The 57,671-nt window shown below is 66.0% G+C and carries 45 protein-coding genes and 1 tRNA gene (2 of these 46 running past the window's edge); 16 read left to right on the top strand and 30 right to left on the bottom strand.

Annotated elements, in window-relative coordinates; genetic code table 11:
• From Q0C42_RS07500 to Q0C42_RS07425, 16 genes are all read right to left on the bottom strand, one after another.
• Positions 1-182, bottom strand: partial view of an outer membrane protein assembly factor BamD gene (locus Q0C42_RS07500; RefSeq protein WP_295074175.1) — the beginning only. The gene continues 661 nt to the left of window position 1, outside the view; 182 of the gene's 843 nt are visible here — the first part of the coding sequence; its start codon is at positions 180-182; its stop codon lies beyond the left edge, outside the window.
• A 139-nt stretch (positions 183-321) separates the two neighbouring features.
• Entirely contained in the window at positions 322-1,242 is a 921-nt protein-coding gene (gene lpxC / locus Q0C42_RS07495; protein WP_295074173.1) for a UDP-3-O-acyl-N-acetylglucosamine deacetylase, read from the bottom strand.
• A gap of 193 nt (positions 1,243-1,435) precedes the next feature.
• Positions 1,436-3,085: a cell division protein FtsZ gene (ftsZ, locus tag Q0C42_RS07490; protein WP_295074171.1), complete on the bottom strand. Its 1,650-nt coding sequence runs from the start codon at positions 3,083-3,085 to the stop codon at positions 1,436-1,438.
• 198 nt (positions 3,086-3,283) lie between these two features.
• On the bottom strand, positions 3,284-4,618 hold the full coding sequence (gene ftsA / locus Q0C42_RS07485; RefSeq protein ID WP_295074169.1) for a cell division protein FtsA: 1,335 nt from the start codon (positions 4,616-4,618) through the stop codon (positions 3,284-3,286).
• Positions 4,615-5,511 (bottom strand): cell division protein FtsQ/DivIB, encoded by an 897-nt coding sequence (locus tag Q0C42_RS07480; protein WP_295074167.1) that lies wholly within the window; start codon positions 5,509-5,511, stop codon positions 4,615-4,617. Before Q0C42_RS07480 ends, ftsA begins: the two co-directional genes overlap by 4 nt.
• The gene (locus Q0C42_RS07475; protein ID WP_295074166.1) at positions 5,499-6,419 is read right to left on the bottom strand and encodes a D-alanine--D-alanine ligase; all 921 of its coding nucleotides are present in this window, start codon (positions 6,417-6,419) and stop codon (positions 5,499-5,501) included. Before Q0C42_RS07475 ends, Q0C42_RS07480 begins: the two co-directional genes overlap by 13 nt.
• 40 nt (positions 6,420-6,459) lie before the next feature.
• On the bottom strand, positions 6,460-7,386 hold the full coding sequence (gene murB, locus Q0C42_RS07470) for a UDP-N-acetylmuramate dehydrogenase (RefSeq protein ID WP_295074164.1): 927 nt from the start codon (positions 7,384-7,386) through the stop codon (positions 6,460-6,462).
• 41 nt (positions 7,387-7,427) lie between these two features.
• Positions 7,428-7,685 (bottom strand): hypothetical protein, encoded by a 258-nt coding sequence (locus Q0C42_RS07465; RefSeq protein WP_295074162.1) that lies wholly within the window; start codon positions 7,683-7,685, stop codon positions 7,428-7,430.
• Between the two features lie 3 nt (positions 7,686-7,688).
• Positions 7,689-7,961, bottom strand: coding sequence for a DUF2484 family protein (locus Q0C42_RS07460; protein ID WP_295074160.1), 273 nt, complete (start codon positions 7,959-7,961; stop codon positions 7,689-7,691).
• Positions 7,958-9,169: an APC family permease gene (locus Q0C42_RS07455; protein ID WP_295074158.1), complete on the bottom strand. Its 1,212-nt coding sequence runs from the start codon at positions 9,167-9,169 to the stop codon at positions 7,958-7,960. Before Q0C42_RS07455 ends, Q0C42_RS07460 begins: the two co-directional genes overlap by 4 nt.
• A gap of 40 nt (positions 9,170-9,209) precedes the next feature.
• Complete coding sequence (locus Q0C42_RS07450) at positions 9,210-9,488, bottom strand: DUF2484 family protein (protein ID WP_295074156.1); 279 nt, start codon at positions 9,486-9,488, stop codon at positions 9,210-9,212.
• 28 nt (positions 9,489-9,516) lie between these two features.
• Positions 9,517-10,926, bottom strand: coding sequence for a UDP-N-acetylmuramate--L-alanine ligase (gene murC / locus Q0C42_RS07445; RefSeq protein WP_295074154.1), 1,410 nt, complete (start codon positions 10,924-10,926; stop codon positions 9,517-9,519).
• A complete protein-coding gene (locus Q0C42_RS07440) occupies positions 10,923-12,017 on the bottom strand; it encodes a UDP-N-acetylglucosamine--N-acetylmuramyl-(pentapeptide) pyrophosphoryl-undecaprenol N-acetylglucosamine transferase (RefSeq protein WP_295074152.1) in 1,095 nt (364 codons plus the stop codon). The genes murC and Q0C42_RS07440 overlap by 4 nt, the downstream gene beginning before the upstream one ends.
• A complete protein-coding gene (ftsW, locus tag Q0C42_RS07435) occupies positions 12,014-13,177 on the bottom strand; it encodes a putative lipid II flippase FtsW (RefSeq protein WP_295074150.1) in 1,164 nt (387 codons plus the stop codon). The genes Q0C42_RS07440 and ftsW overlap by 4 nt, the downstream gene beginning before the upstream one ends.
• 134 nt (positions 13,178-13,311) lie before the next feature.
• Positions 13,312-13,953, bottom strand: a complete 642-nt coding sequence (locus Q0C42_RS07430; protein ID WP_295074148.1) for a nucleoside/nucleotide kinase family protein — start codon at positions 13,951-13,953, stop codon at positions 13,312-13,314.
• A gap of 514 nt (positions 13,954-14,467) precedes the next feature.
• Entirely contained in the window at positions 14,468-17,023 is a 2,556-nt protein-coding gene (locus Q0C42_RS07425) for an ATP-dependent helicase (protein WP_295074146.1), read from the bottom strand.
• A 151-nt stretch (positions 17,024-17,174) separates the two neighbouring features.
• On the opposite strand from Q0C42_RS07425, the gene Q0C42_RS07420 reads away from it, so the two are divergent.
• Together Q0C42_RS07420 and Q0C42_RS07415 are read left to right on the top strand one after the other, a co-directional pair.
• Positions 17,175-17,720, top strand: a complete 546-nt coding sequence (locus Q0C42_RS07420; RefSeq protein ID WP_295074144.1) for a hypothetical protein — start codon at positions 17,175-17,177, stop codon at positions 17,718-17,720.
• Between the two features lie 135 nt (positions 17,721-17,855).
• On the top strand, positions 17,856-21,296 hold the full coding sequence (locus tag Q0C42_RS07415) for a pyruvate carboxylase (RefSeq protein WP_295074143.1): 3,441 nt from the start codon (positions 17,856-17,858) through the stop codon (positions 21,294-21,296).
• A gap of 41 nt (positions 21,297-21,337) precedes the next feature.
• On the opposite strand, the gene Q0C42_RS07410 is transcribed toward Q0C42_RS07415, so the two are convergent.
• Positions 21,338-21,535: a CsbD family protein gene (locus tag Q0C42_RS07410; RefSeq protein ID WP_295074141.1), complete on the bottom strand. Its 198-nt coding sequence runs from the start codon at positions 21,533-21,535 to the stop codon at positions 21,338-21,340.
• 165 nt (positions 21,536-21,700) lie between these two features.
• Complete coding sequence (locus tag Q0C42_RS07405) at positions 21,701-21,949, bottom strand: EF-hand domain-containing protein (RefSeq protein ID WP_295074140.1); 249 nt, start codon at positions 21,947-21,949, stop codon at positions 21,701-21,703.
• Positions 21,950-22,257: 308 nt separating this feature from the next.
• Between Q0C42_RS07405 and Q0C42_RS07400 the strand changes: the two genes are divergently transcribed.
• A tRNA-Gly gene (locus Q0C42_RS07400) sits at positions 22,258-22,332 on the top strand.
• Between the two features lie 52 nt (positions 22,333-22,384).
• On the opposite strand, the gene Q0C42_RS07395 is transcribed toward Q0C42_RS07400, so the two are convergent.
• From Q0C42_RS07395 to Q0C42_RS07385, 3 genes are read right to left on the bottom strand one after another with little or no spacing between them, the layout of a single operon-like run.
• On the bottom strand, positions 22,385-23,191 hold the full coding sequence (locus Q0C42_RS07395) for a CpsD/CapB family tyrosine-protein kinase (protein WP_295074139.1): 807 nt from the start codon (positions 23,189-23,191) through the stop codon (positions 22,385-22,387).
• Positions 23,192-23,197: 6 nt separating this feature from the next.
• A complete protein-coding gene (locus tag Q0C42_RS07390) occupies positions 23,198-24,742 on the bottom strand; it encodes a lipopolysaccharide biosynthesis protein (RefSeq protein ID WP_295074137.1) in 1,545 nt (514 codons plus the stop codon).
• A complete protein-coding gene (locus Q0C42_RS07385) occupies positions 24,732-25,769 on the bottom strand; it encodes an AAA family ATPase (RefSeq protein ID WP_295074136.1) in 1,038 nt (345 codons plus the stop codon). The genes Q0C42_RS07390 and Q0C42_RS07385 overlap by 11 nt, the downstream gene beginning before the upstream one ends.
• 429 nt (positions 25,770-26,198) lie before the next feature.
• Here Q0C42_RS07385 and Q0C42_RS07380 point away from each other — a divergent pair, with 429 nt between their 5' ends.
• From Q0C42_RS07380 to Q0C42_RS07355, 6 genes are all read left to right on the top strand, one after another.
• The gene (locus Q0C42_RS07380; protein WP_295074135.1) at positions 26,199-32,525 is read left to right on the top strand and encodes a type I polyketide synthase; all 6,327 of its coding nucleotides are present in this window, start codon (positions 26,199-26,201) and stop codon (positions 32,523-32,525) included.
• A gap of 12 nt (positions 32,526-32,537) precedes the next feature.
• Positions 32,538-37,091, top strand: a complete 4,554-nt coding sequence (locus Q0C42_RS07375; RefSeq protein WP_295074134.1) for a MupA/Atu3671 family FMN-dependent luciferase-like monooxygenase — start codon at positions 32,538-32,540, stop codon at positions 37,089-37,091.
• The gene (locus Q0C42_RS07370) at positions 37,088-37,732 is read left to right on the top strand and encodes a 4'-phosphopantetheinyl transferase (protein ID WP_295074132.1); all 645 of its coding nucleotides are present in this window, start codon (positions 37,088-37,090) and stop codon (positions 37,730-37,732) included. Before Q0C42_RS07375 ends, Q0C42_RS07370 begins: the two co-directional genes overlap by 4 nt.
• Positions 37,726-38,685, top strand: a complete 960-nt coding sequence (locus tag Q0C42_RS07365) for a hypothetical protein (protein WP_295074130.1) — start codon at positions 37,726-37,728, stop codon at positions 38,683-38,685. The genes Q0C42_RS07370 and Q0C42_RS07365 overlap by 7 nt, the downstream gene beginning before the upstream one ends.
• Before the next feature lie 167 nt (positions 38,686-38,852).
• Positions 38,853-39,461, top strand: a complete 609-nt coding sequence (locus Q0C42_RS07360) for a polysaccharide biosynthesis/export family protein (RefSeq protein WP_295074128.1) — start codon at positions 38,853-38,855, stop codon at positions 39,459-39,461.
• 6 nt (positions 39,462-39,467) lie between these two features.
• Positions 39,468-40,808, top strand: coding sequence for a hypothetical protein (locus Q0C42_RS07355; protein ID WP_295074126.1), 1,341 nt, complete (start codon positions 39,468-39,470; stop codon positions 40,806-40,808).
• Positions 40,809-40,811: 3 nt separating this feature from the next.
• On the opposite strand, the gene Q0C42_RS07350 is transcribed toward Q0C42_RS07355, so the two are convergent.
• Both Q0C42_RS07350 and Q0C42_RS07345 read right to left on the bottom strand, forming a co-directional pair.
• Positions 40,812-41,780, bottom strand: a complete 969-nt coding sequence (locus tag Q0C42_RS07350) for a glycosyltransferase family 2 protein (RefSeq protein WP_295074124.1) — start codon at positions 41,778-41,780, stop codon at positions 40,812-40,814.
• Entirely contained in the window at positions 41,773-42,561 is a 789-nt protein-coding gene (locus Q0C42_RS07345) for a WecB/TagA/CpsF family glycosyltransferase (protein WP_295074115.1), read from the bottom strand. The genes Q0C42_RS07350 and Q0C42_RS07345 overlap by 8 nt, the downstream gene beginning before the upstream one ends.
• Positions 42,562-42,686: 125 nt before the next feature.
• Here Q0C42_RS07345 and Q0C42_RS07340 point away from each other — a divergent pair, with 125 nt between their 5' ends.
• Together Q0C42_RS07340 and Q0C42_RS07335 are read left to right on the top strand one after the other, a co-directional pair.
• The gene (locus Q0C42_RS07340) at positions 42,687-43,643 is read left to right on the top strand and encodes a glycosyltransferase family 2 protein (protein WP_295074112.1); all 957 of its coding nucleotides are present in this window, start codon (positions 42,687-42,689) and stop codon (positions 43,641-43,643) included.
• Entirely contained in the window at positions 43,640-44,884 is a 1,245-nt protein-coding gene (locus Q0C42_RS07335) for a glycosyltransferase (RefSeq protein ID WP_295074109.1), read from the top strand. The genes Q0C42_RS07340 and Q0C42_RS07335 overlap by 4 nt, the downstream gene beginning before the upstream one ends.
• On the opposite strand, the gene Q0C42_RS07330 is transcribed toward Q0C42_RS07335, so the two are convergent.
• Entirely contained in the window at positions 44,885-45,856 is a 972-nt protein-coding gene (locus tag Q0C42_RS07330; protein WP_295074107.1) for a glycosyltransferase, read from the bottom strand.
• Positions 45,857-46,033: 177 nt separating this feature from the next.
• On the opposite strand from Q0C42_RS07330, the gene Q0C42_RS07325 reads away from it, so the two are divergent.
• Entirely contained in the window at positions 46,034-47,509 is a 1,476-nt protein-coding gene (locus tag Q0C42_RS07325; RefSeq protein ID WP_295074104.1) for a hypothetical protein, read from the top strand.
• Positions 47,506-48,714 carry a glycosyltransferase family 4 protein gene (locus Q0C42_RS07320; RefSeq protein ID WP_295074102.1) on the top strand — a complete coding sequence of 403 codons (1,209 nt, stop codon included), beginning with the start codon at positions 47,506-47,508 and terminating at the stop codon, positions 48,712-48,714. Before Q0C42_RS07325 ends, Q0C42_RS07320 begins: the two co-directional genes overlap by 4 nt.
• Positions 48,715-48,717: 3 nt before the next feature.
• Here Q0C42_RS07320 and Q0C42_RS07315 read toward each other — a convergent pair whose 3' ends face one another.
• Together Q0C42_RS07315 and Q0C42_RS07310 are read right to left on the bottom strand one after the other, a co-directional pair.
• Positions 48,718-49,557, bottom strand: coding sequence for a 2OG-Fe(II) oxygenase (locus tag Q0C42_RS07315; RefSeq protein WP_295074099.1), 840 nt, complete (start codon positions 49,555-49,557; stop codon positions 48,718-48,720).
• A gap of 69 nt (positions 49,558-49,626) precedes the next feature.
• Complete coding sequence (locus Q0C42_RS07310; protein ID WP_295074096.1) at positions 49,627-51,417, bottom strand: ABC transporter ATP-binding protein; 1,791 nt, start codon at positions 51,415-51,417, stop codon at positions 49,627-49,629.
• A 428-nt stretch (positions 51,418-51,845) separates the two neighbouring features.
• Between Q0C42_RS07310 and Q0C42_RS07305 the strand changes: the two genes are divergently transcribed.
• Positions 51,846-52,058 (top strand): hypothetical protein, encoded by a 213-nt coding sequence (locus Q0C42_RS07305; RefSeq protein ID WP_295074093.1) that lies wholly within the window; start codon positions 51,846-51,848, stop codon positions 52,056-52,058.
• Between the two features lie 412 nt (positions 52,059-52,470).
• Here Q0C42_RS07305 and Q0C42_RS07300 read toward each other — a convergent pair whose 3' ends face one another.
• The 4 genes from Q0C42_RS07300 to Q0C42_RS07285 form a co-directional block, all read right to left on the bottom strand.
• Positions 52,471-53,046, bottom strand: coding sequence for a sugar transferase (locus Q0C42_RS07300; RefSeq protein WP_295074338.1), 576 nt, complete (start codon positions 53,044-53,046; stop codon positions 52,471-52,473).
• A gap of 646 nt (positions 53,047-53,692) precedes the next feature.
• Positions 53,693-54,280 carry an isopropylmalate isomerase gene (locus Q0C42_RS07295; RefSeq protein ID WP_295074090.1) on the bottom strand — a complete coding sequence of 196 codons (588 nt, stop codon included), beginning with the start codon at positions 54,278-54,280 and terminating at the stop codon, positions 53,693-53,695.
• Complete coding sequence (locus Q0C42_RS07290; RefSeq protein ID WP_295074087.1) at positions 54,281-55,114, bottom strand: hypothetical protein; 834 nt, start codon at positions 55,112-55,114, stop codon at positions 54,281-54,283.
• Positions 55,111-56,556, bottom strand: a complete 1,446-nt coding sequence (locus Q0C42_RS07285) for a mannose-1-phosphate guanylyltransferase/mannose-6-phosphate isomerase (protein WP_295074085.1) — start codon at positions 56,554-56,556, stop codon at positions 55,111-55,113. Before Q0C42_RS07285 ends, Q0C42_RS07290 begins: the two co-directional genes overlap by 4 nt.
• A gap of 246 nt (positions 56,557-56,802) precedes the next feature.
• On the opposite strand from Q0C42_RS07285, the gene hisB reads away from it, so the two are divergent.
• Together hisB and hisH are read left to right on the top strand one after the other, a co-directional pair.
• On the top strand, positions 56,803-57,390 hold the full coding sequence (gene hisB / locus Q0C42_RS07280; RefSeq protein ID WP_295074083.1) for an imidazoleglycerol-phosphate dehydratase HisB: 588 nt from the start codon (positions 56,803-56,805) through the stop codon (positions 57,388-57,390).
• A 69-nt stretch (positions 57,391-57,459) separates the two neighbouring features.
• Positions 57,460-57,671, top strand: the beginning of a protein-coding gene (gene hisH, locus Q0C42_RS07275; RefSeq protein ID WP_295074081.1) for an imidazole glycerol phosphate synthase subunit HisH. It continues 439 nt past the right edge of the window; 212 of the gene's 651 nt are visible here — the first part of the coding sequence; it begins with the start codon at positions 57,460-57,462; the stop codon falls past the right edge of the window.

The following is a 57,671-nucleotide window of genomic DNA, read 5'->3' as shown; positions in this document are numbered from 1 at the left end:
TAGACCAGGGCGTCCTTGGGCTTCTTGCTGGTTTCAAGCTCCAGCTCGCCCTTCTTGTAGATCTCTTCGGCGGTATAGCTGTCCAGCGCCCGCTCGTTCGACGCAGAGCCAGCACAACCGGCGAGCATCGACGCCAGAAGCGCCGCCTTGAGGAACCCTGCGCCGGGCTGTCTGCCTGACATGCTTTGCCTATCCAACCTGCAGCCCGGGCGGTTTGCCCCACCCTTGGCTTGTCTCGTTGCGCCCGTCCTAGCACAGAAAAATCCGGGGCGCAAAACGCCTTTCGTTACTTTTCAGGCAGGTGTGAAGTCAGATGTAAGGTCAGAAGCGCGCGGGAAGGTCCCCGGCATGAACGCCCACGCCCGGCAGCTTCCCCAGCGTGCGCGGGCCGCAGTCGACGATCTCGTAGCTGGAGGGATCGGCAAACAGCGTCCGCAGCAGCCGGTTCGTCAGCGCATGGCCGGCCCGTTCGCCGACATAGCGGCCCAGAATCGGGCCACCGGCCAGCGCAAGGTCACCGACGGCATCCAGCATCTTGTGGCGCACGGGTTCATCGGCATGGCGCAGCCCGCCCGGCGACAGGACCTGGTCGCCGTCGAAGACCACCGCATTGTCCAGCGATCCGCCCAGGGCCAGGCCACGAGCCCGCATCGCGTCGACATCCGACTGGCGGCAGAAGGTGCGGCTGTCCGAAAGCTCGCGCACGAAGGCCCCGTTCGCCATGTTCAACTGGCGCGACTGCACCCCGATCGCCTTGTCGGCAAAGTCGATGCGGAAGTCGATTTCCAGCATCTCGGCCGGTTCCAGCCGCGCGACGGCATCACCTTCGCGCACTTCCACTGCTTTCAGCACCCGAACCGCGCGCACCGGAAGCTCCTGCTCGTCCAGACCGGCGGCAAGGAAGCCGTGGATGAACGGCACGGCAGAGCCGTCCAGGATCGGCACTTCCGGTCCGTCAATCTCGATCAGGGCGTTGTGGATGGCAAATCCGGCCAGAGCGGCCATGATATGTTCGATCGTGGAAACCGAGACGCGGTCGGAATTCTCGATCACGGTGCACAGCCGCGACGGCGTGACCGCGTCCCAGCGTGCCGGGACTAGGGCATCCAGATCGGCCACGTCGGTGCGGCGGAACCAGATCCCGTGATCGGCTGTTGCCGGATGCACGACCATGCGAACCGGCGCGCCGGTATGCAGGCCGACACCGCTAAAGGCAGCAGGGGATTTCAAGCTGTTCTGCACGTCTCGCTCAACCTCATAAGGTTCGGGTTCCGCGCCCGTTCCGGTTGCACGTTAGGTATTCGTTAGGGGTTTGAACCTCAACTCACTCTTTGTGACGGTATGTGACAGGTTTGAAACGGGTCGCAAGCCATTGGCACAAAAAGAAAAGGCCCGGTTTCCCGGACCTTTCCGAAAGGTTGATACCGCGTTCTTTTCAGTTCGCCTGGCGGCGCAGGAAGGCAGGGATCTCGATCCGATCTTGGTCAGACCCCATGTCGTGATCGTCGTCGTAAGCCGTCACCGGCGGCTGGCTGCGGGCCGCAGGCGCGGCCGGCGCGGCTTCCAGATGGCCGGCCATCCGGTTGATCAGCGAGCCGATGCCGAAGCGCGGCTTTGCACCGGCGGACGCGATCGATGCGGCCGAAGCCGGGGCGGGCGCCGCCACGGGGGCCGGGCGGTTGAGCTTCGCGGCACCTGCGCCGGGGCGGCTGACCGCAGCCTGCAACCGGGCAAGCGCCTCGGGCGAGGGCTGACCGGCCACACGCGGACGCGGGGCGACAAACTCGGCGGCGTCGGCCTCGATCGCGGCGGGGGTCGACCGCACCAGGGTCGGTTGCGGCGCGGTCTGCGGGCGATAGGCCGGCGGCGGCAGGTCGTCGGCGATGGACAGATCGTCGGTGTCCATGTCGGCTTTCGAGGCAGCGGCGTCGAAGGCCGCGTCCGCAAGTGACTCGACCTCGTCCTGGAAGGGCGCACGCTCTTCCATCACCGGCGCATAGATCGGGGCCGCCGCACGGGGAGCCTCGCGGTGGGTTTCACGGGGGGCATCCTGCGACAGCGTCAGCGGCGCACCCATCGAGCGGCGGGCAACCGGCGGCTCGGCCTTGTTTGCAGCGGAGGCGTCGATGCCGGTGGCCACGACCGAAACGCGGATGCGGCCTTCCATTGCGGTATCCAGGGTGGAACCGACGATGATGTTGGCTTCCGGGTCCACCTTCTCGCGGATGATGTTCGCGGCTTCGTCCAGTTCGAACAGGGTCAGGTCATGGCCGCCGGTGATGTTGATAAGCACACCCTTGGCGCCGTTCAGGCTGATTTCGTCCAGAAGCGGGTTGGCAATCGCCTTCTCGGCGGCCTGCACGGCGCGGTCGTCGCCCTGCGCTTCGCCGGTGCCCATCATCGCCTTGCCCATCTCGTCCATGACGGCGCGGACGTCGGCGAAATCAAGGTTGATCAGGCCCGGACGGACCATCAGGTCGGTCACGCCCTTGACACCCTGATACAGCACGTCATCGGCCATCGCGAAGGCTTCGGTGAAAGTCGTGCGTTCGTTCGCCAGCCGGAACAGGTTCTGGTTCGGAATGATGATCAGCGTATCGACGACCTTCTGCAGGGCCTCGATGCCCTCTTCGGCCTGCCGCATCCGCTTGGCGCCTTCGAACTGGAAGGGCTTCGTGACGACGCCCACGGTCAGCACACCCAGCTCCCGCGCGGCCTGCGCGATGATCGGGGCAGCGCCGGTCCCGGTCCCACCACCCATGCCGGCGGTGATGAAGCACATGTGCGCCCCGGCCAGGTGGTCGACGATTTCTTCGATCGTCTCTTCCGCCGCAGCGGCACCCACCGTCGGCCGAGCCCCTGCCCCAAGACCTTCCGTCGCCTTGACACCCATCTGGATGCGCGCCCCTGCCCGGCTTTGCTGCAGGGCCTGCGCGTCGGTGTTCGCCACGACGAACTCGACGCCTTCCAGCATCTTGTCGATCATGTTGTTCACCGCGTTGCCGCCTGCGCCGCCGACACCGAACACGGTGATGCGCGGCTTCAGCTCTTCACGCTCCGAAGTCATCGTCAGATTGAGTGCCATTGGATTTGCCTGTCCGTTTGTCCGCCGCCTGTTTTACCGGTCCTTTCCGCACTCAAATCCCCGCGGAAGGCCGACTTATCCCCGATTCTATCCACAACGGTTACAAAGGTCACGAGAAAACTCGTGCGAAACCACGAAATATGGGGGTCAAACCCCCGCGTTCAGCGGTATTTCGCCCTTTGCGCCCGGATATTGTGGTCACCAGTTATCCTTGAACCATTTGACCGCTCGCCGCAGCGAACGTGCCGGGTAGCGTTCTGCCGGTATCTCGAAATCCCACCATTCATCCTGCGGATGCGCCGCGAACAGACACAGGCCGACCGCGCTGGCAAAGGCCGCCCCCGTCGCCGCCTGCGGCAGACCCTGCACGCGCAGCGGCCGGCCCAAACGCACGCGCTGGCCAAGGACCCGCGTCGCGATGCCGTCCAGCCCCGGGATCTGGCTCCCGCCGCCGGTCAGCACGATCTGCTGGCTGGGCAGCGTGTCGAACCCGGCCGCATCCAGCGTCGCGCGAACCTCTTCCAGGATCTCCTCGACCCGTGGACGCATGATCCCGATCAGCTCGGTCCGGCTGATCTGGCGGCGGTCCTTCTCCCAGTCGCCACTATCCCCGCCGATGTCGATCATCTCGCGGTCGTCCATGCCGGTGGCATAAAGCCCGCCATGCCGCGTCTTGATCTTTTCAGCCGTCGACAGCGGAATCTGCAACCCCTTCGAGATGTCCGAGGTCACATGGTCCCCGCCCATCCGCACCGAATCCGCATAGATCATGTGCTTCTTCATGAAGATCGAGATGCCGGTCGCCCCGCCGCCCATGTCGATGCAGGCCGCGCCCAATTCCTGTTCGTCTTCCACCAGCGACGAAATTGCCGAGACATAGGCCGAGGACGCAATCCCCGCCAATTCCAGATCGCAGCGCTTGATGCAGTACAAGAGGTTCTGCACCACATCGCCGTCCACCGACAGAAGGTGCATGTCCACCGCCAGCCGATGCCCGATCTGCCCGCGCGGGTCGCCAAGGCCACTGCGATGGTCCAGCGCAAAGTTCACCGGCTGGGCGTGCAGCACCTCGCGGCCCTGCCCCAGATCCGGCACGTCGCAGGACGCCAGAACACGGCTCACGTCCTGTTCGGTGACAACGCTGTCCTGCAGGTCCAGCTCGCCCGCCAGCCCGTAGCTCCGGGGTTCCGCCCCCGAGAAGCAGGCGATCACATGATCGACCCGCACATTCGCCATCTTCTGCGCCGCCTGAACCGCCGTGCGGATCGCCCGCTCGGTTTCGTTCATCACGGCGATCTCGCCAAAGCGGACCCCGCGCGACCGGGTCGTCGCCGCCCCGATCACCCGGAACTGGCTTTGCCCGGCCATCGGCCCGACGCCGTCCTGCTCGCGCAGTCGGTCAGGCCCGTCGAAACGCAGGACAAGGCAGGCGATCTTCGAGGTGCCCACATCAAGGATGGCAATCACGCCGCGCTGCATGGCAGCCCGGCGCATGTTCCGCATGGCGCGCTGGGAGGTATAGAGATCGGTCACAGTTCGTTCTCCACGGTTTCTAGGCCCTGCGCGCGACGGATTTCGGCAAGGGCATTGGGGGTAAGGCGAAGGGTCGGGCGGTGGTCGGACCGCAGGTCCACAGTCAGGATGTCGCGGTTCATCAGGTCTTGCGCATGGTCCAGTGCCAAAAGGCGCTCAAGCGCCTGGACCGGGTTCTGTTCGGGCAGAAGGATGCGCTGGTCGCGGTCCAGCACGACGTCCCAGCGACGCTCGCCCATGCGGACAAGGCCGCGCAGGCGGGGGGTCAGGGGACCGGCAGCAGTGATCAGGTCCAGCGCCTCGGGCGTGGCCGCGTCGGCACCCTTGCCCGCGATCAGCGGCAGGTCGGCGCGGTCGGCACGCGACAGAAGGCCGGCGACCCGGTGGCCAGTCTCGTCCACCAGCGTCAGCCCGTCCTCGGTGCGCCAGACGGCCACGGGGACCCGCTCGGTGATCAGGACTTGCAGCACCCCGCCCGACCGGACCCGGAGGTCGGCCTTCTGCACCGCATCCAGCGTCTCGATCCGGTCGCGCGCCGCATCAAGGTCGATGTCGAAGGACGACATCGGCAGGGGCAGCGCCAGCTTGACCCGGACCGCCTCGGCCAGATCATCCGATGCGCCTTCGACACGGGCCAGCGACACGCGAAACTCCGGCCGCGCCTCGAACTCTTCGCGCAGGTGGCTCAACTGGCCGATCACCGCCTGGCGGTTCGGTTCATGTGCCAGCCACAGCGCGCCCGCGCCCAGCAGGATCAGCGTCGGCAGCCCCTTGATGACGAAGCCGCGCACATAGGGCGTCAGCATCCAGCGCTGGACCCGGTAGGCCCATTTCGACGGGGCGGGGTCACGGCGGACGCGGGACGCCGGGCGGCGGGCGATCAGCGATTGCATGACGCGTCCCTCACCATCCAGTCGCAGAACGCCGGGAAGCCGATCCCCTGCATCGCCGCCTGTTCCGGCGCGAGCGAAGTCGGAGTCATCCCCGGCTGGGTGTTCGTCTCCAGAAGGATCAGCCCCGCCAACCCGCGCGCCTCGTCCCAGCGGAAATCGGTGCGCGAAACGCCCCGGCACCCCAGTGCGCGATGCGCCCGCAGCGCATAGTCCAGACACGCCGCCTCGATCTCGGCCGGCAGCTGCGCCGGGCATTCATGCCGACTGCCGCCGGGTTTGTACTTGGCGTCATAGTCGTACCAGCCGTCGGTGATGATATCCGTCACCCCCAGCGCCCGGTCGCCCATCACCGTCGTCGTCAGTTCGCGGCCGGGAGCATAGGTCTCGACCATCACGACATCGGGCATCGTCGAGGCCAGACGCGGAGCGTTCGACCCTTCGCGGACGATATAGACCCCGACCGAAGAGCCCTCATTGTAGGGCTTCACCACATAGGGCGCGGGCAGCACATGCCCCGCCTCCACGTCATCGCGCGAAGCTAGGACGCTCTCGACCACCGGAAGACCGGCAGCCCGGTAGACTTCCTTCGTCTTGACCTTGTCCATCGCCAGCGCCGAAGCCAGCACGCCGGAATGGGTGTAGGGGATCTTGAGCCACTCCAGCATGCCCTGGACACAGCCATCCTCGCCCCAGCGGCCATGCAGCGCGTTGAAGCAGACGTCGGGGTGCAGATCAGCCAGGCGCGCAGGCAGATCGGGGCCGCAATCGACCTCCGTCACCCGGTAACCAGCCTCCCGCAGGGCCTTGGCGCATTCGCGCCCAGAGACAAGCGACACTTCCCGCTCTGCGGAAAGCCCACCCATCAACACCGCCACTTCGGGGGCCATCCTGCTCGATGCGCCCGCCATACACTGCCTCATCCGGGTCTTATGCGACCCGTGATATTTGTTAGTCCTGCGGGTATTCTCCGACCCGCATGATTTCCCACTCTAACGTGATACCGCTTGATTGGAAAACCTTTTTTCGCACTTCCTCGCCCAGATTTTCCAGATCGGCGGCCGTCGCCCCTCCGGCATTGATCAGGAAGTTGGAATGCATGGTGGACATCTGCGCCCCACCGATCTTCGCGCCCCGCATCCCGGCGTCGTCGATCACCTTCCAGGCCTTCAATTCATGGCTGTCGTCAGCCCGCCCGGTCGAGGATCGCCCCGCCGGATTGCGGAACGTGGACCCGGCGCTGCGGTCCTTTGTCGGCTGGCTGGCATCGCGCTTGGCGATCTGGTCCACCATCCGCGCCTCCAGCATTGCCGGATCACCCCGCCCGGCGCGGAACGTGGCCGACACGATCACCGAACCTTCCGGCAGGCTGCTTTGACGGTAACGCAAATCCAGGGCCGAGGCGGGCAAGGTCTCCACCCGTCCATCGCGGGTGACCACGCGGATTTCCTCAAGCACATCAGCCACATAGGACCCGTAGCAGCCCGCGTTCATCCGCACAGCTCCACCGACAGACCCCGGAATGGTCCGCAGGAAGGTCAGATCCAGCCCCGCCTCTGCCGCGCGACGCGCCACATGCGCATCCAGCGCCGCAGCACCGGCCACGACTCGGTCGCCCTCGATCGTAATCCCGTTGAACCCGCGTCCCAGCCGGATCACCACCGCCCGGATGCCACCGTCGCGCACGATCAGGTTCGACCCCACGCCCATCGGGAAAACGGCGACCGAGGGGTCGAGCGCCCGCAGGAAATCCGCCAGGTCCGCCTCATCCGCTGGCTGGTAAAGCCAGTCGGCAGGCCCGCCAACGCGCAACCAGGTCAGGTCAGCCAAAGGCCGGTTCGGCGTCAGCACGCCACGGGTCTCGGGAAGCTTGGTCATGGCCCGGTTCTGCGGCGCTTTCGCGCGCGTTGCAAGACCCGTCAGCCCCGCCTCAGCCGCGCCACGGCGATGCCCACCACCGCGCCCAGCAGCAACGGGGCCGCAAAGACGAGTGACGACCAGTTCAGTTCAAAGCCCGTGCTCGCCCGCTCTTGCCACTGCATCGCCAGCAGCGCCGCCAGCGCCAGGACCGGCAATGCCAGCGCCTGCCCCCAGCCATAGCGGCGCGTGATGATGTAGGACATAACCGCGACAAACAGCACTGTTCCGCCGCCGACTGCCCAGAAGATCGCGTTCATCGTCTACCCCAACTGTCGGCGCAGCCAGCGCCAGAAGAAGACCACCGGCCAGCGCAGGACTGAGGCCCCCGCCGCCAGCAGGACCAGGCCGACCACCGGCCCCGCCACCCAGGTCACCCAGCCCAGAAGCGGCACGCCAAGGGCGATCAGCACATAGGCCACCCGCCAATGCTTGTCCTTCGAGGGGAACATGGCGATGACATTGGCGACGACCAGCCAGAGCAGGCTCAGGATCAGCGGCCAGTAGTCGGGGTCCGCGCCCAGATTTCCGATCATGTGCTCTCTCCTGACAGGGCCGAAAACAACGCCGCGCCCAAGGCGGCAAGAGCCGCCAGAAGTCCGGCCCAGGGCACCCAGCCCGCGACCCGGAACGGCGCGTCCGGCTCACGGCGGTGCAGGCGGATCAAGGCCGCGTTCACCGCCACGAAGACGGCAAGCAGAACGATGGCCGTTGCCTTGGCCAGGGTCTCTACCGGCAGGACCAGGGCCGCGCCAAGGACGGCCGCCCCGACCAGCAGTGTGGCAAGAACCGGGGTACCAAAGCGGGGATGCGACCGGGACAAGGGCTCCAGCAGCCGCGTCCGGCGGCCAAGCCCGAACAGGACCCGCGCTGCCATGACGATCTGCGCCAGCACCCCGTTCAACGCCGCCGCCACCGCAATGGCCGACAGAAACGCCGCCGGCCCGCCCGTCGCCCGCTCCCAGATCAGGGCCACCGGCTGCTCGCTGGCACCCAGTTCGACGTGCGAGGCCACGCGGACCGCCGCCAGGCTGACCAGGATGTACAAGGCCGCCGTGATGAACAGGGCCAGAAGAATGGCCCGGGGCATGACGCGTTCGGGTTCCTTCGCCTCTTCCGCCATGTTGGTCAGGTCCTCGAAGCCGATGAAGGCAAAGACCGAAAGCGAGATGGCCGCGGCGATCCCCGCGATGGGGGGCGGGGGAAGATTGGCAAAGCCGGTCCAGTCCGGCCCCGGGGCGGCCGTGAAACCCGCCGCGATGACCGCCATGAGGCCCGCCACCTCGACCAGGGTCAGGATCGCGATCAGCGTCAGGCTTTCCAGCACCCCGACGACAGCGACCAGCGTCAGCGCCACGCCGATCCCGGCAATCAGCCAGGGTTCGGGAAGGTCCACGAAAGCCGCAAGATAGCCGACCCCGCCGCGCAGGACCGCTGCGGCCGAGACGACGCCGGTGATGACGATTGCCAGTCCGGCAAGCACACCGAGGTTGCGAGAGGAGAAGCCGCGCTCGATATAGGCCGCCTGCCCCGCCGCCTCGGGCAGCCGGGTGGAAAATTCGGCATAGGACAGCGCCGAGAACAGCGCCACCACCCCGGCCAGCACAAAGGCAAGCGGGGCCCAGACCCCGGCATGGCCGACGACCGTGCCCACCAGAACGTAGATCCCCGCGCCGACCATCACGCCGACGCCGTAGGCCGTCAGAAGGCCAAGCCCCAGGGTTCGTTTCAGCGCGTCAGCCATCTGCGCCTTCCGGTAAAGCCGGTCCCGGGGCAACGCTGGATCACTTGTCCAGTTCCTTGGGCAGCGGCGCAGGTCGGCCAAGCGCGCGGCGGATGAAATAGATCAAGGGATTGCGGAACATCGACGCGAATCCGACGATGCCCGCGACCATCCAGCCCCAGCCGTGGAACCAGCCGATCCAGGCCAGAAGGAACGGTGCGATGATCAGCAGGATCAGCCCCGGAACCATCTGCCGCTTCATCGGCAGCATGGCGACGACCGCGGCCATCAGGATCCAGAGGCATCCAAAGAACAGCGGAGTGACCACGCCCCAGATCACGCGAGGCTCTCCTGTGGCTCGGTCCCGGTCACGCGGCCTTGCCCATCAGCTTTGCGGGCAGAGCATTCGCCCAGGCACTGATCGTGCCGGCGCCAAGGCAAACCACCATGTCGCCCGGCCGGGCCTGTTCCCGGACCAGTCGCGCCAGTTCGCCCTCGTCCTGCAACGCGCGCGCATGGCGGTGGCCGTGCGCGATCAGCCCCGCCACCAGATCATCGCGGCTGGCACCGGGGATCGGCTCCTCGCCTGCGGAATAGACATCGGCGATGGCCACGACATCGGCCTCGTTGAAACAGGTGCAGAATTCCTCGAACAGGCTGGAAAGCCGCGTATAGCGGTGCGGCTGGTGGACGGCGATGATCCGTCCCTTGGTCGCCTGCCGCGCGGCCCTCAGGACGGCCGCGATTTCAACCGGATGGTGGCCGTAGTCATCGATGATGGTGACGCCGTTCACCTCGGCCACCTTGGTGAAGCGCCGGTTGACGCCTGCGAACCCGGCCAGAGCCTCGCGGATCTCGTCGCGCTTCATCCCCAGGTGCCGCGCCACGGCGACCGCAGACAGGGCATTGCTGACGTTGTGGTCCCCCGGCATCGGCAGCGTGCAGTTCTCGATGACCTGACCCTCGGACTGCAGCGCGATGTCGAAATGCGCGACCCCGTTCTCGTAGGTCAGGTTCTGCGCGCGGACGTCTGCCTGCGCGTTGAACCCGAAGGTCACGACCCTACGGTCCGTGACCCGCCCGACCAGCGCCTGCACTTCCGGGTGGTCCGTGCAGCAGACCGCCAGCCCATAGAACGGGATGTTCGACACGAAATCCAGGAACCCCTTCCGCAGCGCGTCGAAGGTGTGCCAGTGTTCCATATGCTCGGGGTCGATGTTGGTCACGATGGCGATCGTCGCGGGCAGCCGGTTGAAGCTGCCGTCGCTCTCGTCCGCCTCGACCACCATCCACTCCCCCGCCCCGGCCCGCGCGTTGGAGCCGTAAGCGTGGATCACCCCCCCGTTGATGACCGTGGGATCAAAGCCTCCCTTGTCCAGCAGGGTCGCGACCATCGTCGTGGTCGTGGTCTTGCCATGCGTCCCGGCGATGGCGATGTTCGACCGCATCCGCATCAGCTCGGCCAGCATCTCGGCCCGCCGCACCACCGGCAGCTTGCGGCGCCGCGCTTCCTCCAGCTCCGGGTTGCCCTTCTTGATCGCCGACGAGATCACGACGACCGAGACGCCATCCCCGATGTTCTCGGCCCGCTGCCCCTCGAAGAAGGTCGCGCCCAGCTTGACCAGCCGGTCGGTGATCTTCGAGGCCTTCGCGTCCGACCCCTGCACCCGGTAGCCCAGGGTCATCAGGACCTCGGCGATGCCCGACATCCCGATGCCGCCGATCCCCACGAAGTGGATCGGCCCCAGTTCCAGCGGAAGCTTCGTTGCTGCGTTCATTGCGTCTCTCCGCCCAAGTCTTCGACCAGCGCCACCAATCGCGCCGTCGCATCCGGCTTGCCTTCGCCCAGAGCGGCGCGCGCCATAATCTCGGCCTTGTGGGGGTCTTCCAGGATCGCGGCGATGTGGCCCGCAAGGCCGGCGGCGTCAAGCGCCTTCTCCTGGATCACCACCGCTGCCGCTGCGTCAGACAGCCCCTTGGCATTCGCCGTCTGATGGTCGCCGGTCGCCGCCGCAAAGGGGATCAGGATCGCCGGACGCCCGATCACGCTGATATCCGCCACCGACGACGCCCCTGACCGGCTGATCACCAGCTGAGCCTCGGACAGCCTGCGCGGAATGTCGGCGAAGAACGGAGCGATCTCGGCCCGGACCCCTGCCGCCTCGTAGGCCGCTGCCGCCCGCGCCCCATCCTCGTCCCGCGCCTGGTGCGCCACCCGCAGGTTGGCCCGCAGCGCCTCGGGCAACAGGGCCACCGCCGCCGGCACCACGTCCGACAACACCCGCGCGCCCTGCGATCCGCCGATCACCACCATCGCCATCGGGTAATCCCCGGGCGGGATATAGGGGGCCGAGGCCCGGTCCAGCACCGCCTGCCGCACCGGATTGCCCGTGGCCTCGCCCGTCACACCGGCAGGCAAAGCCGTGGGCCATGTGCCACAGGCGACCTTGTCCACCTTCCGAGCGAAAAGCTGGTTGACCCGTCCAAGGACCCCATTTTGCTCATGGATCATCCGCGGCCGCCGCAAGACAAAGGCCGCCGACAGGGCCGGGATCGACGGATAGCCCCCGAACCCCACCACCACCGCCGGCTTGTCGCGCATCTGGGACAGCAGCGCCCCGACCACACCGCCCGCGATCCGGAACGGGACCAGCAGCTTTGCCGCCACCCCGCCCCGCGCGAAGGTCGCACTGGCGACCCGCTCCACCACCACCTCCGCCGGAAAGCCGCCCGCATATCGCGCGCCGCGGTCGTCGGTGGATAGCTTGACCCGCCAGCCCCGCGCCAGCATCGCCTCGGCCAAAGCCTGCGCCGGGAACATGTGCCCCCCCGTGCCTCCCGCCGCGATCAGGAGAAGCTTCGGCATCACCGACCCCGCCGGAAGACGTCGCTCATCTGCCCGCGCGGCCGCTCCCGCGTCAGCGCCAGAAGCATCCCCAGCGTGATCCCGGCCGCGATCACCGACGACCCCCCATACGAAACGAAAGGCAGCGTCATCCCCTTGGCCGGCAGAAGCCGCACCGCCACGCCCATGTTGATCATCGCCTGCACCCCGAAGATGCAGGCCAGACCGGCGCCAGCCAGCCGCGCGAAGGGGTCGCGCTCGGGCAAAAGCCGCCACAGCGACCGGACCACGATCAGCCCGTAGACCGCCAGGATCAGCAGCACCAGAAGCAGCCCGTATTCCTCGGCCGCGACCGCGATGATGAAGTCGGTATGCGCGTCCGGCAGTGACCACTTCACCTGGCCCTCGCCCACGCCGACGCCAAAGAACCCGCCCTCCTGGATCGCGTTCGCGGCGTAGCCAAGCTGCGTCCGCGGATCAAGATCCGGCGACAGGAACCCGTCGATCCGGCGCGCAAAGTGCTCGGAGCTTTCGTAGAACACCAGCCCGCCCAGCGCGACCAGGCCGCCCACGACCGCGATCAGCAGCATGGGCGCGCCCCCGACGAAATAGACCACGCCCCAGGCGAACAGCACCAGCGCCGACTGGCCGAAGTCCGGCTGCATCGCCAGGAAGGCGACCACCACCAGCGTCAGCGCAAACGAGATGGACTTGCCCGGCGGGCCGTTCAGGTCCTGACTTGCGGCGATCAGCCAGGCCACCACGATCACGAAGCCCGGCTTCAGGAATTCGGATGGCTGGATCGACGCAAAGCCGAAGGAAAACCAGCGCACCGCGCCCTTGCCAAAGTCGGTTCCGAAAATCGGCAGCAACATCAGCGCCAGCATCGACACCGCAAAGCCCATCACCCCAAGCCTGCGCACCATTTCCGGCGGCATCATCGAAATGCCGATCATCACCACCAGCGCGACCCCGCCAAAGAAGGCCTGCCGCTGGACGTAATAGAAGGGCTCCAGACCGTTCCGCGTGGCCAAGGGGACCGAGGCCGCAAGGCCAAGCAACAGGCCGATGCCGAACAGGACAAAGACGCAGGTCAGCGTCCACTTGTCGATCGTGCGCCACCACCGTGGGATGACCGGCTCCGACACCCGTACGGGATTGGAGCCATAGACCATTTCAGTCATGGAAAACCGCCTGTTTACGCCTGCTCTGCCTTTGGAAGCCCGGGTGTGTCCCCCAGGTCTTCACGCGCCAGAGTAGCGCCAATCGATTCGCAAGGCCAGCGCGAATGCGGACCGTCGCGCAGGGATTTCGGCGGTCAGCCGTTCCGGATCACGTGGTCCGCGGGCACCGAGCCATCGCGGACCCAGCGGCCGTTGGGCAGGTCGTTTTCCTCAAGCTTTTCGATGATTTCAGTCTCGGTCAGCCCCAGGCGTTCCCACCGCCCCCGCAACCGCGCCCGCAGCACGTGCTCGGGGACATCGACCATCACGGTCAGGTCGAACATCGGTTGCAATCCATCCCAGGGCGCCTGGTTCAACAGCAGCCAGTTCCCTTCGACCACGATGACCGCCACCTCCCTCGGGATCAGCCGCGCCCCTGCCCGGGCGATCTCGATCTTGCGGTCGAAGACGGGGACCGCGACCTCCGCCTCGTCGCGGTCGCGCAGGCGCTTCAGCGTGTGGTACAGCCCCCCCACGTCGAAGGTCATCGGCGCACCCTTCCTTGGCCGCAGGCCTGCCGGGACGAGGTAGAGGTCATCATAGTGATACCCGTCCATCGGCAGGACCGCCGCCATTCCTGGCCGCCGCGCATTCAGCTTGCCGATCAGCTTTTCTGCCAGCGTCGATTTCCCCGATCCGGGCGCGCCTGCAATAGCCGCAATGACCCGGCCGCCAGCGGCCGCCCGGGTTTCCAGTCTGTCCGCCAGTTGCGCAAGATCGACGGGCATTTGTGTCATGTGGTCCTCCACCCAAACCTTGCCCCAGACTGTGCACGCAGGGCCGACGGGTGCAAGGTGGCGGCGGACAAAGCGCAGCGCCCAGCCGCCATGAGACGATCCGGAAGTGCAGCGGCCTTAGAGTCATGCATGGGGTCGCTGAAGGTCTGGCGGGTCGGGCAGTATCCGGCCTGAAAGCGCGCTGCAAAAGCTGTCCCGCTGGCGCGCGTGTTCAAGCTATCGGCACGCCTCGCACGCTCAACAGCCCTATGCCGCCAGTAAACCTGGACGCAAAATCGCTCCTGCGGATGACGATCGCTATGCCGTCGTAGGGACCGTTGGCGAGAGGTGCGTCCGAGGCCGTGCCTGCTGCGGGCGACGCAATCCGATAAAGCAAGTCCGACCCGGGCGCCAATTGGCTACGTGGCTTCTTTAACGCGGGGGGCAGCCAGACCTTAAGAAACTCCTACCGTCCGCAGCTATATCATTGATATTGCACACCAGAAGAGACCGCCCACGCGTGGGCAGCCGCAGCCTAAAACGGGACGTCGTCCACCTGATCCGCCGGGATCACCCAGCGCGCGACGACCTTTTTCGACCCGGCGTGATCGAACTCGATGTCCAGCTTGTCACCCTCGATCCCCATCACCTCGCCGTAGCCGAACTTCTGGTGGAACACCCGGTCCCCCATCACATAGGGCGACACCGCCTCCATATCGATGATGACGTTCCGGGCCTCGACCGGCTGCCGCATCGGGCGGCTCGTGGCGTTTTCCTGCATCCGCCGCCACCCCGGTGAGTTGTAGACGTCCGCCTTGGAAACCCGCTCCTCCAGCGCCGATCCAAACCCGACCTGCGCCGCCGCCCCATACCCGCCGCCATAGAGGCCGGGGGCGGTCAGCACCTCGACATGGTCGGCCGGAAGCTCGTCGATGAACCGGCTGGGAAGCTGGCTTTGCCACTGCCCGTAGACCCGCCGGTTCGAGGCGAAGCTGATCGTGCACAGCTCCTCGGCCCGGGTGATGCCGACGTAGGCCAGGCGGCGTTCTTCCTCCAGCCCCTTCAACCCGCTCTCATCCATGCTGCGCTGGCTGGGAAACAGGCCGTCCTCCCACCCCGGCAGGAAGACCACCGGAAACTCCAGACCCTTGGCGGCGTGGAGGGTCATGATCGTGACCTTCTCCTCCGCCCCCTCCGTCTCGTTGTCCATGATGAGGGAGACGTGTTCCAGGAACCCCTGCAGGTTGTCGAACTGCTCCAGCGCCTTCACGAGTTCCTTGAGGTTGTCGAGCCGCCCCGGAGCCTCCGGCGTCTTGTCGTTCTGCCACATGAAAGTGTAGCCGGATCCCTCAAGTATATCTTCGGCCAGAAACATGTGGTTCCCGGCTAAGATTGCGACAGTTCTTTCCAAAGGGCCTATTCTAGCCCTCAGAACGTCTATCTCGGCTTGGACGGCATCGTCTTCGATCAAATCCTCAAGCTTCTTCAGAAGCGATGTTAATTGGCCGCGAAGTTCATCCAATGGGACGGAATAGCGCTCTATTTCTGTTTGGTTGTCCCGATTGACAACGAGGTAATGCCAGCGGTCCACCCCATCAACAAATGCCCGCAACTGCGAGGCCCCCTTGCCGCCGATCACCCCCTTGGCCAACGCCTCCCGCGCGCCGTCCAGAAGCGGCACCTGAGCCTCACGCGCCAGCACGTTGATCTTCGTCTGAGCCGTATCACCAAGGCCCCGCTTCGGCAGGTTTACCACCCGCTCGAACGCCAGATCATCGTCGGGAGATACCGCCAGCCGGAAATAGGCCATCGCGTCGCGGATTTCCTGACGCTCATAGAAACGCGGGCCGCCGATCACACGGTACGGCAGACCGATGGTCAGGAACCGGTCCTCGAAGGCCCGCATCTGGTGGGAGGCGCGGACCAGGATCGCTTGCCGGTTCAGGTCGCGCGGCTCCATCCCCCGGGTGCCGCGCTGGATCGCCTCGATCTCTTCGCCGATCCAGCGCGCCTCTTCCTCGCCGTCCCAGTGGCCGATGAGGCGAACCTTTTCGCCCGGCTCCCCCGCCGTCCACAGCGTCTTGCCCAGCCGCCCCTTGTTCGCCGCGATGATTCCGCTGGCAGCCGCAAGGATGTGTGCGGTAGACCGGTAGTTCTGCTCCAGCCGGATCACCGTCGCGCCCGGGAAGTCCTTCTCGAAGCGCAGGATGTTGCCCACCTCGGCCCCGCGCCAGCCGTAGATCGACTGGTCGTCGTCGCCCACGCAGCAGATGTTCTTGTGGGCCTGCGCGAGCAGCCGCAGCCAGAGATACTGGCAGACGTTGGTGTCCTGGTATTCGTCGACAAGGATGTAGCGGAACCAGCGCTGGTACTGCTCCAGCACGTCGGGGCGGTTCTGGAAGATCGTCACGCAGTGCAGCAGTAGATCGCCGAAATCGGTGGCGTTCAGGGTGCGAAGGCGTTCCTGATAGGCGGCGTAAAGCTCGGTTCCGCGGTTGTTGTAGGCGGGGGCTTCGGCGGAGGGCACCTTGTCCGGGGTCCAGGCACGGTTCTTCCAGCCGTCGATGAGATGGGCCAGCATCCGGGCGGGCCAGCGCTTTTCGTCGATGTTGGCAGCGACGATCAGCTGCTTCAGCAGCCGCAGCTGGTCGTCGGTATCCAGGATGGTGAAGTTGGGCTTCAACCCCACCAGCTCGGCATGTCGCCGCAGGATCTTGACCGACAGCGAGTGGAAGGTGCCCATCCAGGGCATCCCCTCGGCCACTTCGCCCAGCATCCGGCCGACGCGCAGCTTCATCTCGCGCGCGGCCTTGTTGGTGAAGGTGACGGCAAGGATCTCGTTCGGGCGGGCCTTGTGCTGGTTCAAGAGGTGGACGATCCGCGCGGTCAAAGCCTTGGTCTTGCCGGTGCCAGCGCCCGCCAGCATCAGGACCGGTCCGTCCAGCGCCAGCACTGCGGCGCGTTGGGCGGGGTTCAGGTCGTCCAGATAAGGCGTGGCGCGCTCCGCCATCGCACGCTGCGAAAGGGTCGCAGGCGGGGGCACGGGGGCTGCGGCGGCCTCAAAGGCCTGATCTTCGTCCCAAGCGGTCATGCGCGACAGGATAGCGGCTTGGATCGCTGGGGAAAAGGGATTGTTCGGTGAATGTTCCGCTTTTCGCGGGCGTTTTTCGGCTCGCCCGATCGTGACTGTGCGTCGGGACCGTCCCTGATAGGCTTCTAGCCACTTGCACAAGGAGCGCCGCATGCGCCTGACCCTGGCCGTTATCCTGTCGCTGGTCGCCGTCCCCGCGACCGCGCATGAGTTCGAACTGCTGCTTCTGGCCCCGCCGGATGCGACGGACGCGGCACTGAAACAGATGCGGGCGGCGTTCCTGATCGCGTCGCATGAACGCGACAACCATCCCGACGAGACCTCGGAAGGGCATCTCGGCGGGATGGATGTGCAATTGACGCTGGCCCGGATCGGTGAGCCGGCAGGTGCCCCGGACCCGGCCTTTGTGGTGGCCCCCTTCGCCGCAGCGTCCGACCCTGCGGTGGCGACGCTGGCCGCACCCGTGGACGCGGTGGTGGTGGACAGCGGCCACCTTGCCGCTGCACCCGAGGGGCTGGATGCGGGCGACGCCGCCCTGCCCCCCTTTGCCGACCGCTTCAAGGCCGAGACCGGCCAGGCCCCCGGACCCGAGGCGTTGGCCACCTATCTGGGCGCACGGCTGGTCGATCTGGCGGTGCGTCCCGCAGGCTCGGTCGATGATCGCCAGGCCTTGCGCGCAGCCCTTCCCGCCCCTTGAGCCACCCAGACTTCGCAGATGCGAAGTCAGCGCTGAATATTTCGCAAACTTTGCAACCCAAGTCGGTTCCGGCCCTTGCGCTGCACTGCAGCGCCCCTAAGGTGCACCCGTCCTGCTGCCTGGGGAGTGCCGCCAATGCCCGAATTCAAGAAGATCCTTGTCGCCAACCGCGGCGAGATCGCCATCCGCATCATGCGGGCCGCGAACGAGATGGGCAAGAAGACGGTGGCCGTCTACGCCGAGGAAGACAAGCTGGGCCTCCACCGCTTCAAAGCGGATGAGGCGTACCGGATCGGTGAGGGGATGACCCCGGTCGGGGCCTACCTGTCGATCCCCGAGATCATCCGCGTGGCGCGAATGGCGGGGGCGGATGCGATCCATCCGGGCTATGGCCTTCTGTCCGAGAACCCGGATTTTGTGGATGCCTGCGATCAGGCGGGGATCACCTTCATCGGTCCCCGCGCCGAAACGATGCGCGCCCTGGGTGACAAGGCCAGCGCCCGCCGCGTGGCGATGGAGGCGGGCGTGCCCGTCATCCCGGCGACCGAGGTCCTGGGCGAGGACATGGCGTTGATCAAGCGTCAGGCCGCCGAAGTCGGCTATCCACTGATGCTGAAAGCCTCGTGGGGCGGCGGCGGTCGGGGGATGCGGCCGATCCTGAACGAGGAAGAGCTGGAGGGAAAGGTCCGCGAGGGCCGTCGCGAGGCGGAATCCGCTTTCGGCAACGGCGAGGGCTATCTGGAGAAGATGATCATTCGCGCCCGCCACGTCGAGGTGCAGATCCTGGGCGACAAGCAGGGCAACTGCTGGCACCTGTGGGAGCGGGATTGCACTGTGCAGCGCCGGAACCAGAAGGTCGTCGAACGTGCGCCGGCGCCCTATCTGACGCAAGCGCAGCGCGAAGACGTCTGCCAGATGGCCAAGCGCATCTGCGCCTTCGTGAACTACGAATGCGCCGGCACGGTCGAGTTCCTGATGGATATGGACACCGAGAAGTTCTACTTCATCGAGGTCAATCCCCGCGTTCAGGTCGAGCATACGGTCACCGAGGAAGTGACCGGCATCGACATCGTCCAGGCGCAGATCCTGATCGAGGAAGGCAAGTCTCTGGCCGAAGCGACCGGGGTGCCAAGCCAGGCTGACGTGAAGCTGAGCGGCCACGCGGTGCAGTGCCGGGTGACGACGGAAGACCCGCTGAACAACTTCATCCCGGACTATGGCCGCCTGACCGCCTATCGCTCTGCCACCGGCAACGGCATCCGGCTGGATGGTGGGACGGCCTATGCGGGGTCGGTCATCACGCGGTACTACGACTCGCTCTTGGTGAAGGTCACCGCGCACGCGCAGACGCCCGAAAAGGCGATTGCCCGGATGGACCGCGCCCTGCGCGAATTCCGCATCCGGGGCGTGGCCACGAACATCGAGTTCGTGATCAACCTTCTGAAGCACCCGACCTTCCTGAACGACACCTACACGACCAAGTTCATCGACACGACGCCTGCCCTTTTCGCCTTCAAGAAGCGGCGCGACCGGGCGACCAAGATCCTCCTCTACATCGCCGACATCACGGTGAACGGCCACCCCGAGACCGCGGGCCGTCCGAAGCCCCCGGCCGAGGCCAAGGCCCCGAAGCCGCCCGCGCCGAAGGCGTCTCCGTCAATGGGGACCCGGAACCTTCTGGAGCAGAAGGGACCGCAAGCCGTTGCCGACTGGATGAAGGAACAGCAGAAGGTCCTTCTGACCGACACCACGATGCGCGACGGGCACCAGTCGCTCCTCGCGACGCGGATGCGGTCGATCGACATGATCAAGGTCGCGCCCGCCTATGCCGCGAACCTGCCGCAACTTTTCAGCGTCGAATGCTGGGGTGGGGCCACCTTCGACGTGGCCTACCGCTTCCTGCAGGAATGCCCCTGGCAGCGCCTGCGCGACCTGCGCGCGCGGATGCCGAACCTGATGACGCAGATGCTCCTGCGCGCCTCGAACGGGGTGGGCTACACCAATTATCCCGACAACGTCGTGCGCAGTTTCGTCTTGCGCGCGGCAGAGACCGGCGTGGACGTGTTCCGGGTCTTCGACAGCCTGAACTGGGTCGAGAACATGCGCGTCGCGATGGACGCGGTGATCGAGGCGAACAAGGTCTGTGAAGGCACCATCTGTTACACGGGCGATCTGCTGGACCCCGCCAGGGCGAAGTATGACCTGAAATACTATCTCGACCGCGCCAAGGAGCTGAAGGCGGCTGGCGCGCATGTGCTGGGACTGAAGGACATGGCCGGGCTGTTGAAACCCGCCTCTGCCAAGCTGCTGATCAAGGCGCTGAAGCAGGAAATCGGCCTGCCGATCCATTTCCACACCCACGATACCTCGGGCGCGGCGGCGGCGACGGTGCTGGCTGCCTGTGACGCGGGCGTCGACGCGGTGGATGCGGCGATGGACGCCTTCAGCGGCGGCACCTCGCAGCCCTGCCTGGGGTCCATCGTCGAGGCCCTGCGCAACACCGACCGCGACACCGGGATCGACATCGCGGCCGTCCGGCAGATATCCGACTACTGGGAGGGCGTGCGCAAGCAGTACGCCGCGTTCGAATCCGGCATCCCTGCCCCGGCGTCCGAGGTCTACCTCCACGAAATGCCCGGCGGCCAGTTCACCAACCTGAAGGCCCAGGCCCGCAGCCTGGGGCTGGAAGAGCGCTGGCACGAGGTCGCGCAGGCCTATGCCGATGCCAACCAGATGTTCGGCGACATCGTGAAGGTCACGCCCTCGTCGAAGGTGGTCGGTGACATGGCGCTGATGATGGTAGCACAGGGGCTGACCCGAGCCGAGGTCGAGGATCCGAACATCGACGTCGCCTTCCCCGACAGCGTGGCCGACATGCTGAGGGGCAATCTCGGGCAACCGCATGGCGGCTGGCCGCAGAGCATCCTGAAGAAGGTCCTGAAGGGCGAGGCCCCGCTGACCGACCGTCCGGGCAAGACCCTGCCGCCGGTGGATCTGGAAGCGGTGCGCAAGAAGGTCTCGGAGGAGATGAACGGCATCACCATCGACGACGAGGATCTGAACGGATACCTGATGTATCCCAAGGTCTTCCTCGACTACATGGGCCGCCACAAGCAGTACGGCCCGGTCCGCGTCCTGCCGACCTCGACCTTCTTCTACGGCATGCAGCCCGGCGACGAGATCAGCGTCGAGATCGATCCCGGCAAGACGCTGGAGATCCGGCTGCAGGCCGTTGGCGAAACCACCGAAGACGGGGAGGTGAAGGTCTTCTTCGAACTGAACGGCCAGCCCCGAGTGATCCGGGTGCCGAACCGCGCGATCAAGGCGAAGACGGCGGCACGTCCGAAAGCGATGGACGGCAATCCGGCCCATGTCGGCGCGCCGATGCCGGGGGCTGTCGCCTCCATCGCCGTGACGCTGGGCCAGAAGGTCCGGGCGGGCGACCTTCTGCTGAACATCGAGGCGATGAAGATGGAGACGGGCCTGCACTGCGACCGCGAGGCGACGGTCAAGGCGATCCACGTGCATCCGGGCAGCCAGATCGAGGCCAAGGACCTGCTGATCGAACTGGAGTGAATGCGTAGGGTGGGCGATATCGCCCACCCTACCCTTGCGTCTTAGTAGCGCGAGAAGAAGTCGTCGACTTCCCGCTGGGCTTCTTCCTTGGTCTTGCCGTAGCGCTCTTGCACCATGCCGGCGAGCTTGTCCTTGTTGCCTTCGGCGACGTCGAGCTCGTCATCGGTGAACTTGCCCCACATCACTTTGGCCTCGCCCTTCATCTGCTTCCACTTGCCGGCGATCTGATCGTTGTTCATCTCGGATTCTCCTGTAACCGGGCTGCGCTTTGACGCGGCCTTCATGGGAAGAAGACGCCCAGGCACCCAGTCGGGTTCCGCCTTGCCCCTCACGCCCGGCGGAAACCGGCCCAACGAAAAGGGCCGCCCCGAAGGACGGCCCCGACCGTGTCGCTGCGTGGTCGATCAGGCGGCGACGAAGGCGCCTGCGTCGACGGCGGCCTGCAGCTCTTCGGCCGACAATTCGCCTGAGGCGTCGGTGTCGGCGGCTTTGAAGGCCTCTTCGGTCACGGCGGTATAGACGGCCTGCACTTCGGCCAGCGAGAAGGTGCCGTTCGCATCGGTGTCAGCGACGACCGGAGCGGCGGCGTCCTGCGCGAAGACGGCGGTGGCGGTCAAAGCCGAAGCGGCCAGAACGAGGGCGAATTTGGTCATGATACTCTCCAGTTTGCGGCAGCGCAGAATGAACTGCCGCGCAAGAAGGCGACTTTGCCTTCGAGCCGCAAGTTATTCAAATTGTTGGAGAGTCCAAGGTGATTCCTGCGCTGGTTGCGCCAACCTCACACCGATTTTACTGCACTGCAACATAGGTTGACGCCGCAACTGCACTGACGTTCTGTACGCGGTTTTTCCCGGGGTCGAGGCTGCTCGTGAAGCCTGGAATGCAGAAATTTGCCCAGGACTGCACTTTCCCTCTTGCGGCCCCGCGCGGCTCTTTATAAATCCCCGCTTGTCCAGACGGTGCGGGCGTAGCTCAGGGGTAGAGCATAACCTTGCCAAGGTTAGGGTCGTGAGTTCGAATCTCATCGCCCGCTCCATCCGGACCAGACGAGGGGCCCCTTGCGGGCCCCTTTGTCATTTAATGGCGCCTTATTCCGGATAGGCCAGCGACTCTTCCTGCTCCATGTAGTCGCATTTGTTCAGCACCACCCCAAGGACCTGAGTACGCTTGGCGAGGTCCTTGCCGCACTTGTCGATCTCGGACACCGTGGTCTCGTTCGCGGCGGCCACCATCAGGGCGCAGTCGACCTGGTCCAGAAATGAGATGGCGTCGTCGCTGACCAGCACGGGCGAAAGATCGAAGAGCACGACGTCAGGCCGCAGCTGGGCCTCGATCTCGTCGATGATGTCGGCGGTGCGGGCGGCTGACAGAAGTTCGGCCGGATTCTCCATCGCGCGGGCGTTCAGCGCGAAGGCAAGGTTCGGACCGGCGCGGCGGATCTGGCCATAGTCGATCTTCCCCTCGGCCAGCATGCCGGCGAAATTCTGGTCGGTTTCCTGGCCAAGCATCCGAAGCAGCGACGGATGGCGCAGGTCCAGTTCGACCAGGAGCACCCGCGTATCGGCCAGTCGCGCCAGGCTGAAGGCCAGGTTCGCAGCCAGGGTCGACTTGCCGCAGCCCGGGGTGGGAGAGGTGATCGCCACCCGGGTCCAGCCGTTTGTGCGCAGCGTCCTGAGCAGGTTCGTCCGCATCACGTCGAAACTGGCCGCATTGGCGCCAGGATGCATCGCAACGATCCGGTTGCGCTCCAGGTGCCCGGGATTGAGCTTCAGTTCGCTCAGGCCGGGCCAGGGGCCGGTTTCGGTGTTCTTCGTGCCGGAGCCCGGGTTGGCCCCCTGCAGCTTGCGGTCGCGCGCGGCACGCGCCTTTGCGAGGGCGGATTGTATCCGTTCCATGTCAGCTTACTCGGTAAGGGCAGAGGCGGGAGCCTCGGCGGAAGCGTCGGGGGGAAAGCCCAGGAGGGTCCCCAGCGGGGCAACGTAAAGGTGCACCGCCAGGAGGATCATCGGAACGTTGATCACCAGCATCGCCAGAATGGCGAAGCGGTTCAGCGTCATGCCTTTCTTCGGTCGGGTTCCCGGAAGGTAGCCCACGGTGCCGAAGGGCGGCGCACCAAGCGCCTTGATCAGCTCGGACGGGCGCCGGATGGTCTGGTTCATCATCTCAAGCAGGAACAGAAGCGCCCCCGACAGGATGAATCCGACCCCGAACGCGGCCCCGGAGATGCGCTTGCGGTTCGGTTCCGAGCGGAACGGGGGCGGCACGGCCTCCTCGATCACGCTGATCCGCTGGCCCCGGTCGGTGACCTCGATCCGGTCGCCCATGCGCGCTTCGGACAGGCTGCTCACGGCCTCTTCGTACTGCACGCGCAACGTCTCGTAGTTGCTCTGCAGTTCGGCCAGCCGCAGCGAGTTGCCCGGCGTCGCCTCGATCGAGGCCTCAAGCTTCACGAGGTCCTCTTCCATCAGACGCTTCTGTTCGGCGAGGAACTCAATCTGTCCATCGATGTCCAGCATCTGGACCTCGAAGGCGGAAAGCTGGCCGCCGCCGGACGCCCCAAGCTGGGCCTTGACCCGCTCTTCCAGCGCAGCAACCTCGGTCTGCAGGGCCTTGAGCCGGGGGTTGGAGGGGGAAAGCACCACCAGAGCCGAGGCCAGTTCCTGCCGGGCTTGCTCAAGACGCTCCTGCTCGGGCGAGCGGTCGGTTTCCGAGGTCACCAGCCTGCCGGTGCGGTCGTAAAGCTCGGTCAGCCGGTCACGGCGGTCGCGCAGCGAGGCAAGCTCGCGGTCGACCTGCATCAGACGTTCCTGCTGGCTGGCCTGCCGCGTGCGGCGGTATTCCAGGCTTTCGGGCAGCGCGTCGCGGTTCTGCTGCTCGAACTCCAGGATCTGGGCGTTCTGGTGGGCCAGCTCGTCGGTCAGGCGGCGGACCTCCTGCTCGAAGAAGTCAAGCGTGCTGCCCGACGCCCGGGTGCGCAGCTCGGTGTTCCACTGCAGGATCTGCGCCGCGATGTCGTTGGTGACGGTGGCGGAAACCTCCGGGCTTCCATCCGCGAACGACACGTGGACGACGCCGGTATTGCCCTGCGTCCGCGGCATGTAGATCGAGATGCGGTTGCTGACCTGTTCCAGCTTTTCCGACGGAGAAAGCTTCGAGGCGTCGGCGAACAGATTGTGCCGCTCGGACAGCGCCAGAAGGCTTTCGCGGGTGTAGATGCGCTGCTGGATCGACAACAGGATCTCATCCGCCGTCGACACCACTGTCGAGGCCGCAAGCTCATCGGGGATCTGGGCGTTTTCGATCAGAAGCCGCGACTCGGCCCGGAAGATCGGCGGAAGCGATACGGCGTAAAGGATGCCCGCCATCGTCGCCGTGAAGATGATGGCAAAAATGATCGGCAACCGCCGCAGGATCAGGGACAGGTAAAAGCGCAGATCAAGCGTCATTCAAGGTCTCACTATGTCGTGCGGCGTTTGCCGAAAAGAAGACGCCGTCGTCCAGAACCTGCTGGACGATCGCCGGAGTGACCGTGCGCTTGCCCCGGGTAAAGGCATAGACCAGCGCAAGGTCGCATAACTGGTTCACCAACCGCGGAACACCGCGGGTCACCTGGTGGATAAGGTCGACCGCCGGGCCGGTGATGATCCGTTTCTGCGCCCCGGCGACCTTCAGCCGGTGGGGGATGTAGCCGCGCACCGTCTTCAGGTCCATCGCCGTAAGATGGTAGCTTGCCGCAACCCGCTGGGCGAACTGGCGCATGTTGGGCCGGGAAACCAGGTCGCGCAGTTCCGGCTGACCGATCAGGACCAGTTGCAGCACCTCGTCCTTGCCCGAGTTGATGTTGATGAACATCCGCAGCTCTTCCAGCGCCTCTGCGCTCAGGTTCTGCGCCTCGTCGAAGATCAGCACGACCGAGCGGCCCGCCGCGTATTCGGACAGAAGGAAATTCTGGAACCGCGAAAAAAGGTCGACATAGCTCTCGTTCAGGTCGGCCGGCTGGTCCAGCGCATGCAGCACCCAGCGCAAGAGCTCGGCCCGCGACCCGTGCGGGTTCGAGATGAGACCGACCTTGATCTCCGGCCCCAGCGATCGGATCAGGTGCAAGAGCAGGGTGGTCTTGCCTGCGCCCACCTCGCCGGTGATCAGGGTGATCGGCGAATTCGCGCGGATGCCGTACTCCAGCATGGTGTAGGCGCGCTGGTGCGATTGCGGCCAGTAAAGGAAATCAGGGTCCGGCGTCAGCGCGAAGGGGCGCGTGGTCAGCCCGAAATGCTCGGTATAAATCTCGCCCTGCGACGCAGGCTGCTGTTCGAACGCAAGGATGCGCGACCGCGGCCGACGTGGAATGGGCGTGGCGGGACGGACTTCTGGCGCGGGTTCGACCGGTGGTGCCGCCACGGCGGCCGGCTCGGGCGTTTCGGCAACGGTATCGTTGCCCACATCCTGATCGAACCACAGGATGCGAGAAAACAACTTCCGGGATCTACGACGCGTCATCTACTCACCCTAAAGCAATTCCATAGATTCGGAGGGAGTTGCCCCCCTCTCATAAGCAATGTTGAACGGCATGGCGACGGCTTCGGTGTTACTGATGCCAACCTGGCAACAAAGCAGGAAAATCAGCAGCCTAGGCCAGGTTTTGCCGCAGGAATGGCGTTTTTGTTGACCAATGTCCGTGCGTATCCGGACAAGGTGCTGTAGGAAAGGTCAAGGAAATTTTTACGGCGCGCGAATCGTTGATGACCCTGATGAGCTGCCAGATTTCGGGCATGTGCTTGGTAGGCGTGTTTGTGCCAGGACGTCCAGCGGCCCTGTCTGTGACAGGCAACGACGTCGGACACACGCGGTTGTGGACTCGCGGCCTGACGGTCGCCGCCAAAGACCAGTCGAGAGGGTAATCGCATGAAGGACGCTATGCAGGACCTTCCCGCAGAGACAGATATTGCCATCGTGGGCATGGCCGCGCATCTGCCGGGGGCGGCGGATATCCAGGCTTACTGGGAAAACCTGCGCGACGGCCGCTCTGCCGTGCGTCGGCTGACCGAGGAAGAGATTTTGGCTTCGGGCGAAAACCCGGCCCTGTTGCGCAATCCGAACTACGTCCCCGCCGCCGCCTTGCTGGAGGGCTTCGACCGCTTCGACGCCGAATTCTTCGGCTTTTCGCCGAAAGAGGCCGCGATTCTGGACCCGCAGCACCGCCAGTTCCTGGAAGTCGCCTGGGAGGCGCTGGAAAACGCCGGCCATACGCCCGAAGGGTTCAAGGGCCGCATCGGCGTCTTCGCGGGCTGCGGGATGGGCAGCTACTTCTACTTCAACCTCTGCTCGAACCCTGCGCTGGTCGACAGCACGGGCATGTTCCTCTTGCGCCATACCGGCAACGACAAGGATTTCCTGTCCACCCGCGTCAGCCACGTCTTCGACCTCAAGGGCCCCAGCCTTGGCTTGCAGACCGCCTGCTCGACCTCGCTCGTCGCCACCCACTACGCGATCCAGGCGCTGCTGAACGGCGAATGCGACATGGCGCTGGCCGGGGGTGTCACCATCGATATGCCCCAGGGCCGCGGCTACATCTACAAGGAGGGCGAGGTCCTGTCGCCCGACGGCGTCTGCCACGCCTTCGACCACCGCGCGCAAGGGACGGTCTTCGGCTCTGGCGCGGGTACGGTGCTTCTGCGGCGGCTGGACGATGCGCTGGCCGACGGCGACCACATCTGGGGCGTGATCAAGGGTTCCGCGGTCAACAACGACGGCGCGGCGAAAGCCGGGTATCTGGCACCCTCGGTCGAAGGCCAGGCGGCCTGCATCGCGACCGCCCTCGCCGTGGCCGGAACCCCGGCCGAAACCGTCGACTACATCGAATGCCACGGCACCGGCACCTATCTCGGCGACCCGATCGAGGTTGCCGCATTGACCGAGGCCTTCCGGCGCACGACCCAGGCGACGGGTTTCGCCCGGATCGGCTCGGTGAAGACCAACATCGGCCACCTCGACACCGCCGCCGGGGTGGCAAGCCTGATCAAGACGACCCTGGCGCTGCATCACAAGCAGATGCCGCCCAGCCTGAACTTCGAGACGCCAAACCCTGCCATCGATTTCGACAACAGCCCCTTCCGGGTGAACGACCGCCTCAGCGACTGGCCCCGCCGCATGGGTCCGCGCCGGGCCGGGGTGAACTCGCTTGGGGTCGGCGGCACGAATGCGCATGTCATCGTGCAGGAAGCTCCCACCGTTCCCGCGTCCGAAGCTTCGGACTGGCCGTTCCAGCTCATCACCCTTTCCGCCCGCAGCCAGTCCGCCCTTGGGGAAGCGTCGTCCCGCCTTGCGGCCCATCTTCGCACCCATCCCGAGCAGCCGCTTGCCGACATCGCATGGACGCTCAAGCAAGGCCGCCGGGCGTTTGAACACCGCCGGGTGCTCGTCGCCGAGACCCACGAGGAAGCCGCGCAGATGCTGGAAGCGGGCGATCCCCGCCGCGTCTTCACCCAGCGCCGTCTGGGCGATGCCCCCGACGTCGTCTTCATGTTCCCGGGCGGCGGCGCGCAATACCCGAACATGGCGCGCGACCTCTATGAAACAGAACCCGTGTTCGCCGAATGGATGGACCGGGGCCTTGCCGCGCTGAAAGATGCCGAGGCCGAGACGCGCGCGCTTTGGCTTCCCGCTCCCGGCCAGGAAGCCGCAGCAGCCGAGGCTTTGCGGAAGCCCTCAAAACAGCTGCCCCTGATCCTGATCGTCGAAGTCGCCTTGGCGAAGCTTTGGGAAAGCTGGGGGGTAAAGCCCTCGGTCCTCATCGGCCATTCGATGGGCGAAAACGCCGCTGCCTGCGTGGCGGGCGTCATGACACTGGAAGCCGCCGTCGGCCTTGTCCGTCTGCGCGGGCAGCTGTTCGACACCGTGCCCGCAGGGGGGATGCTTTCCGTCCCTCTGTCCGAAGCCGCGCTGAAACCCTACCTCGGCGACCTCGACATCGCGTCGATCAACGCTCCGGAACTGACCGTCGTCTCGGGCTCCGACGCGGGGTTGAAGGACCTGGCCGCACGGCTCAAGGCCGATGACATCGACACCACTCGCATCGCCATCGACATCGCGGCGCATTCGAAGATGCTGGAAGGCATCCTCGCGGCCTTCCGCGCCCACCTTGCCGGGATGCAGCTTTCCCCGCCGCAGATCCCGATCATTTCCAACCGCTCGGGCCAGGTCCTGACTGACGCCGAGGCGACCAGCCCCGACTACTGGGTCGCTCACCTGCGCAACACCGTCCGCTTCGCCGACGGCATGGCCACCCTGCGCCAGAAGCCCGATCGCGTGTATCTTGAGGTCGGTCCGGGCCGCGCCATGGCCTCCCTCGCCCAAGCCAACGGCGCCATGGGCGGCCAGCCGGTCCCCGCGAGCCTCCGCCACCCCGACGACACCACCAGCGACGACCGCCATTTCATCGCCACCCTCGGCCGCCTGTGGGCCTGCGGAGCTGAACCCGACCTCACCCAGCTTTGGGGCGATGCGCAACGCCGCCGCGTTCCCCTGCCGACCTACCCCTTCCAGCGCAGCCGCTACTTCATCGAACGCGGTCAGGCAGCACAGATCACCGAAGCCGACGTGACCGCCAAACGCCACGAAGCGGTCGCCGACTTCGGCTACAAGATCGGCTGGCGCGTCATGCCCGCCGACTGCCCGGTCGACGTGGAAACGGAACTTGGCGCCCCCCTCACATGGCTCGTCTTCGCCGATGAGGCCGGCCTTGCCCGCGCCGCAGTCCAGCGCCTGCGCGCCGCAAACCACCGCGTCATCACCGTCCACGCCGGGGACGCCTTCGCGCGCACTTCGGACGACACCTACACCCTTGCCCCCGAACACGGGCGCGAAGGCTATGACGCGCTGCTCGCGGACCTTGCTCAACGCGACCTGAACCCCGCCCGCATCGCCCACTTCTGGCTGGTGACGGAAAAGGAAGCCTTCCGCCCCGGCTCCAGCTTCTTCCAGCGCAACCTCGAACAGGGCTTCTGGAGCCTCTTCTTCCTTGGCCAGGCGATGGGCGAGATCGGCTTGAAGCCCCTGCCCCACCTCACCGTCGTCACCTCCGGCGCGGCCCAGGTTCGCACCGAGGCGCTCCCCTATCCCGAGAAGGCCACCGTCGCGGGCCCCGTCCGCGTCATGCCGCGCGAACTGCCCGGCCTGACCGCGAGCCTGCTTGACGTCACCCTCGACCGGAAGGCGATCCCGGTGGAAACCGTCTCCGCCGTCCTGGAAGAGGTGCTTGCCACCCCGGCGAACACCGTCGCCGCGATCCGGGGCAGCCGCCGCCTGGAAACCCGCCTTGTCCCGGCAAAGCTACCGGAACAGGCCGTGGTCCCCGAAGGCTCCGTCTGGGTCATCACTGGCGGCTTCGGTGGGATCGGCGTCACCGTCGCCGAACGCCTGATGCGAGACCGTCACGCCAAGGTTGCCCTCGTCGGACGCCACCTCCCCGAAGCCGGGTCCGTCCGCGCCGGGGTCCTGTCGCGCCTTGAACGCCTGGGGCGGGTCATGGCGGTCGCCGCCGACGTCTGCAACCCCGAGGACATGCGCGCCGCCTTCGACCGGGTTCGGTCCGAGTTCGGCCCGATCTACGGCGTCGTCCATGCCGCCGGCACCGTCGACGACGCGCCGCTTCTGGGCAAAGACCCCGGCAGCGCGGATGCGGTTCTCTCGCCCAAGGTCCACGGCACCAAGCTTCTCGACACGCTCCTCCCTGATGGCAGCGTCGACCGGATCGTCCTCTTCTCCTCGACGTCGACCGTTCTCACCCCGGCAGGTCAGGCCGACTATGTGGCCGCGAACGAATACCTCAACGCCTTTGCCCGCAGTCGCGCCGGTGGCATGACCAAGGTCACGGCGATCAACTGGGGCATCTGGTCCGGCATCGGCATGGCCGCCGACGCCGACGCCCGCCGCCAGGGCAAGGACGCAGGCGCCCCGCTTCCCGGCCAGCTGGTGCTGGAGCGGATGCAGAAGGGCGAGGACGAGACCCGCTTCCACGCCACCCTGACCAAGGACAATTGGGTGATGGACGACCATCGCCTTCTGGACGGCACCGCGGTCCTGCCGGGTGCTGCGTGGCCAGAAATCGCACATGAGGCGCTGATGGCCACCGGCGGCAAGCAGGGCCTGCACCTGACCGACCTTACCGTCTTCCGTCCCCTGCGGCTGGAAGCCGACCTTCCCCGCGACTTGCGTGTCAGCCTGACCCGTGGCCGCGACGGAACCCAGCGCCTGCAAGCCCGCGCGCAAGAGCCGCAAGGTTGGGCCCTGACCGCCGAGATGGGCATTGCCCCCCTTGCCGCCCAGCCGGAAAACCTTGACCTCTCCGCCATCGCCGCCCGCTGCCCTAACAAGGCCACGGCGGCAGGCGGGGAAAACCTGCCCTCTGCGCAAGAGGACCGGATTGCGTTCGGCCCGCGCTGGCAGGTCCTCCGCGCGACCGCCCTTGGCAACCGCGAGGGGCTGGCAACCCTGGCGCTTCCAACGCAAGCCGTGCAGGACACGGCAACCTGCACGATCCACCCGGCCCTTTATGACATCGGCACCGGCTGGGGCATCGCGCTGCTACCCAAGGTGCAGGAGGGCTTCGTCTGGGCCCCGGTGATGACCACCGCCATCCGGGTCCACGCCCCCCTTCCCGCCGAAATCCGCAGCTGGGTCCGCCTTGCGGGAAACCCCGCCGAGGACACGGCCAGCTTCGACGTCACCCTGACCGACCCGGCCGGAAAAGTCCTCGTTGAGGTCGAGGGCATCACCTTCCGCAAGGTCGCCTTCGAGGAGGCCCTCGCCCGCCCCGCGCCGCCGAACCCGCGCGACGTGGAACGCGACGACGACCAGCGCGGGCAATCCCCCGCCGAGCAGCGCCTCGTCCAGGCCCTGGCAGGCGGCATCCGTCCCGCCGAGGGTGCCGAGGCCTTCCTTCGGGCGCTTGCTGCCGACGGGGCGCAGGTCCTCGTGTCCTCGCTGGACCTCGAAGCACTGGTGAAACAGGCCAATGCCCCGGTCGCCACCGAAACCGAAGGCCCCGGCTTCGCCCGCCCCGAACTGGAAACCGCCTACGTCGCACCCCGCACGAACGTGGAACGCACCCTGGCGGGCTTCTGGGCCGAGCTTCTGGGCGTCTCGGAAGTCGGGGTCGAGGACGACTTCTTCACGCTTGGCGGCCACTCTCTGATCGCAGTGCGCCTCTTTGCGATGATCCGGCGGCAGTGGAAGGTCGACTTCCCGATCTCCGTCCTGTTCGAGGCCCCCACCATCGCCCGCTGCGCCGCGCTGATCGCCGAACGCATCGGCCCCGAGGACGAAGCCGCCGCCGCGCCCGCCGCGCTGGCCGATCCTGCAGGACCAAAGTTCACCCATCTCGTCGCCATGCACCGCGGCGATGGCGGGCAGAAGACGCCGTTCTTCCTGGTCGCAGGCATGTTCGGCAACGTGTTGAACCTGCGTCACCTGGCCAGCCTTCTGGGTACCGACCGCCCGTTCTACGGGCTGCAGGCGAAAGGGCTTTTCGGCGACGACCAGCCGCACATGACGATCGAAGACGCCGCCACCTCCTGCCTTGCCGAAATCCGGCAGGTCCAGCCGAAGGGGCCGTACCTCCTTGGCGGCTTCTCGGGCGGAGGCCTCACCGCCTGGGACATCGGACGCCAGCTGCGCGCCGAGGGCGAAGAGGTGGCTCTGATGGTGCTTCTTGACACGCCACTGCCCGTGCGGCCGTTCCTGAACAAGCCCGACAAGGCCCTGATCAAACTCGCCGAGCTCCGCGCTGGCGGACCGCAGTTCCTTGCCGACTGGGCGCGCAGGCGCTGGGAATGGGAACGCTCGCGCCGGGCCAAGGCCGCGAACGAACCTGATCCGACGGTCCCGTCCTACAACAATGCCGCCATCGAAACCGCCTTCCGCCACGCGATCGGGGTCTATGACCTGAAGGCTTGGGATGACGGCAAGGTGGTCCTCTACCGCCCGCCCCTCGACCGGCACTGGAAGGTGACCGGGGGCAACTGGGTCTCGTCGCAACGGGAATATGTCTTCCACGACAACCTCTGGACGCCTTTCGCGTCCCGGCTGGAGGTGGTGGAAGTCCCGGGCGACCATGACTCGATGGTGCTGGAACCGAACGTCCGGGTGCTGGCCGCCCGCATGAAGGCCGCGATCCAGGCGGCCGAGGCAGGCGATTTTCGCCAGCCCGACCAACGACTTGCCGCTGAATGACCGGAGACTGACATGACCCTGACCGCCCTGCTGATCGGCAATGAAAGCCTGACGGTCGAATGCGGCAAGCGCTGGCTGGAACGGGGACATGCTTTGGTCGCCGTGGTCACGCGCGAAGCGAAGGTGGCGGCCTGGGCCTCGGGCGCGGGACTTCGGGTCATCGCTCCGGGTGCCGGTCTGGTCCAGCGGACGCAGGGCCTGACCGTGGACTGGGTGCTGTCGGTGGCCAACCTTGCGCTGGTGCCCGAGCCGGTGATGCAGCTGGCCCGGCAAGGCGGCGTCAACTTCCACGACGGCCCCCTGCCCGGATATGCCGGCCTCAACGCTCCGGTCTGGGCGCTTCTGAATGGCGAAGCGACGCACGCGATCACGTGGCACCTGATGACCGCGGGGATCGACGAAGGCGAGGTTCTTGCAGTCCGCGGCTTTCCCATCGACGCCGACGACACCGCCTTCACCCTGAACGCCCGCTGCTTTGCGGCGGCGGTGGACAGCTTCGGCGATGTCATCACCGCGATGGAGGCCCAAGGTCACCCGCGCCAGCCGCAGGCCGCAGGACCGCGTCACGTCTGGCGCCGCGCGGACCGGCCCCGGGCGGCGGGGCGGCTGGACTTCACCCAAGGGGCCGAGGCGGTCGCGCGGACGGTCCGGGCTCTGGATCACGGCGGTTATCGCAACCCGCTGGCCGTCGCCAAGATCGAGGTTGCGGATCAGGTCTGGGCCGTGGGATCGGCCACTGTCATTCCCGGCTCCGGCCTGCCCGGCACGGTGCTCGGCCGTGGGCCAGACCATCTGGACGTGGCCTGCGGCACGGGCGCAGTGCGGCTTTCCGGTCTGACCTGCCTCAGGGGACTGCCCGTCGACACCAACCGTGCCGGACCGGTCCTCGCCTCGCCGTCCGAGGATGAAGCGGCCCGGCTGGATGCGGCACTCGCCCCCGCCGCCGAAGCCGAGACCCGTCTGCGCGCCTTGGTCCTGAAGCCCGATCCCGTCCTTCCGTCCAGCCCGTCCCAGGCACAGGACTGGCGGCAACTTCCGCTGCCACCGGCGGACCCGGCGCGGCTGGCGCTGGCGGCGATCCGGACCCTGGGCCGCAGCAGCGGCGACATCGCCTTCGCCTCGGGCCACAATCCGGCGCCCGGCTATCTGCTGCCCTGGGTGCCACTGCGTCTTGACGCCTCGGGCGAGGTGGCCGCCGCCCTGGCCCGGGCCGAGAACGCGTTGGCCTCCGCGCGTCTTGCGGGCGGGCTGGCCGCGGACCTGGCCCTGCGGGAACCCGGCCTCACCTCACTTTTGCCATCCGGCCTTGCGGTTTGCGATGGCACTGCGCCGGTCGCAGGAACCACCGTGACCCTGGTCAACGGAGCGTTCTGGCATGATGCCGCGCGGATGCCCGAGGCCGAGGCCACCGCCCTTGCCACTCGGATCGCGCGTATCCTGTCCGCAATGGTCCCCGGCGCAGACCTTGCCGGACTAAGCGGCCTGTCCGATGCCGAAACCACAGTCTACTCCGGCGCGCTGGCGGCAACCGCCCGCGATTATGACCGGACACTGACCATCCCGGCCGCGATCCTCGCGCAGGCGGCACGAACGCCCGATGCGGTGGCGGTCATTGCCGGGGAATCCCGGCTCTCCTACGCGGACCTTGCCGTCCGGGCGGGCCGGATCGCCACGACCTTGCGCGAAATGGGCGTCGTCCGCGGCAGCCTCGTCGGCCTTGCCTGCCGCCGCACGACCGACATGGTCGCGGGCGCTCTTGGCATCCAGATGGCAGGCGCCGCCTACGTCCCCATGGACCCCGCTTACCCCGAAGACCGTCTGGCGCTTTACGCAGAAGACTCGGGCTGCCCGGTGATCGTCACCGAAAGCAGCGTTGCGGGCGACCTGCCGAAAGGCCCCGCGCTGCTGATCCTTGACACCGACCCGCGCCTCGCCTCGGCCGCGACTGTCCTTGCTGATGCCCCTCGGGCCGAGGATCCGGCCTATGTGATCTACACCTCCGGCTCGACCGGCCGCCCCAAGGGCGTCGTCGTGACCCACCGCAACGCGCTGAACTTCTTCGCGGGCATGGACGACGTGCTGGGCACCGACCCCGGCACCTGGCTTGCCGTCACTTCGCTGTCCTTCGACATCTCGGTGCTCGAACTTTTCTGGACGCTCACCAACGGGTTCACCGTGGTTCTTGCCGATGATTCCGCCCGCGTACGGCCATCGGGTGGCACGGGCATCAACCCGCGGAAGATGGAATTCAGCGTCTACTACTGGGGCAATGACGACCTTCCCGGTCCCGCGAAGTACGAACTTCTGCTGGAAGGCGCCAAGTTCGCCGACCAGAACGGTTTCGTCGCGGTCTGGACGCCGGAACGCCACTTCCACGCTTTCGGCGGCCCCTACCCCAACCCCGCCGTCACCGGGGCGGCCGCGGCGGCGATCACCAAGAACATCGGCGTGCGGGCTGGCAGCATCGTCGCGCCCCTGCACCATCCCGCCCGCATCGCCGAGGAATGGGCGATTATCGACAATCTGACCAACGGCCGCGCCGGCTTGGCCTTCGCCTCGGGCTGGCAGCCGGACGACTTCGTCCTGCGCCCCGAGAACACGCCCCCCGCCAACCGCCAGGCCCTGTTCGACACGCTCGACCAGGTGCGCAGGCTCTGGCGTGGCGAGGCGGTGGAGTTCCCGCGCAAGGACGGCGCCCCCTTCGCCGTCAAGACCCAGCCCCGCCCTGTGTCCAAGGAAGTCGCGGCCTGGGTCACGACCGCAGGCAACCCCGAAACCTGGCGCGAGGCGGGAAAGATGGGGGCCAACGTCCTGACCCACCTTCTGGGCCAGTCCATCACCGAAGTGGCGGACAAGGTGAAGCTTTACCGTAAGGCGCTGGCCGAAGCCGGGCATGACCCGTCCAGGTTCAAGGTCACCCTGATGCTGCACACTTTCCTCGCGACGGACCGGGAAGCCGCCCGCGAAGTCGCGCGCGAGCCGATGAAGAACTACCTCCGTTCCGCCGCAGCGCTGATCAAGCAATACGCCTGGGCCTTCCCCGCCTTCAAGAAACCGCAGGGGGTGGCCAACCCGATGGACATCGACCTCGGCAGCCTTGCGCAAGATGAACTGGAGGCGATCCTCGACTTCGCCTTCCTGCGTTATTTCGACGACTCGGGCCTGTTCGGCACAGTCGACGACGCGGTGAGGCGGGTCGAAGAGCTGAAAGCCATCGACGTAGACGAGGTCGCCTGCCTGATCGACTACGGCATCCCGACGCAAGTGGTGCTGGACGGGCTGAAACTGGTGGCCGAAGTGCTGCGCCTCACCAACTCGGGCGCCGAGGATGACGCCACGATGGCGGGCCTCATCCAGCGCCACAAGGTCTCGCATCTGCAATGTACCCCCTCGATGGCCCGCATGCTGGCTGAAGACGACGGTGCCCGTGCAGCACTCAAGGGTCTGAAACGGATGCTGGTCGGCGGCGAGGCCTTGATGGGCCGTCTGGCGGGCGATCTGTCCGGCCTGATCGGCGCGCCGGTTCTGAACATGTACGGTCCGACCGAGACGACGATCTGGTCCTCGGTTGAGGCGACGACCGGGGCCGAGGGCGTGGTCAACATCGGACAACCCATTGCCAACACGGCGCTTTATGTCTTGGATGACGCACAGACCCCGGTTGCCGATGGCAAGGAAGGCGAGCTTTGGATCGGCGGCGAGGGTGTGGCGCAGGGCTACTTCCAGCGCCCGGACCTGACCGCGGACCGTTTCCGCCCCGACCCTTTCGCAGGGACCGGCCGGATGTACCGCACCGGCGACCTTGTCCGGAAACGACCGGACGGCAAGCTGGATTACCTCGGTCGCGCCGACTTCCAGGTGAAGATCCGCGGCCACCGCATCGAACTGGGCGAGATCGAAACCGCACTGGAAGCTGTGGCCGGGATCCGTCAGGCCGTCGTCATCGCCCGCGAAGATCAGCCGGGCGACGTGCGCCTGGTGGCCTACGTCACGTCGGACGGACCGGTCGACGAACCGGCACTGAAGACCAACCTCGCGCAGCACCTGCCCGACGTGATGGTCCCTGCCCATGTGGTCAAGCTTGACACCTTTCCGCTGACCCCGAATGGCAAGGTCGACCGCAAGGCGCTTCCAGCCCCCTTCGCCGCACCATCGCTGGCGGTCCCAGCGGCTGCGGCAAAACCCGTCGCGCTGGAAGGCGGGATCGAGGAAACCATCGCCGCGGTCTGGGCCCGCGTTCTTGGTGTCCCGCAGGTCGGGCGGTCGGACAACTTCTTCACGCTCGGCGGCCATTCGCTCCTTGCCGTGCAGGCCCACCGCGAGATGAAGGTCGCGTTGAACTCCGACCGGCTTGCGATCACCGACATCTTCCGGTTCCCGGTTGTCTCGGCCTTGGCCGCGCATCTGGGCAAGACCATCCAGGCCCCAACCGCGCCCCTTGCGGCAGCCGTCCCGGCACCCGTCGCCGCCGCTGCCGCCCAGACCGACCCTGCGGGCGATACCCGGATGGACGCGATGGCGCGGCGCCGTGCGATGCGCGAAGCGCGGGAGAAGGCCCTGGGATGACCCATCCGCCCGCGGTCGAGACGGCGCTCCGCTCGCTGTTTCCGGCCGGGGTCGCCGTGGCGGTCGAGCGGACAGCGATGTCCGACGCGACGACCCTATGGCCGGACGAACGGACCGCCATGGTCGGGGCGGTTCCCCGCAGGCTGGCCGAATTCACCGCCGGCCGCATCGCCGCCCGCAGGGTGCTGGCCAGCCTTGGCCACCCACCCGCGGCCCTGCCGATGGGCACCGACCGCGCCGCGATCTGGCCACCGGGCCTTTCCGGGTCCATCGCCCATGACGCCGACCTCGCCATCGCGGTGGGCCGGATGGGAGCACCGCTTGGCGTCGATCTGGAGCCCGACGCGCCGCTGGAAGAGGCGCTCTGGCCAGTCATTTGCCAGGAGGGGGAGCTGACGCGGCTGCAAGGGGACATCGGGCGGCAGGTGCGGCAGGTGTTCTGCGCCAAGGAGGCGGTCTTCAAGGCGCAACCTGCGGACGCGCGCGCCATGTTCGGCTTCGATATGCTGGACATCACCCTTGCCGAAGGCCGCTTCGATGCCCAGTTCCGTGCAAGTGTCGGGCCGTTCCGGGCAGAGCAAGTCCTTGCGGGGCGCCTTGCCGTGGTCGACGGCGTGATTCTTGCGGGGGTGGCATGGTAAAGATGACGCGGCGGATCGCACTTCTGGCAGGCGTGGCGGGGATCGGCTCTGCGGTGGCGGGGTCGCTTTACTGGGCGCTGACCCGCCCGCCCTCGGCCGCTTCGGTCCGCGCGCGGATCGCCGGGCCGCTGACCGCACCGCAAGGGGCGCTTAACGTCTTCCATCTTGGCCACAGCCTGGTGAACCGCGACATGCCCGCGATGCTGGCCCAGCTTGCTCCCCTCGGGCACAGCTATGACAGCCAGCTTGGCTGGGGCACGACCTTGCAGGCGCATTGGGGTGATGCAACGATCAACGGCTTCGAGGCCGAAAACGCCCATCCCCGCTTCCGCCCGGCCGCCGAAGCCGCGGCAAGCGGCGACTATGACGCGATCGTCCTGACCGAGATGGTCGAGATCCGCGCTTCGATCCGCTATTACGAAAGCCCGCGCTATCTGGCGCTTTGGGCGGAAAAAGCCATTGCCGCCCGTCCCGATGTGCGGCTCTTCCTGTATGAGACCTGGCATCCGCTGGACGATCCCGAGGGCTGGCTTGAACGCCTCGACCGCGACCTTGACCGCTACTGGCTGTCGCGCGTGCTTGGCCCGGCACTGAAGGATCTGCCCGAAACCGCACAGATCAGGCTGATACCGGCAGGACAGGTGCTTGCCGCCTTCGTCCGCGACGTCGAGGCGCGCGGCGGGGTCGGCAATGTGCGGGACCGGACCGATCTTTTCCAGCGTTCGGCCGAGGGCGAACTGGACCCCATCCACCTTAACGATCTGGGCAACTATCTGGTCGCCCTCGTCCACTATGCGACGCTCTACCACGCCGATCCGGTGGGCCTTCCCGCAGCGCTGACCCGGGCGGACGGCGCGCCCGCCGTGGCGCCCGACCCCGACGTCGCCCGTCTGATGCAGGAGGTGACACGCTCGGTTGTTTACAGCCTTGGGTTGTCGGGCCTTTCCGCCTGATGTGGCATTTGCGCCACCCCTGCGCTCAAACGCTCGGCATGTCGCGTCCTGACCGCGTTTCCGCCCGAAAGCTGGTGCATTTCCTCTTTCCGAAGGCGCAACAGGCAAATACTGTTAGGCCTTAGCAGTTGCGCCCCGCCTTTGTCGGTCGCTAGGGAGTTTTTTAGATGCCAATCCTTCGCCGCTTGCTTGCCCTTGTCTTCATCCTGCCGATTCTGGCCGGTACCGCATGGGCCCAGGATTACCGCGTCCGTTCGGGCGATGTCTTGCAGATCGAGGTTCTGGAGGACGCCACGCTGAACCGCAGCGCCATCGTTCTGCCCGATGGACAGATCTCGCTGCCGCTTGTCGGCTCGATCCGCGCAGCGGGCCGCAGCCTGGCCCAGGTGCAGGAAGATCTGACCGCGCGCCTCGCCCCGAACTTCGCCACCGCGCCCACCGTCTTCGTGACGCTGAACGCTCTGGCGGAACGGATTCCTGCAACCGAACGTGCCGCCCCAACGATGGACGTCTACGTGCTTGGCGCGGCGAACACGCCGGGCAAGGTCGACGTCAAGCCGGGCGCCACGCTGCTGCAGGCACTTGCCCAGGCGGGTGGTCTGTCGCCCTTCGCCGCGAAAAAGCGCGTGCAACTGCGCCGCGTCGACAAGTCCGGCGCCGAGCAGGTCTACAAGTTCGACCTCGATGCGATCGAACGTGGCGCGGCTGGCGGCGGGGCGACCCGCCTGATGAGCGGCGACGTCATCGTGATCCCGCAGCGCAAGCTGTTCGAGTAAGCGGGAATGCGGCGGTCAGGTATCGCGTTCGGCGGGTTCTGCGCCATCACCACAGTCCTGTCGCCCGCTATCGCAGTGGCGCAGGACGGCGGCGTCCTCTTGACCTTCGGGTTCGAGAACCGGCTTGAGGTCGTCCGAAATGAGTCGCTGTCCGTCCCCGCCGAGGGCACTGATGTCGCCAACGTGACCAGCCTGTCCTTCGGGCTGATCAGCGAAACCGCACTGGACCGGCTGTCGTTCCTCGCCTCCGGTGCGGCCATCATCCAGAACGCCGCCGCAGGCGATGAAGGCACCGAACTGGACTTCGGCCGGTCGGACGTGGCGCTGGACTATCGCCGCGAAGTCCCCTCCGCCCTGCTGGAACTCGGCGCGGCACTGCGCAGCGACGACGTCGGCAGCTTCGAAGACCTCGCCGCTTCGGACGAATCCGGCACTCAGACCGATTATTCGGCGTTTGCCCGGATCGAGACCGGCCGCACCTCGGTCCTGGGTTTTGCCCTGGGCCTTGAATACGCCGCCACGGATTACCAGGACGTGACCGACCCTGACCTGGTCGACACCAGCGAAGTCCGCGCCGACGCGGCGGTTGTCCTGCGCTTCTCGGATGTGGCGACAGGCCGGATCGGCGCCCGCTATTCCGAACTCGAGGAAGAGACCCCCGGCACGACCGTCACCGAGACCACCATCTCTTATGTCGGACTTGACTACTCGGTGACACCGCGGCTCGACCTCAGCGCCGAGATTGGCTACGCCGAGATCGAGACCGAGGATTTCGATGTGATCGAACGGGAAACCGGCCCCGATCTGCGGCTTGGCGCAACCTATGACCTTGCCGTGGGCACCGTCTCGGGCCTTCTCCGCGTCACCACCGACGAAGACGAAGGCCAGCGCGAAAGCCTGGAAATCGGCCGCGATCTGGAAACCCCGCGCGACACGATCTCTGCCCGTCTGGGGCTGACGCGGGCGGATACCACCGGCACAGATCTGATCGGCCTGCTGCTGTGGAACCGGACCCTGCCGGACGGATCGCTGGGCGTTGAACTCTACCACCGCGTCGGCTTCGACGAAGACGACGGCGAGGTCGACAGTTCCGCCGTGACCGTCACCTGGCTGAAGAACGTCAGCGACATCTCCTCGATCTCGCTGGACGTCAGCTATGAAACCAGCAACTCCGCCGTCGAAGATATCGAACAGATCGAATTCGGCGCTGGTTACAGCCATCGCCTGACCCAGGACTGGAACCTCGCCACCGGCGTCAACTACGCCGTGCGGGACGATATCGATGGACGGGCACGGTCTCCCAGCGTGTTTGTCGCACTCAGCCGTGAGTTCCAGGTCCGTCCCTGACGATCAGCCCTTGCGAGCCGGCCGCACAAGCTGCCGGACCGCGTGACCGGCAAGATCCCGCATGAAATGTGGCGCGCCCGGCGGAATGCTGGGCCGCACCAGACGACGGAACCGCAGGATCAGCCCTCCTGCCAGATGCGCCAACGTCGCCGCCGCCGCGTACTTCGTGCCACCGACCTTGCGGAAATAGTGCCACCGGCTGTCGAACCAGTAGCCCGGCACCCGACGCCAGACCTTCATCCCGGTCGAGACCGAACCGATATGCTCCACCCGGCTTTCGCGGACGAAATGCGTAGGCCACCCCGCTTCCACCGCGCGACGGCAAAGATCGGTTTCTTCGAAGTAAAGAAAGAAGGTCTCGTCAAAGAGGCCGATGTCGCGCAGGACACTGTCACGCATCATCAGGCTGGCCCCAGCCAGCCAGTCCACCGGCCCGGTCGCCTCGGGCACCGGGAGGGCTACCGTGCGATGCGCCAGAAGCCGCGAGATCGGGCCCGTTCGCGCCGCAACCTCAAGCTCGGAGGCGACCGAGGGGAAGCGGAAACAGGTCTGATGCGCCTCTTCGTCCGGGCCGTGGATATAGCTGCCGGCAAAACCGACCTTGGGATGCGCTTCCAGATACGCCAGAAGCAGGCGGATCGCGTCGGGGGCCGGAAAGGCGTCGGAGTTCAGGATATAGACATAGTCGGGCCTGCCGCCACCGGTCAGTCCCAGCCGGATGCCGACGTTGTTGCCAGCCCCGAAGCCGCCATTGTGCCCCGACTGCACGACCCGGAACCGCGGGCGGTCTTGCAAAGCCGACGCAAGCCTTTCGAACGACCCGTCGCCGGAATCGTTGTCGACGACCACGATTTCGCCTGCAACGGCCTCCATCGCACGGGCCGCCGCCTCGGCCGCCTTCAATGTCATCTCCGCCGTGCGCCAGTTCAGCAGCACCGTCAGGACAGTCGGGCCGCTTGCCGCTTCAACCATGCCCGCCCCCGTCAGTACGCCCCTTGCGGGCAGCAATCGCCCTTCCCGTCAGCGAGGGCAGGACCAACGCGCAGTCCAGATAGCGCCGCGCCAACCGACGCGGATTGCTCAGCATCCGCCACAGCCATTCCATCGCGATCTTCCGCACCCAGACCGGCGCCCGAACCTGGTGCCCCGCGATGAAGTCCAGACCGGCCCCGATCGACAAGAACCCAAGCTGCGGATGCCGCGCCAGTCCCCGCGCAGCCAGCACTTCCTGCTTGGGCGCACCAAGGGCCAAAAGGCAGATCCGCGCGCCCGACGCGGCAACCTGATCCAGCAGCGCATCCGCCGCCGCACTTTCCGGGTCAAAGCCATAGGGGGGTGCCAGACAGGCTGAAACCTTCAACCTCGGATAGTCCGCCTGCAGGGCTGCCGTCGCCGCCTGCAGGACCGGCTCGGTAGACCCAAGGAAAGCCAGCGGCGCCCCCAATCGTGCCGCCAGCGCCGCCATCGGAGCAATCAGTTCGGACCCCGGCACCAGCGCAACCTGACCGCGCCCGGCCAGCCGCGAAAGCCAGACGATGGGATTGCCGTCCGCCACCACATGACTGTGCGCCAGATAGGCCCGGCGAAAGCCTGGATTGCCGCGCATCTTCACCACATGGTCCAGGTTCAAGGTCGCAATGGCGAAGCCCTGCCCCGCAGTGAGTCGCGCCTCAACATCGGCCAAGAGGGCGACCTCAGTCGGGAAATTGACCAGTGCCAAAGCATCGGCACTTGCGTCGGCACGGTCATTCAAAATCCCGGTCTCCATATGCCATTCTATCGTCACAAGTCTCTGGTCATGATCCAGACTTGCAGGCGATTGTCCATTCGGCGTCAAGCGGATAGTCTTCTGGTGGACAGGATTGGCAGGGTTTTTTCGTGACATTCGCGGATGAGGCATTCCGAAGGACACCGGAGCAACCGGACCTTGCACCCGCCCCTTCGCTGTCCATCGTCGTACCCACCTTCCGACGCGAGGAATTCCTCCCCCCGCTCTTCCAGGCCGTCGCGACGCAGATCGGAACGGTCGCCGTGCAGGTCGAACTCGTGCTGGTGGACAATTCGCCCGAAGGCTCGGCTCGTGCCATCCCCGCTCCAGATTTCGTCCGCTATGTACACGAACCCCGCACCGGCGTTGCCCAGGCCCGCAATCGTGGCGTGGCCGAAGCACGGGGCGGCTACGTGATCTTTCTAGACGACGACGAGACACCGGCCTCCGGCTGGCTGGCGGCCTTCGCAGATGCCGCCACGGATGGCGTCCGGGCGGCCTTTGGCGCAGTTGAACCCTTCTATCCCGAGGACCCGCCCCCTGCCCTGCGGGCCCCCCTCGACCGGATCTTCAGCCGCCGCCTGCCTGCCGCTGCCGGGACCGAAGTGCAGCACCTGCGTGCCTACCTCGGGTCGGGTAACTCTATGTTCTCCCGGGCAACGTTGGCGCTGGTCGATCCGCCCTTCGACACTTCGTTCAATGCCGGAGGCGAAGATGTCTGGCTCTTCCGCCAACTGGTGGACCGCCACGGCGTGCCGATGGTCTGGCGCCCCGACGCTCTAGTGCACGAGATCGTCCCGCCAAACCGGGCAACGATGTCCTTCCTGCGCCATCGACGGTTCAGTGACGGCCAGTTGCGCTGCCTGGTAGAAAGCGATGTCGGGGGGCTGAAGGCCGCAGGCCGGGTTACCCTGTGGATGGGCATTGGCGCGGCGCAGCTGTTGATCTTCGGGCTGGCGGCAGTTCTGACCCGACCGTTCGGGCAGGCCCGGTCCACCCGCTATCAACTTGCGGCCACCGGCGGGGCGGGCAAGCTTCTGTGGTGGCGGCGAAAGGTGCGCGCATGACCGAAACCCCACTGACCGGCCCTGTCGCCTATCTGACCGGCGACTATCCCAAGGTCTCGCACACCTTCATCCTGCGCGAAGTGCAGGCCGTCCGCGCCGCAGGGGTCGAGGTCATCACCTGCTCAATCCGCCAGCCCCCGGCATCAGAATTCAAGGGCCAGGAAGAGATCGCTGCCCGGGCCGAAACCTTCTACGTGATCGCCACAGCGAAGAACCCGCTGCGCCTACTGGCCGCGCATGGCAGGGCGATCCTGCGCGGCCCCGGTACCTGGGCTTCGACGCTGGCACTGGCCATCCGGATGCGCTCGCCAGGGCTCAAGGCGCTCCTTTGGCAGCTCTTCTACTTTCTGGAGGCCGGGGTGCTTGCCAATCACCTGCGGCAAAAGCGCGTCCGCCATCTGCACAACCATTTTGCCAATTCCAGCTGCTCGGTTGCCGTTCTGGCGGCGAAACTGGCCGAAATCCCCTTCAGCTTCACCGAACACGGCCCTGCAATCTTCTTCGAGGTCGACCGCTGGTCCCTGCCGGAAAAGATTGCCCGGGCGAAATTCGTCGTGGCGATCACCCATTTCTGTCGGGCGCAGCTCATGCTCTTCTCCCGACCCGCCGACTGGCCGAAAATCGCCATTGTCCATTGCGGCGTCACCCCCGGTGCCTACCGGCGCGAGCCCGGAGGCAATGGCAAGCGCATCGCCTTCGTCGGGCGACTGGATCCAGTCAAGGGCGCGCTCCTTCTCATCGAGGCGATGGCCGAAGTGCTGAAAGCCCACCCCGACGCGACCCTCACCCTTGCCGGCGACGGCCCCGCCCGCGCCGGGGCCGAATCGCGCGCCAGGACGCTTGGCCTGGAAGGCTCGGTCCGTTTTGCGGGATTCATGACCCAGGGCCAGGTTGCCGACCTCCTCGCCAACTCCGACATGCTGGTCCTGCCCTCCTTCGCCGAGGGGCTTCCGGTGGTCTACATGGAGGCGCTGGCCTCGCGCATCCCCGTGGTCGCCAGCCGCGTGGCCGGGGTGCAGGAACTGGTCGAAGACGGGGTGACCGGTTATGCCGTCCCGCCGGGTGACCTGCCGACTCTGGTCGAACGCATCAGCCGGCTGATGGACAACCCGAATGCCGCCCGCGACATGGGCCTCGCCGGGCGCAGCGCCGTTGAACTAGAGTTCGACATCGCCCAGGAAGGCGCCTGGCTGGCACAACTCTTCCGCCAAGGCGGGCCCGAAGGTCGGTTGCGGCCCTGACTACTTGTACTCGATCAGGACGGCCCGCCGCCGCCGCACTCGGTTCAGGTGGTACTCCAGCACCCCCTGCGCCTCGGGAAACTTGCCCAGGACCAGAAAGGCTGCACGTTCCCAGCCCAATCGGCGCGACAACCGCAGGACCTGCAGCGGATAGAGCAGCAGCAGAACCCCGGCCCAAGGCGTCACGACCAGACCCAGCAGGATCACCAGCGGCAGGACAGCGCCCCACAAGACGGCACGCCGGGTTTCGGCAACCCAGTGCCGTTCCGGCGGGGCACCGTGCATCGCCGCCCCTTCCGCAAAGGCATGGCCGCCGCGTCGGGTGCGCTTCCACCACTGGCCGATCCGTTGCATCGCCGCATCATGCAGCGTCATCTCCTGGTCGATCCGCCAGACCTCCCACCCGGCCCGGCGCAGGCGGACGCAAAGCTCGGGCTCCTCGCCCGCGATCAGGCCCGGATCATAACCGCCCACCTCGGCCACCGCCGCAACCCGCATCAGCGCATCGCCGCCACAGGCCTTGGCCGGCCCCGGCGGAGTATCCCATTCCGCGTCGCAAAGCCGGTTCCAGATCGAAGCCTCGGGATGGATCTCGCGCCGCCGCCCGCAGACGACGGCAGCGTCCGGACGGGCGGAAAGGAAGGCGTCGGCCGCCTCCAGCCAGCCGGGCTGGATACGGCAATCGCCGTCGACGAACTGAACGAACTCAGGCGTGCCCAGTTCGCGCAGGCGTGCGAAGCCCGCATTCCGGGCGCGCGCCGCCGTGAACGGCAGCGCCATGTCCAACGCGACCACCTCAGCCCCCGCCGCCCGCGCCGCATCTGGGCTGCCGTCGGTCGACCCGGAATCGACATAGACCAGGGGCCGCACCCAGTCCGGAAACGAGGCCAGGCAGGCCACGAGTCGCGCCCCTTCATTGCGGCCGATGATCACGGCGCCGATACGGCCGGGCAGTGGGAGTGGGTCGGTCACGGGCGGCAATCGGGATCTGGGACGGTCATGGTGGCACTGTGGCGGAAATCCTGCAGGCTTCCAAGGCAAGTGGATCGAAAATTGCCTTGGATTCGCGTCGGCACGCCAGTTGGCCTTTTCCTTCGCGCACCAGACCGGCTAGAACAGGTCATTCCAACCGCTTCCGAACGGGCCCGGATGCCGAACGCCTTTGCCTATATTGTTCTTCTGAGCTTTCCGCTGTTTGCGGTGGTGCTGTTCCGGCTTCTGCCGTTGCAGCGCGCGCTGATCTGGACGCTGATCTCGGGCCATCTGCTGCTGCCGTCCTCGATGCACATCAAGATCCCGATGGTGCCGCTCATCGACCGCTCGCTGGTGCCCGCCGTTTCGGCGCTGATCCTGTGCGCGCTGATGGCCCCGCGGCAAAAGGTGGCCTCAGATCTTGAAGCCCGCTTCGGGCGGCAGGTGATCTTCGTCCTGCTGTCGATGGTTCTGCTGACACCCTTCCTTACCGTCCTGCAGAACACCGAGCCGATGATCAATGGCCGATCGTACCTGCCAGGTCTGCGCCTTTACGACGCCGTCAGCATGATCTCGACGATCGTGGCGTCCATGATTCCACTCTGGCTCGGCCTGCGCTACCTCAACACCCAGGCGGGCCACCGGGCGCTTCTGGAAGCCTTCGTGATCTCAGCCGTGCTTTATAGCTTCCCCGCGCTGCTCGAGATCCGCATCAGCCCGCAACTGCACAACTGGATCTACGGCTTCTTCCCGCACCAATTTGCCCAGCATATCCGCGACGGTGGTTTCCGCCCGGTGGTTCTGCTGAACCACGGGCTCATGGTCGGCATCTACTTCTGTATCGGAGTCATCTCGGCGGCGGTTCTTTTTCGCGAGGCCCGGCGCGAGGGCGGCCGCGCCTGGAAATGGCTGGTTGCGATGGTCTGGCTGGCCGGGGTTCTGGTCCTTTCAAAGGCGCTCTCTGCGCTCATCCTGACCGTCATCTTCGGCGCCGCCGTGCTGTTCTTCGGCCGGCGGCTGCAGATCATGCTGGCCGTCGTCGTGGCGGTCATCGTGATGTTCTACCCCATGCTGCGCGGTGCCGGCTGGATTCCGGTCGAGACAGCCTACAACTTCGCGCTATCGATCAGCGAAGAGCGCGCCGCCTCGCTGCGGTTCCGGCTGGACAACGAAGACGCGCTTCTTGAACACGCCAACGAAAAGCCGCTGGCCGGCTGGGGCAGCTGGGGTCGCAACCAGCTTTACGATCCCGCAACCGGCCAGATGATCAGCACCACCGACGGAATCTGGATCATCTTCATCGGGATGTTCGGCTGGATCGGCTACATCGGCCGTTTCGGCCTGCTCACCGCACCAATCCTCTTCTACGCCATGCGGCATCGACAACTTGGGGCTTCGCTGATCACTCCCGGCCTGATGATGGTGCTGGCGGCGAACCTGATCGACCTGTTGCCGAATGCAGGCCTGGTGAACTATGTCTGGCTCATGGCCGGGGCGGTCACCGGTTATGTGCTCTGGCGCGAACCGCAGGATGGCAGCGCGCTTGCAGGCTCGGCCGCCGGGACTGATCTTCGTGCATCCTGGCTGATGACCGAAGCAACAGCCCCGCCCTTGCGCCAGAAACGGTCAGAGCCTCGGGGAACCGCCCGATGAACCCCACCCCTGCCGCCCGACCGCTTCGGATCGGGCTTCTGACCCCGGCCTGGCCCGGCACGGCCACCGCGAACGGCATCGCCTCGGCCACGGCGCATCTCGTCCAGGGCCTCGATGCCATCGGGCACGAAGTCACGATCCTGACCGGGATGATCGACGGCCCCCATGCGCATCCGCGGATGGTCGAGCTTCTGCCCTTGCCCTTCACGCTGTCCGAGCGGCTGACCGGCCGCTTCTTTCCTGACCGCGGTCTTCGTGGGGTGGACATCCGCAAGCTGACCATGGGCACGCGTCAGGCGATCGCGGACCACGGGATCGAGGTCCTGCTGATGGAGGAATCCTACGGCTGGGCCGGAGCCGTCCGCGCGGCGGTTCCGATCCCGGTGGTGGTAACGCTGCATGGGCCGCAATGGCTGCACCGTGTCACCCCCACCCCGCCGCGGCGCGGGCCCGACGCCCGCCGCGAAAGCTGGGAACGGGCCGGGCTGCAGCGGGTCGATGCAATCATCTCGCCTTCGCGCGACGTGCTGGACCGGACGCGGGCGGAGTGGGGTCTGCCCGATGTCCCGACCACCGTGATCGGCAATGCGGTTGCGCTTCCCGCGCTTGACATGCTGGCCGCCCAGTCCGCCGAACCCCGGCTTCTGTTCATCGGGCGCTTCGACCGGATCAAGGGCGCTGACGTGCTCCTGGACGCCTTCGCCCGCATCGCCGCCGTGCATCCCGAGGTTCGCCTGACCTTCGTCGGGCCCGACAGCGGTGTCGTGCAGCCTGACAGACCTCGGTTGCACCTGGCCGAGGCTCTAGCGCGTCTGCCCACCACGATTCGCGACCGGATCGACGTTCTTGGCCATCGCACCAGAGACGAGATTTCCGAGCTTCGGCGCAACCACCCGATCACTCTCCTCGCCTCGCGCTACGAGACCTTCGGCGTTGCCCTTATCGAGGCCATGGCGGCTGGGTCCGCTGTGGTCGCCACACGGGCCGGAGGCTGCGCCGAGATCCTGCGCGACGGCGAGACGGGTCTTCTGGTGCCATCCGAAGACGCACCTGCAATGGCCGAGGCCTGCCTGCGTCTTCTGGCAGACCCCGCTCTGGCCCTGCGCCTGGGCCACGCGGCCCGCGCAGAAGTCGAGATACGCTTTACGCCCGAGGTGATCGCACGCGAGGTCGCGACCTTCCTCGCGCGGATCTGCCGCAGATAGGGCTTAAATGCCCAACCTGCGCAACCGTCCGTCCAGACGGCGCCAGATGAAGGGCGGCAGGGCGTTGTTCAGGAAGCGGTGACGCGCCTCCAGCCGGTCCTTCTTGTCCTTGGTGCCGGGGCGCGGCTTGAACAGGGTCGTGTGCGATTCCCGCGTCGAATCCCAAGTCGCGGTGTAGTAGTAGAGTGCGATCGACATCCGCGGCTCGCCGTTGGGGTGGTTCACCGGCTCGGGGTTGCCATGCCAGGTGTTCGAGGCGGTGTTGAAGCAGCACATCCGGTTGAACAGCGGCACGAAGCCCGCGACCTTGGCGGTCATGTCGTCATTCCAGACCTCGAAAGACCCGCCGTATTCCTCTTTCCAGTCCTTGTTCAGGTAGATCAGGACGTTCATCCGGCGTTCAAGGTTCAGCTTGCCGTGGTGGTTGAAGTCGGCGTGGATATCCAGGTGCCCACCGTTCGACACCACGTGGATGCCACCCCCGGCAAAATAGGGGTCGGGGATCAGCCCCTCGATCCCGGTCAGCTCTTCCAGGAAGGCGAGGAAGGCCTTGGAGTTCAGCGAATGGAAGAGGGCGCGGGTATAGGGGCCCAGACGCTCGGGCATGTAGGCCGCCTTCAGCTTTTCCTGCGGGCGGTTGAAGAAGCTTTCGGCCGCGGGCAGGTTGCGCAGTTCTTCGCGCACCCGGTCCAGAATCTCGGGCGGCATGAAGTTGTCGAAACAGCCATAGGGATAGGGTTTCCGGCTTCGATACTCGGCGGCAGCCGCCTTGCCGAACTCGCGCGCCTCATCGGCCGAGATCAACAGGGTTTCGGGGTCGATGACCAGGGAATTGACGGACATGATAACCTCTCAGTCTAGTCGGTCACGCGGCCCGGAAAGTTGCCCGGGTGCGGATCAATGGTTGAACGTTCAAACTGCGGCATGGGCTTCCTCCACCCCGCCAGAAACCATCCGCCGGAACACTTCGTTCCCGGCCAGAAGCTCGTCATAGCTGCCTTGGGCCAAAAGCCGGCCGCGTTCCATCAGGAAGATCGTGTCGCAGCTCTTCACCGTGCTCAGCCGGTGCGCGATCAGGATGATCGTCTTGTCGGCGCGGATGTTCTGCACCGCTTCCATCACCACGCGCTCGGTGATGTTGTCCAGCGCCGAGGTCGCCTCGTCCATGATCAGAAGCGTCGGGTCGCGGTACAGCGCCCGCGCGATGCCGATCCGTTGCCGTTGCCCGCCAGAGAGTCGCACTCCCCGCTCTCCGACCAGGGTCTGATAGCCCTGCGGCAGGTCCGACAGGACGAAATCGTGCAAGGCGGCCGTGCGCGCAGCCCGCTCGACGCGGGCCATGTCGATCTGATCCTTCGGCACCCCGAAGGCGACGTTTGCGGCGATCGTGTCGTCGGTCAGGAAGATCGACTGCGGCACATATCCAAGGGTCTTCTGCCAGGCACGGCGGTTTTGATCCGTCACCGGCACGCCATCGACACTGATGACGCCTTCGTCCGGGTTGAGGAGGCCCAGGATCAGGTCGACCAGCGTGGTCTTGCCCGCCCCGGTGCCACCGACGATGCCCACGGTGGTGCGGGCGCGGATCGACAGGTCCACCCCATTCAGCGTGGGTCGTTCGGCCGAGGCATAGGCGAAACTGACCTTCGACAGCTCCAGCGCGTGTTCCAGCTTCATCGGCGGCGGCTCGGGTCCATCCAGGATCGGTTTTGGCGGCGTCGCCTGGATATCATGGACGATCGTATCAAGAATCGGCGTCGCACCGCGGATCGACACCAGCGAATGGTAGATCTGCTGCAGCGACGGCAACAGGCGCATGGTCGAGAAGGCGATGACACCCAGCGTCGGCACGATGGCGGTGATGTTGCCTTCGTTGCGGAACAGAAGCAGCAGGATCAAGCCCAGTAGCGTCCCGAATGTGATCGCTTCCAGGATAAAGCGCGGCAGTTCCGCCATCACGCCCATCGTCGCCCCGGCCTGCGCGGCCTTGCGGGCGGCGGTGGCGTAGCTGCTGACATAGGTCGCTTCAAGGCCCATCACCTTGACGTCCTTGATCCCCCCCGTCGCCTCCTGCGCCACGACGAATCGGTCCTCGAACGCGTTCATCATGTCTTCGCCCAGCCGGTGCAGCCGCCCCCGGAACCGCATGTAGATCAGACCGTAGCCAAGCCCCAGCACCAGGGCCGAGAACAGGGTGACCAGCGGATCGACCATCATCAGGAAGACCAGAATCGCCGCAACCATCAGGCTGCTTGCCAGCAGCCGCAGGCAGGGCTGAATCACCCGGGCGACCAGGCCATCAACCTCGTTCAGGACATTCTTCCCCAGTTCCGCACTGTTGCGGTCCAGAAACCAGGGATAGGGCTGGCTGAGATAGGCCGACAGAAGGCGGGTCGAGACGGTGTAGCCCCGCATTGTCGAAAAGCGGATCAGCGCGTAGCTGCCCAAGGCCTTCACCGCCAAGCCCGCCATGACCACGACCAGCACAACGACGGCCAGGGTCACCTGGAAGGTGAAGGTGCTGTCGAAGCCGACCCACTGGTAAAAACCGGCCAGCCGGGCGTTCGTCTGCAGCAGGCCAGGTTCGGACAGCACATTCAGCAGCATCAGCACCGCAGAAATGCCCACGATCTCGGCCACGGCCACCATCACCATCAGGGCCGTAAGTATCCAGAACCGCCTGCGCTCGACCGCGTCGAACAATGCGAAAAGTTTTTGATAAGTCGCGATCAATGACCTGCACCTTGATTTGCGGGCCTACCTTGCTGCCGGGAAATGACAAAAGAAAGGCATTCCTCGGCCGCATCCGGATTTGCCCGCAGCAAATCCACCGTGACCTTGCGACATGTCGCCGCGCCGGGGGGCACCCACGGGGTTTCCCCGCTCCCGCCGCGCGACATACCTTCATTCCACCGCCGGACCTGCCGGTAAACGTCCACGGACAGTATTGCCCTCGTCGCTGCTGCAGGGTCCCGTCGCGCCCCTTGCGCGGCCAGAACCTTCCCGGCGGGGGCCAAGGCTGCTTTTCCCCGACCTCCTTTTTCCATTCCAATACGACGCAGATTCACCAACGCACGGCCATAATCTTGCCACGGCGCGGCAACAGGCTGCAGTTGTAGACGCTCTGGGGGATGCGCAAGATGATTGCTGGGATGGTTCTGGTGTCCGCAATGGTCGGAATTGCTGCCGTAGCCACAACGGTCGCCCTGTCGCTCCCGACCTGGGCCATCGTCCTCAGCTACCCCGCCGTCTGCAGCCTGACCCTGCTCCTGACCGCAGCCTTGTGGAGCATCCGCTCCCGCCAGTCGGTTCACGCACATCGGGCCCTGAACCCGCAGGGTTGATCCCTCCGCACCCGCCGCGTCCGCCCCGCGATGCCGCGCACAAGCGGAACTGCCCCCCGAGAGCGGGAAATGGTCGGCCGGGTTCCGCCGGGTACCGACAGAATATTGAAACAATTGTAGCAGGTTCACGCTTAATTTCTCGACGCTAGGCAATGACAGGCCTAGGTTGTGGAATTATGGGGCCTGTTTACCGTTTGGGCCCCGACCGGGGAGACATGGATGGCATTAGGGCTGGTTTTGATCGCTATGTTCGGCGCTGCCAGCGTGTCTGTTGTCCTGTTTATCTATGATTTTCCGATTTGGGCAGTCTTGCTTGCCTATCCCGTAGCGGGAAGCGTCATCCTCTTGCCCGGCGTTGCCCTCTTTGCCTGGATCCGCAACACCCCGCGGGAGGACCAGTCGCAAGGGCCGCTTACTTCCCAGTCGCCCTCAGCACCACGCCCACAGTCGCCAGCAGGATCCTCAAATCCCTGAGGAACGACATGCTGCGCTCGTACTCGGCGTCGAATTCGGCGCGTTGCGCGAAGGTGGACTGGTTGCGATCCGAAATCTGCCAGGTGCCGGTCAGGCCGGGCCGCAGCTCATAATAGGCGCTGCCGGGATAAAGGTCCTGCTGATCGACCATCATCGGGCGCGGCCCGACCAGGCTCATGTCGCCGACCAGCACGTTCCACAACTGCGGCAGCTCATCGAGCGAGCTTTTGCGCAGGAACTGGCCGAACTCGGTGATGCGGGGGTCGGAAGACAGCTTCTGAAACGCGTCCCACTCCTGGCGCGCAGCTTCGTCGCTTTGCAGATAGGCCCGTAGCCGGGCATCCGCATCGGGAACCATCGTGCGCAGCTTCCATAGCTTGAAGACGCGGCCGTCTTTGCCCACGCGGTCCTGGAAGAAGAAAGGCGCATGGCCCGTCGCCTTCAGGACCAGCATCAGTGCAAGCACCACCGGAATCACGAAGGGCGCGACCAGCAGCACCATGAAGATGTCCAGCCACCGCTTGATGACCCGACGATAGATCGGCTCCTTGTGGACCCGTACCCATCCTTGACCCGATGTGATCGAAGGCCGTTCGAAATTGGGCTCGCTTAGTTCAGAACGAACGTCCATCCTGCAACGCCTCCGTAAGAGTACTAATCGCTGAGCGAAAATTTGCCGGACCGGCTCTATACTGCCATCCCGGAAGCAATCTGACACTCGCCACACACAACCTGCTTCTACCATCGTGGTTCCAGTGCCGCAATCTCGCCATAAGTGACGAAACGCACAGAAAGTGGTTAATTCTCATTGGGTTACACGCTATGGTTGTATTCCGCCCCGGGTCATGCGGCACCTGGAAACGTGTGTGCATAACCCGAGTCCATAGGCATTTTGGCAAGCTGGCGAAACTTCGCCACACCATTGCCATGATTTTCCTCGCGTTTTGACATTGTCCGGGCCAGGATGCCGCCTGCCGGTTTTCGCCTTCCACCGAACGAGCGGCTCGGAGCACTCTTTCTAAGGACGAAATTGTGCGGAATCTCGAAACGGTGAATTTTTTGTTAATAGCTCCCGTTAACCGCCCGCTCTGCCCAAACCGCAGGCAGCAGGTGCAATCGGGGGCGGCAAATGGTCCCGTTCGATTCGTTCGGAAGCTCGTTCAGGCCGGATTCGCGGTCCGGCGACGGTGCCAGGCTGCCGCCAGGACCAGCAATGGACCGGGCAGTTCTAGTATCCAGTTCATCCGCAGGCCCAACATCGTGCTGCCGATAAGGTCGTCCATGTGATGAAAGCTGGCGGCCCGGATGACGACGAAGCCGCACACGAAGCAAAGTCCCAGCAGTGCCGGCCATATCCGGGCCAGAATGCCGCGCAACATCAGGGCGAGCAGGCCCAGAACGCCAATCCCCCCTCCGATGACCAGCCAGATGAAGACGCGCTGCAACTCACGATGTTTGCCATACCAGCCGGCAAGCTGGGCATGGCAGCGCGCCGTCATCGTCAGGAGCGACTGCAGGTCCAGCTGTTTATTGACTGCCAGAAGCAGCAGGATCACCGCAGCAATCCACCAGAACCGCCGCTCGCGCCCCTGCGGTCCTTCGCGCCCGCTGCCAAGCGCCGCCCGGGCCGAGGCCAGGCCGGCCACAAGATAGACCAGCACTGTAAACCAGCCGACCGGATGATTGTCGCCCAGCGCAGGGGACCACCTCGCGAAGGCGCAGGTCAGCGTGGACTGAAGAAGATCCACCTATACCGCCTTGCGCCCATTCAGCCAGGCAAGCGTCCTGCGCACAAACCTGCGCTTCCGGCTTTCCCAGGCTCGGCGGTTCCGTTCAAAGTCGTCGGGCAGGCGAATGCGCTGAATCTCTTCGCCCCGCGCAGCCTCACCCTGCTTTGCGCCGTCGGCATACCAAGGAAAGAACCTCTCGGTTTCTGGCCAGACATAGGTGTCGAACCAGGTCCAGGTCCCGGTGCGTTTGTAGACCTGGGCGATCTCCTCGGCCAGCAGCGGATCGATCGGCAGTGGCGGGGTCGGACGGCCCAGCGAACGCAGGTTGCGCTGCATCAGCGCCTCGGCCTTCGGGGCATAGTAGCCGGGCACCCAAAGCTGAAAGCCCATCTCCGTGGCAAGACTTGCCACCACGCGGAAGACCTGGATGTGGTCCTCATGCCCGTATTCGCCCCAGGGCCCGTGGGCGATCACGTTCCGCATGCCCTCCAGCCGTCCACGCAAAAGGTCGCGCATCTCGCCGAACTGTCGGCGGTAGCGGTCAGGATCGAAGCTGTCCAGGACCCGCAGCGCCCGGTGCGGGTAGACGCCATAATCCGTCTGCAGCGGGGTCGGCCATGAGGCGCTGTCAAAGACCCCCGACTCCACCATCTGCAACCAGTCCAGCGTCGGCAGAGGAAACGCCGCCATCGCGGCCTTGCGTCCCTCGGTCAGCACGGGCGCGCAGGGCAACTCGCCATAAACCAGCACCACCTTCTCGGCCGCCCGCAGCGCCGACCCGGCCCACAGCACCTCGTCATCCGGATGCGCCATCACGATGGCCAGCCGGTCGAAGATCGCAGGCGCAGTCACCGTGCCGGCCCCTTCTCGTCGCCCCGGGCATAGATATCCTCGTAGCGGATGATGTCGTCTTCTCCCAGATAGGCCCCGGTCTGAACCTCGATCAGCACCACGGGAACCTTGCCCGGGTTTGCCAGCCGGTGGATCGCGCCCAGCGGCACATAGACCGACTGGTTCTCGCTCAGCAGCTTCACCTCATCGCCCACCGTGACCTGAGCCGTCCCGGAGACCACGATCCAGTGTTCCGCCCGGTGGATGTGGCTTTGCAGGCTCAACGCCCCTCCCGGCTTGACGACGATGCGCTTGACCTGGAAACGGTCGGCCAGCGCCAGCGTCTCGAACCAGCCCCAGGGGCGATGGTCGCGCGGAAAGACCTCCGCCTGGCGGACGGACCGCGCCTTCATCTGCGCCACGGCCGCCTTCACATCCTGACTGCGCGACCGGTGGGCGACCAGCACCGCATCAGGCATCGCCACGACCACCAGGTCCTGCAACCCGATCCCCACCAGGTGCTGCCCCTCGACTTCCGAGCGCAACAACGTGCCCTGGCAGTCGATCTCGGTGACCGCGCCCTGGGTCACCGTCGCGGCCCCGGCCCCGCCGTTCTCGCGCCAGACCGCATTCCAGTCGCCCAGATCGGACCAGGCGCCGCCCAGGGGAACCACCTCGATGTTCGCCGCCTTCTCCATCACCGCGAAGTCGACGGAAATGTCGCGCGCAGCCGCCCAGGATCCCTCGGCCAGCCGCAGGAAGCCCAGGTCCTTGCGCGCACCTTCGACCGCCTTCGTGACCGGACCCACGAGGTCCGCCGCATGCGCCTCGAAAGCCTGGATCAGCACTGACGCCGAGGCCAGGAAGATCCCGGCGTTCCACAGATACCGACCTGCGCCCAGCATCGCCTCCGCCCGATCCAACGCCGGCTTTTCGACAAAGCGCACGACGGGCTGGGCCGCGCCTTCCACCGGGGTCGCCTCGACCTCGATCCAGCCATAACCGGTCTCGGGACGGTCCGGCCGGATGCCGAAGGTCACGATCTTGCTCGCCGCCGCCCGCGGCACGCCCGCCATGACGGCCGCGCGGAAGGCCGCGACATCCGGGATCGAATGGTCCGTCGGCATGACCAGCAGCATCGCGTCGGGGCTGTCCTGGGCCAGATGCAGCGCCGCCGCCAGGATCGCCGGTCCGGTGTTCCGCGCCGATGGCTCGATCAGGATCGCGCTCGGCTCCACGCCCTCAGCGGCCAGCTGCTCGGCTACGATGAACCGGAAGTCCGAATTGGTGATCACCAGCGGGCTTGCCACCCCGGCGACACCCCGCATGCGCCCGACCGCCGCCTGGAACAGCGTCCCCTGCCCGGCCAGCGGAACGAACTGCTTGGGAAAGCTCTTGCGCGATACGGGCCACAGCCGGGTGCCCGAGCCGCCGCACAGAAGAACAGGAAAAATCTCAGGCATGAATTGACCAATCTCCGAATTCGACCCGAAAGGTCCGTCTCAAATGTCTCGCGAAAACTCCGGGCAGGATTAAGCCCGGATTCTGGCAAAGGGATACTCATTTGCCATCTGATTGCAACCGCCGCCGTCAATCGCAGGCCCCACGCCTGTGCGCCCGCATTGCATCACCCAAGGTTGCGCGGCCTGAACCGGCTTCCCCTTGCTGACCCTGCGTCCTATAAGGCCCGCGTCAGAAGGAAATCCGCCATGCGCCAGGCCACGATCACCCGCAAGACTGCCGAGACCGACATCTCGGTCACGGTCAACCTCGACGGCACCGGCACCCATGACTGCCAGACCGGCGTCGGCTTCTTCGACCACATGCTGGACCAACTGGCGCGCCACAGCCTGATCGACCTGAACGTCCGCGCAACGGGCGATCTGCACATCGACGACCACCACACCGTCGAAGACGTGGGCATCGCCCTTGGCCAGGCGCTTGCCAAGGCCCTCGGGGACAAGCGCGGCATCCGCCGCTACGGCCACTTCCGCCTCGCGATGGACGACGCCCAGATCGCGACCGCGCTGGACCTCTCGGCGCGGCCCTTCCTCATCTGGACTGTCGATTTCCCGACGCCCAAGATCGGCACCTTTGACACCGAACTGGTGCGCGAATTCTTCCAGGCCCTCTCCACCCATGGCGGCATCACGCTGCATGTGGACAAGATTCACGGCTTCAACAGCCACCACATCGCCGAGGCCGCGTTCAAATCCGTCGCGCGCGCCCTGCGTGAGGCTGTCGAATCCGACCCCCGCCTTGGCAACGCGCTTCCCTCCACCAAAGGCGCGCTCTAGCCTTTCATCTTTGCCAGAAATATCCCCGCCGGAGGCTCCGACGCCTCCGCCCGCGCACCGGATAATCAGATGCTCACCGTCCTCGTCGACTACGATTCCGGCAACCTCCACTCCGCCGAGAAAGCCTTCCAGCGCATGGCGGTGGAGGTTGACGGCGGTGACATCCTCGTCACCTCCCGCCCCGAGGACGTCGCCCGGGCCGACCGCATCGTCCTTCCCGGCGACGGCGCCTTCCCGGCCTGCCGCGCGGCCCTCGGGCAGTACGGCGGACTTTTCGAAGC

This window comes from Tabrizicola sp., assembly GCF_022842145.1.
In the GTDB taxonomy this organism is placed as follows: domain Bacteria; phylum Pseudomonadota; class Alphaproteobacteria; order Rhodobacterales; family Rhodobacteraceae; genus Tabrizicola.
This window is presented reverse-complemented; position numbering and strand designations above follow the sequence as displayed.

Bases quoted from the DNA above. Each gene is read 5' to 3' on its own strand.
- ftsZ (WP_295074171.1), bottom strand. From the start codon at position 3,085: ATGGCACTCAATCTGACGATGACTTCGGAGCGTGAAGAGCTGAAGCCG.
- Q0C42_RS07480 (WP_295074167.1), bottom strand. From the start codon at position 5,511: ATGCAATCGCTGATCGCCCGCCGCCCGGCGTCCCGCGTCCGCCGTGAC.
- Q0C42_RS07475 (WP_295074166.1), bottom strand. From the start codon at position 6,419: ATGGCGGGCGCATCGAGCAGGATGGCCCCCGAAGTGGCGGTGTTGATG.
- murB (WP_295074164.1), bottom strand. From the start codon at position 7,386: ATGACCAAGCTTCCCGAGACCCGTGGCGTGCTGACGCCGAACCGGCCT.
- Q0C42_RS07465 (WP_295074162.1), bottom strand. From the start codon at position 7,685: ATGAACGCGATCTTCTGGGCAGTCGGCGGCGGAACAGTGCTGTTTGTC.
- Q0C42_RS07460 (WP_295074160.1), bottom strand. From the start codon at position 7,961: ATGATCGGAAATCTGGGCGCGGACCCCGACTACTGGCCGCTGATCCTG.
- Q0C42_RS07455 (WP_295074158.1), bottom strand. From the start codon at position 9,169: ATGGCTGACGCGCTGAAACGAACCCTGGGGCTTGGCCTTCTGACGGCC.
- murC (WP_295074154.1), bottom strand. From the start codon at position 10,926: ATGAACGCAGCAACGAAGCTTCCGCTGGAACTGGGGCCGATCCACTTC.
- ftsW (WP_295074150.1), bottom strand. From the start codon at position 13,177: ATGACTGAAATGGTCTATGGCTCCAATCCCGTACGGGTGTCGGAGCCG.
- Q0C42_RS07430 (WP_295074148.1), bottom strand. From the start codon at position 13,953: ATGACACAAATGCCCGTCGATCTTGCGCAACTGGCGGACAGACTGGAA.
- Q0C42_RS07425 (WP_295074146.1), bottom strand. From the start codon at position 17,023: ATGACCGCTTGGGACGAAGATCAGGCCTTTGAGGCCGCCGCAGCCCCC.
- Q0C42_RS07420 (WP_295074144.1), top strand. From the start codon at position 17,175: ATGCGCCTGACCCTGGCCGTTATCCTGTCGCTGGTCGCCGTCCCCGCG.
- Q0C42_RS07415 (WP_295074143.1), top strand. From the start codon at position 17,856: ATGCCCGAATTCAAGAAGATCCTTGTCGCCAACCGCGGCGAGATCGCC.
- Q0C42_RS07410 (WP_295074141.1), bottom strand. From the start codon at position 21,535: ATGAACAACGATCAGATCGCCGGCAAGTGGAAGCAGATGAAGGGCGAG.
- Q0C42_RS07405 (WP_295074140.1), bottom strand. From the start codon at position 21,949: ATGACCAAATTCGCCCTCGTTCTGGCCGCTTCGGCTTTGACCGCCACC.
- Q0C42_RS07395 (WP_295074139.1), bottom strand. From the start codon at position 23,191: ATGGAACGGATACAATCCGCCCTCGCAAAGGCGCGTGCCGCGCGCGAC.
- Q0C42_RS07390 (WP_295074137.1), bottom strand. From the start codon at position 24,742: ATGACGCTTGATCTGCGCTTTTACCTGTCCCTGATCCTGCGGCGGTTG.
- Q0C42_RS07380 (WP_295074135.1), top strand. From the start codon at position 26,199: ATGAAGGACGCTATGCAGGACCTTCCCGCAGAGACAGATATTGCCATC.
- Q0C42_RS07375 (WP_295074134.1), top strand. From the start codon at position 32,538: ATGACCCTGACCGCCCTGCTGATCGGCAATGAAAGCCTGACGGTCGAA.
- Q0C42_RS07370 (WP_295074132.1), top strand. From the start codon at position 37,088: ATGACCCATCCGCCCGCGGTCGAGACGGCGCTCCGCTCGCTGTTTCCG.
- Q0C42_RS07365 (WP_295074130.1), top strand. From the start codon at position 37,726: ATGGTAAAGATGACGCGGCGGATCGCACTTCTGGCAGGCGTGGCGGGG.
- Q0C42_RS07360 (WP_295074128.1), top strand. From the start codon at position 38,853: ATGCCAATCCTTCGCCGCTTGCTTGCCCTTGTCTTCATCCTGCCGATT.
- Q0C42_RS07355 (WP_295074126.1), top strand. From the start codon at position 39,468: ATGCGGCGGTCAGGTATCGCGTTCGGCGGGTTCTGCGCCATCACCACA.
- Q0C42_RS07350 (WP_295074124.1), bottom strand. From the start codon at position 41,780: ATGGTTGAAGCGGCAAGCGGCCCGACTGTCCTGACGGTGCTGCTGAAC.
- Q0C42_RS07335 (WP_295074109.1), top strand. From the start codon at position 43,640: ATGACCGAAACCCCACTGACCGGCCCTGTCGCCTATCTGACCGGCGAC.
- Q0C42_RS07325 (WP_295074104.1), top strand. From the start codon at position 46,034: ATGCCGAACGCCTTTGCCTATATTGTTCTTCTGAGCTTTCCGCTGTTT.
- Q0C42_RS07320 (WP_295074102.1), top strand. From the start codon at position 47,506: ATGAACCCCACCCCTGCCGCCCGACCGCTTCGGATCGGGCTTCTGACC.
- Q0C42_RS07315 (WP_295074099.1), bottom strand. From the start codon at position 49,557: ATGTCCGTCAATTCCCTGGTCATCGACCCCGAAACCCTGTTGATCTCG.
- Q0C42_RS07305 (WP_295074093.1), top strand. From the start codon at position 51,846: ATGCGCAAGATGATTGCTGGGATGGTTCTGGTGTCCGCAATGGTCGGA.
- Q0C42_RS07285 (WP_295074085.1), bottom strand. From the start codon at position 56,556: ATGCCTGAGATTTTTCCTGTTCTTCTGTGCGGCGGCTCGGGCACCCGG.
- hisB (WP_295074083.1), top strand. From the start codon at position 56,803: ATGCGCCAGGCCACGATCACCCGCAAGACTGCCGAGACCGACATCTCG.